This is a genomic window from Streptomyces sp. NPDC111656 (assembly GCF_055656965.1).
Window position 1 is genome coordinate 1 of sequence record NZ_JBVKCA010000007.1, and the last position, 57,671, is coordinate 57,671.

Annotated in this window: 44 protein-coding genes and 4 pseudogenes (1 of these 48 running past the window's edge); 32 read left to right on the top strand and 16 right to left on the bottom strand. The window is 70.8% G+C overall.

What is annotated here, in order from left to right; all coding sequences use genetic code 11:
- Positions 1 to 184: 184 nt before the first annotated feature.
- Positions 185 to 565: pseudogene (locus ACZ7M3_RS21615) on the top strand (ABC transporter permease); the annotation flags it as partial.
- A 184-nt stretch (positions 566 to 749) separates the two neighbouring features.
- On the opposite strand, the gene ACZ7M3_RS21620 reads toward ACZ7M3_RS21615, so the two are convergent.
- On the bottom strand, positions 750 to 1,286 hold the full coding sequence (locus tag ACZ7M3_RS21620; RefSeq protein ID WP_067370302.1) for an HNH endonuclease: 537 nt from the start codon (positions 1,284 to 1,286) through the stop codon (positions 750 to 752).
- A gap of 273 nt (positions 1,287 to 1,559) precedes the next feature.
- Here ACZ7M3_RS21620 and ACZ7M3_RS21625 point away from each other — a divergent pair, with 273 nt between their 5' ends.
- Entirely contained in the window at positions 1,560 to 2,669 is a 1,110-nt protein-coding gene (locus ACZ7M3_RS21625; protein ID WP_472065252.1) for a mechanosensitive ion channel family protein, read from the top strand.
- A gap of 128 nt (positions 2,670 to 2,797) precedes the next feature.
- On the opposite strand, the gene ACZ7M3_RS21630 is transcribed toward ACZ7M3_RS21625, so the two are convergent.
- Together ACZ7M3_RS21630 and ACZ7M3_RS21635 are read right to left on the bottom strand one after the other, a co-directional pair.
- A complete protein-coding gene (locus ACZ7M3_RS21630) occupies positions 2,798 to 3,037 on the bottom strand; it encodes a hypothetical protein (protein ID WP_472065254.1) in 240 nt (79 codons plus the stop codon).
- A complete protein-coding gene (locus tag ACZ7M3_RS21635; RefSeq protein WP_472065256.1) occupies positions 3,030 to 3,596 on the bottom strand; it encodes a hypothetical protein in 567 nt (188 codons plus the stop codon). The genes ACZ7M3_RS21630 and ACZ7M3_RS21635 overlap by 8 nt, the downstream gene beginning before the upstream one ends.
- A 357-nt stretch (positions 3,597 to 3,953) precedes the next feature.
- Here ACZ7M3_RS21635 and ACZ7M3_RS21640 point away from each other — a divergent pair, with 357 nt between their 5' ends.
- From ACZ7M3_RS21640 to ACZ7M3_RS21705, 14 genes are all read left to right on the top strand, one after another.
- A complete protein-coding gene (locus ACZ7M3_RS21640) occupies positions 3,954 to 4,790 on the top strand; it encodes a hypothetical protein (protein WP_472065258.1) in 837 nt (278 codons plus the stop codon).
- A gap of 295 nt (positions 4,791 to 5,085) precedes the next feature.
- Complete coding sequence (locus ACZ7M3_RS21645; RefSeq protein WP_095854637.1) at positions 5,086 to 6,297, top strand: ROK family transcriptional regulator; 1,212 nt, start codon at positions 5,086 to 5,088, stop codon at positions 6,295 to 6,297.
- Positions 6,298 to 6,383: 86 nt separating this feature from the next.
- On the top strand, positions 6,384 to 7,721 hold the full coding sequence (locus tag ACZ7M3_RS21650) for an ABC transporter substrate-binding protein (protein ID WP_472065260.1): 1,338 nt from the start codon (positions 6,384 to 6,386) through the stop codon (positions 7,719 to 7,721).
- 15 nt (positions 7,722 to 7,736) lie between these two features.
- Positions 7,737 to 8,678 (top strand): carbohydrate ABC transporter permease, encoded by a 942-nt coding sequence (locus ACZ7M3_RS21655; RefSeq protein ID WP_472065262.1) that lies wholly within the window; start codon positions 7,737 to 7,739, stop codon positions 8,676 to 8,678.
- 5 nt (positions 8,679 to 8,683) lie between these two features.
- Positions 8,684 to 9,577 carry a carbohydrate ABC transporter permease gene (locus ACZ7M3_RS21660; RefSeq protein WP_472065264.1) on the top strand — a complete coding sequence of 298 codons (894 nt, stop codon included), beginning with the start codon at positions 8,684 to 8,686 and terminating at the stop codon, positions 9,575 to 9,577.
- 7 nt (positions 9,578 to 9,584) lie between these two features.
- Positions 9,585 to 10,850 carry a 6-phospho-beta-glucosidase gene (locus tag ACZ7M3_RS21665; RefSeq protein WP_355619290.1) on the top strand — a complete coding sequence of 422 codons (1,266 nt, stop codon included), beginning with the start codon at positions 9,585 to 9,587 and terminating at the stop codon, positions 10,848 to 10,850.
- Positions 10,847 to 11,860, top strand: a complete 1,014-nt coding sequence (locus tag ACZ7M3_RS21670; RefSeq protein WP_472065266.1) for an N-acetylglucosamine kinase — start codon at positions 10,847 to 10,849, stop codon at positions 11,858 to 11,860. The genes ACZ7M3_RS21665 and ACZ7M3_RS21670 overlap by 4 nt, the downstream gene beginning before the upstream one ends.
- A 528-nt stretch (positions 11,861 to 12,388) precedes the next feature.
- A complete protein-coding gene (locus ACZ7M3_RS21675; RefSeq protein ID WP_472065591.1) occupies positions 12,389 to 13,840 on the top strand; it encodes a hypothetical protein in 1,452 nt (483 codons plus the stop codon).
- Positions 13,841 to 13,869: 29 nt separating this feature from the next.
- Positions 13,870 to 14,889: a glutamate ABC transporter substrate-binding protein gene (locus ACZ7M3_RS21680; RefSeq protein WP_452968987.1), complete on the top strand. Its 1,020-nt coding sequence runs from the start codon at positions 13,870 to 13,872 to the stop codon at positions 14,887 to 14,889.
- A gap of 82 nt (positions 14,890 to 14,971) precedes the next feature.
- Positions 14,972 to 16,297 (top strand): hypothetical protein, encoded by a 1,326-nt coding sequence (locus ACZ7M3_RS21685; protein ID WP_472065268.1) that lies wholly within the window; start codon positions 14,972 to 14,974, stop codon positions 16,295 to 16,297.
- Between the two features lie 154 nt (positions 16,298 to 16,451).
- Positions 16,452 to 18,893 (top strand): serine/threonine-protein kinase, encoded by a 2,442-nt coding sequence (locus ACZ7M3_RS21690; protein ID WP_472065270.1) that lies wholly within the window; start codon positions 16,452 to 16,454, stop codon positions 18,891 to 18,893.
- Positions 18,894 to 20,312 carry a PP2C family serine/threonine-protein phosphatase gene (locus tag ACZ7M3_RS21695; protein ID WP_472065272.1) on the top strand — a complete coding sequence of 473 codons (1,419 nt, stop codon included), beginning with the start codon at positions 18,894 to 18,896 and terminating at the stop codon, positions 20,310 to 20,312.
- 117 nt (positions 20,313 to 20,429) lie between these two features.
- Positions 20,430 to 21,776, top strand: coding sequence for a vWA domain-containing protein (locus tag ACZ7M3_RS21700; protein ID WP_472065274.1), 1,347 nt, complete (start codon positions 20,430 to 20,432; stop codon positions 21,774 to 21,776).
- Positions 21,777 to 21,849: 73 nt separating this feature from the next.
- Positions 21,850 to 23,247 (top strand): FHA domain-containing protein, encoded by a 1,398-nt coding sequence (locus ACZ7M3_RS21705; RefSeq protein WP_472065276.1) that lies wholly within the window; start codon positions 21,850 to 21,852, stop codon positions 23,245 to 23,247.
- Positions 23,248 to 23,280: 33 nt separating this feature from the next.
- Here the strand turns inward: ACZ7M3_RS21705 and ACZ7M3_RS21710 are convergent, their stop codons facing one another.
- Positions 23,281 to 24,294 carry a methyltransferase domain-containing protein gene (locus ACZ7M3_RS21710; protein WP_472065278.1) on the bottom strand — a complete coding sequence of 338 codons (1,014 nt, stop codon included), beginning with the start codon at positions 24,292 to 24,294 and terminating at the stop codon, positions 23,281 to 23,283.
- Positions 24,295 to 24,432: 138 nt separating this feature from the next.
- On the opposite strand from ACZ7M3_RS21710, the gene ACZ7M3_RS21715 reads away from it, so the two are divergent.
- Entirely contained in the window at positions 24,433 to 24,837 is a 405-nt protein-coding gene (locus ACZ7M3_RS21715; RefSeq protein ID WP_054231791.1) for a globin, read from the top strand.
- Between the two features lie 17 nt (positions 24,838 to 24,854).
- Here the strand turns inward: ACZ7M3_RS21715 and ACZ7M3_RS21720 are convergent, their stop codons facing one another.
- From ACZ7M3_RS21720 to ettA, 3 genes are read right to left on the bottom strand one after another with little or no spacing between them, the layout of a single operon-like run.
- Positions 24,855 to 25,544: a DUF8010 domain-containing protein gene (locus ACZ7M3_RS21720; RefSeq protein WP_452969096.1), complete on the bottom strand. Its 690-nt coding sequence runs from the start codon at positions 25,542 to 25,544 to the stop codon at positions 24,855 to 24,857.
- A gap of 2 nt (positions 25,545 to 25,546) precedes the next feature.
- Positions 25,547 to 25,957 carry an acyl-CoA thioesterase gene (locus ACZ7M3_RS21725; RefSeq protein ID WP_351298437.1) on the bottom strand — a complete coding sequence of 137 codons (411 nt, stop codon included), beginning with the start codon at positions 25,955 to 25,957 and terminating at the stop codon, positions 25,547 to 25,549.
- Positions 25,958 to 25,963: 6 nt separating this feature from the next.
- Positions 25,964 to 27,628 carry an energy-dependent translational throttle protein EttA gene (gene ettA, locus ACZ7M3_RS21730; protein WP_388117660.1) on the bottom strand — a complete coding sequence of 555 codons (1,665 nt, stop codon included), beginning with the start codon at positions 27,626 to 27,628 and terminating at the stop codon, positions 25,964 to 25,966.
- Between the two features lie 536 nt (positions 27,629 to 28,164).
- Here ettA and ACZ7M3_RS21735 point away from each other — a divergent pair.
- From ACZ7M3_RS21735 to ACZ7M3_RS21750, 4 genes are all read left to right on the top strand, one after another.
- Positions 28,165 to 28,692, top strand: coding sequence for a WxL domain-containing protein (locus tag ACZ7M3_RS21735; protein ID WP_472065281.1), 528 nt, complete (start codon positions 28,165 to 28,167; stop codon positions 28,690 to 28,692).
- A 44-nt stretch (positions 28,693 to 28,736) separates the two neighbouring features.
- Positions 28,737 to 29,768, top strand: a complete 1,032-nt coding sequence (locus ACZ7M3_RS21740; protein ID WP_472065283.1) for a hypothetical protein — start codon at positions 28,737 to 28,739, stop codon at positions 29,766 to 29,768.
- A gap of 199 nt (positions 29,769 to 29,967) precedes the next feature.
- Positions 29,968 to 30,276: a DUF1876 domain-containing protein gene (locus ACZ7M3_RS21745; RefSeq protein ID WP_355308191.1), complete on the top strand. Its 309-nt coding sequence runs from the start codon at positions 29,968 to 29,970 to the stop codon at positions 30,274 to 30,276.
- Between the two features lie 150 nt (positions 30,277 to 30,426).
- Positions 30,427 to 31,365: a nucleoside hydrolase gene (locus ACZ7M3_RS21750; protein WP_472065285.1), complete on the top strand. Its 939-nt coding sequence runs from the start codon at positions 30,427 to 30,429 to the stop codon at positions 31,363 to 31,365.
- Positions 31,366 to 31,388: 23 nt separating this feature from the next.
- Here ACZ7M3_RS21750 and ACZ7M3_RS21755 read toward each other — a convergent pair whose 3' ends face one another.
- A complete protein-coding gene (locus tag ACZ7M3_RS21755; protein WP_472065286.1) occupies positions 31,389 to 33,899 on the bottom strand; it encodes an ABC transporter permease in 2,511 nt (836 codons plus the stop codon).
- Positions 33,893 to 34,357: pseudogene (locus ACZ7M3_RS21760) on the bottom strand (ABC transporter ATP-binding protein); the annotation flags it as partial. The pseudogene ACZ7M3_RS21760 and the gene ACZ7M3_RS21755, both read right to left, overlap by 7 nt.
- Positions 34,358 to 34,508: 151 nt before the next feature.
- On the opposite strand from ACZ7M3_RS21760, the pseudogene ACZ7M3_RS21765 reads away from it, so the two are divergent.
- Positions 34,509 to 34,625, top strand: a pseudogene (locus ACZ7M3_RS21765) (DNA-binding response regulator); the annotation flags it as partial.
- A gap of 119 nt (positions 34,626 to 34,744) precedes the next feature.
- Here ACZ7M3_RS21765 and ACZ7M3_RS21770 read toward each other — a convergent pair.
- Together ACZ7M3_RS21770 and ACZ7M3_RS21775 are read right to left on the bottom strand one after the other, a co-directional pair.
- Positions 34,745 to 35,359 (bottom strand): arsenate reductase/protein-tyrosine-phosphatase family protein, encoded by a 615-nt coding sequence (locus tag ACZ7M3_RS21770; RefSeq protein ID WP_472065288.1) that lies wholly within the window; start codon positions 35,357 to 35,359, stop codon positions 34,745 to 34,747.
- Entirely contained in the window at positions 35,356 to 36,810 is a 1,455-nt protein-coding gene (locus tag ACZ7M3_RS21775; RefSeq protein ID WP_472065290.1) for a tyrosine-protein kinase domain-containing protein, read from the bottom strand. The genes ACZ7M3_RS21770 and ACZ7M3_RS21775 overlap by 4 nt, the downstream gene beginning before the upstream one ends.
- Before the next feature lie 352 nt (positions 36,811 to 37,162).
- Between ACZ7M3_RS21775 and ACZ7M3_RS21780 the strand changes: the two genes are divergently transcribed.
- The 5 genes from ACZ7M3_RS21780 (at position 37,163) to ACZ7M3_RS21800 (ending at position 43,449) form a co-directional block, all read left to right on the top strand.
- The gene (locus ACZ7M3_RS21780; protein WP_472065292.1) at positions 37,163 to 37,657 is read left to right on the top strand and encodes a hypothetical protein; all 495 of its coding nucleotides are present in this window, start codon (positions 37,163 to 37,165) and stop codon (positions 37,655 to 37,657) included.
- Complete coding sequence (locus ACZ7M3_RS21785) at positions 37,654 to 39,540, top strand: DUF4012 domain-containing protein (RefSeq protein ID WP_472065294.1); 1,887 nt, start codon at positions 37,654 to 37,656, stop codon at positions 39,538 to 39,540. Before ACZ7M3_RS21780 ends, ACZ7M3_RS21785 begins: the two co-directional genes overlap by 4 nt.
- Complete coding sequence (locus ACZ7M3_RS21790) at positions 39,533 to 40,387, top strand: glutaminyl-peptide cyclotransferase (RefSeq protein WP_472065296.1); 855 nt, start codon at positions 39,533 to 39,535, stop codon at positions 40,385 to 40,387. The genes ACZ7M3_RS21785 and ACZ7M3_RS21790 overlap by 8 nt, the downstream gene beginning before the upstream one ends.
- Positions 40,388 to 40,606: 219 nt before the next feature.
- Positions 40,607 to 42,079, top strand: a complete 1,473-nt coding sequence (locus ACZ7M3_RS21795; RefSeq protein WP_472065298.1) for a sugar transferase — start codon at positions 40,607 to 40,609, stop codon at positions 42,077 to 42,079.
- A 50-nt stretch (positions 42,080 to 42,129) separates the two neighbouring features.
- A complete protein-coding gene (locus ACZ7M3_RS21800; protein WP_472065299.1) occupies positions 42,130 to 43,449 on the top strand; it encodes a hypothetical protein in 1,320 nt (439 codons plus the stop codon).
- Here the strand turns inward: ACZ7M3_RS21800 and ACZ7M3_RS21805 are convergent.
- Together ACZ7M3_RS21805 and ACZ7M3_RS21810 are read right to left on the bottom strand one after the other, a co-directional pair.
- The gene (locus tag ACZ7M3_RS21805; RefSeq protein WP_472065301.1) at positions 43,425 to 45,341 is read right to left on the bottom strand and encodes an asparagine synthetase B family protein; all 1,917 of its coding nucleotides are present in this window, start codon (positions 45,339 to 45,341) and stop codon (positions 43,425 to 43,427) included. The two genes, ACZ7M3_RS21800 and ACZ7M3_RS21805, sit on opposite strands and share 25 nt — an antisense overlap.
- A complete protein-coding gene (locus tag ACZ7M3_RS21810) occupies positions 45,341 to 47,638 on the bottom strand; it encodes a bi-domain-containing oxidoreductase (protein WP_472065303.1) in 2,298 nt (765 codons plus the stop codon). The genes ACZ7M3_RS21805 and ACZ7M3_RS21810 overlap by 1 nt, the downstream gene beginning before the upstream one ends.
- A gap of 262 nt (positions 47,639 to 47,900) precedes the next feature.
- Between ACZ7M3_RS21810 and wecB the strand changes: the two genes are divergently transcribed.
- Positions 47,901 to 49,229 carry a non-hydrolyzing UDP-N-acetylglucosamine 2-epimerase gene (wecB, locus tag ACZ7M3_RS21815; RefSeq protein WP_472065304.1) on the top strand — a complete coding sequence of 443 codons (1,329 nt, stop codon included), beginning with the start codon at positions 47,901 to 47,903 and terminating at the stop codon, positions 49,227 to 49,229.
- On the opposite strand, the pseudogene wecC reads toward wecB, so the two are convergent.
- Positions 49,131 to 50,309 (bottom strand): annotated as a pseudogene (gene wecC / locus ACZ7M3_RS21820) (UDP-N-acetyl-D-mannosamine dehydrogenase); the annotation flags it as partial. The gene wecB and the pseudogene wecC overlap by 99 nt on opposite strands.
- 387 nt (positions 50,310 to 50,696) lie before the next feature.
- Between wecC and ACZ7M3_RS21825 the strand changes: the two are divergent.
- The gene (locus ACZ7M3_RS21825; protein WP_472065306.1) at positions 50,697 to 51,500 is read left to right on the top strand and encodes an FkbM family methyltransferase; all 804 of its coding nucleotides are present in this window, start codon (positions 50,697 to 50,699) and stop codon (positions 51,498 to 51,500) included.
- 47 nt (positions 51,501 to 51,547) lie between these two features.
- On the opposite strand, the gene ACZ7M3_RS21830 is transcribed toward ACZ7M3_RS21825, so the two are convergent.
- Entirely contained in the window at positions 51,548 to 52,879 is a 1,332-nt protein-coding gene (locus tag ACZ7M3_RS21830; RefSeq protein WP_472065307.1) for a lipopolysaccharide biosynthesis protein, read from the bottom strand.
- A 305-nt stretch (positions 52,880 to 53,184) separates the two neighbouring features.
- Positions 53,185 to 54,645, bottom strand: a complete 1,461-nt coding sequence (locus ACZ7M3_RS21835) for an O-antigen ligase family protein (RefSeq protein WP_472065309.1) — start codon at positions 54,643 to 54,645, stop codon at positions 53,185 to 53,187.
- 376 nt (positions 54,646 to 55,021) lie between these two features.
- Between ACZ7M3_RS21835 and ACZ7M3_RS21840 the strand changes: the two genes are divergently transcribed.
- From ACZ7M3_RS21840 to ACZ7M3_RS21850, 3 genes are all read left to right on the top strand, one after another.
- Positions 55,022 to 56,026 (top strand): glycosyltransferase family 4 protein, encoded by a 1,005-nt coding sequence (locus tag ACZ7M3_RS21840; protein WP_472065311.1) that lies wholly within the window; start codon positions 55,022 to 55,024, stop codon positions 56,024 to 56,026.
- A 31-nt stretch (positions 56,027 to 56,057) separates the two neighbouring features.
- The gene (locus ACZ7M3_RS21845; protein ID WP_472065313.1) at positions 56,058 to 56,864 is read left to right on the top strand and encodes a WecB/TagA/CpsF family glycosyltransferase; all 807 of its coding nucleotides are present in this window, start codon (positions 56,058 to 56,060) and stop codon (positions 56,862 to 56,864) included.
- Between the two features lie 156 nt (positions 56,865 to 57,020).
- On the top strand, positions 57,021 to 57,671 hold the 5' portion of the coding sequence (locus tag ACZ7M3_RS21850; protein WP_472065315.1) for a class I SAM-dependent methyltransferase. Its footprint extends 162 nt past the window's final position; the window shows 651 of its 813 coding nt (coding positions 1–651); the start codon lies at positions 57,021 to 57,023; its stop codon lies off the right edge, out of view.

A 57,671-nucleotide genomic window follows, 5' to 3' on the forward strand; every position in this document is an offset into this window, starting at 1 on the left:
GAGCCATCGAAGGCAGCCAGCATGAAAGCCATCCCTGCCCCACCCGCGCAGTCCCAGAGTCGCGAACTCACAGGACGCACTCAAGAAGGTAGGGCAGCATGAGCGGCGGTACGAGCAGCAGTACGAGCAGTGACCAGGACACTCCCCTGCTGACGGCCCGAAGCCTCGTCAAGACGCACGGCTCCTCAACCTGACGGGCGCAGCCGTCCTGATCGCCCTCGCAATCACCCTCTCCGGCCTCGCCGTGGGCACCGCCGAGTCCCTGGCCACCCGCCGCCGCGGCCTGGCCGCGCAGGCCGCGGCCGGGGTGCCGGCGGCCGTACTGGGCCGGGCGCTGCTCCTGGAGACGGCCCTGCCGCTGGCCCCGGCGGTCGCGCTGGCGGGCCTCGGCGGCCTGGGCATCGGCGCCGGGTACGCGTCGGCCGCCGCGGGCGTGGGATCCGTACCGCTGCTCATGCCGCTGCTGGTACCCGTAGCCGTCTACGCGGCGTGTCTGCTCGCCGCGGCCACGTCACTGCCGCTGCTGCGCCGCTCCGTGCACCCGGCGGAGCTGCGCTACACCTGAGCCACGCTCCACCAGGGCTGCGCCACACCTGAGGCGCCCCGCACCTGAAATGCGTGACCCGCATACCGTCCGCCCTGCGGGCACGGCCGGCTCCCCGGGAGGCACGGGGGTCCTCCTGGGGAGCCGGAGCGGCACGACAGGGACACGACGGGAGAGCCCGCAGGGAACACAAAGGCCCGGATCGTCAGGCGGAAATGCCGTCGATCCGGGCCATCGCATCCTCCGCGCCGTACGGCTGCAGGTAGGGCAGCCAGCGCGGGTCCCTATGCCCCGTTCCGATGATGCGCCAGGCGAGCCCCGTCGGCGGGGCCGGTTTGTGGCGCAGGCGCCAGCCGATCTCGACCAGGTGGCGGTCGGCCTTGGTGTGGTTGCAGCGGCGGCATGACGCCACCACGTTGTCCCAGGCGTGCTGACCTCCGCGGGAGCGCGGGATGACGTGGTCGACGCTGGTTGCGACGCCACCGCAGTACATGCACCGGCCGCCGTCGCGGGCGAACAGTGCCCGACGGGTCAGCGGAACGGGCCCCCGGTAAGGGACCCGTACGAACCTCTTCAGCCGGACCACGCTGGGTGCGGGGACAGTAACGGTTGCGCTGTGCATAAAGGCGCCGGATTCCTCGAGGCAGATGGCCTTGTTCTCAAGGACGAGGACGAGCGCGCGGCGGAGCGGTACGACGCCGAGTGGCTCGTACGACGCGTTGAGGACCAGGACGTGCGGCACGGATGCCTCCTTGTACGCCGGCGGCGCGTGGCTCGCGCCGGGACGATCTGCAGTCAGTCTCTCCTCTTGCCTGGTGGAAGCGCCACCATGTCCCGGTAACGGGCTGGGAGTGTTTTCGACCACACCCTCTTTCATCCCCAGGTGAGTAGGGTCTCTCCCTCGAACATTGCAACGATCCACACACGATGCCCCGTTAGTGTGGTGGTTCTGCCCGCCGCTGTCCTCACATGTCCCCGAGCCGCGGGCGGACCGCTACGCCTGGAGGTACCTTCCGTGTTCTTGACCGCCCTGTTGGCTTCGGGGTCCACCCCGTCGCCGTCCCTCTCGGCGACGACGGACCCGACGACCGCCACACTTCAGGACGCCCAGGAGAGCGCGACCAACGCCGCCAGCTGGGTCGAGCAGAACTGGTCCACGTGGCTGGCGATCGGTCTGCGCGTCCTGTTGATCCTGGTGATCGCGGGGATACTCAGAGTGGTGGTGCGGCGGGCGATCACCAAGCTCATCGATCGCATGACCCGCACGGTCCAGGCGGTCGACGGCACGGCCCTGGGCGGCCTGCTGGTGAACGTCGAGCGCCGCCGGCAGCGCTCGCAGGCGATCGGCTCGGTCCTCCGCTCGGTCGCGTCCTTCCTGATCATGGGCACCGCCGCGCTGATGATCCTGGGCACGTTCCAGATCAACCTGGCCCCGCTGCTGGCCTCCGCCGGTGTCGCGGGTGTGGCGATCGGTTTCGGCGCCCGCAACCTGGTCACGGACTTCCTCTCCGGCGTCTTCATGATCCTCGAGGACCAGTACGGAGTCGGCGACACGATCGACGCGGGGGTCGCCTCCGGCGAGGTCATAGAGGTGGGCCTGCGCGTGACGAAGCTGCGCGGCGACAACGGCGAGATCTGGTACGTCCGCAACGGCGAGGTCAAGCGCATCGGCAACCTCTCCCAGGGCTGGGCCACGGCCGGCGTCGACGTCACGGTCCGCTCGAACGAGGACCTGGACAAGGTGAAGCGCACCCTCGACGAGGTCGCCGAGGCGATGACCAAGGAAGAGCCCTGGAACGAGCGCCTGTGGGGCCCGATCGAGGTCCTCGGCCTGGACAGCGTCCTGCTCGACTCGATGGTCGTCCGCCTCTCGGCGAAGACCATGCCCGGCAAGTCCCTGTCCGTCGAACGCGAACTGCGCTGGCGTGTCAAGCGCGCCTTCGACGCCGCGGACATCCGCATCGTCGGCGGCCCCACGGTGCCCCCGGAGGAGGTGCCCGTCGACCCGACCGCCGCGATGGCGGCCCCGTCGGTCCTCGGCAACCCGGCCTCCCCCCAGTCGGAGGCGACCGCCCCCATCCCGGCCCCCGCCTCGGCCCCCGCCGCGTCGAGCGCACCTAAGTAGGCCCAGGCCGTACGTGTGAGGGGGCGGCGTCCGGGTGTTCCGGACGCCGCCCCCTCACACGTAGGAGCAGCCCATACCTCCGGCTTGCGCATGAGCAAGCCCATGGCTCCGGCATCAGCCGAACCAGCTCACAGCCGCTCGACCCCGGCGCGCGCCGCATCCGGGAGCCCGTCCATCCGGAACGCCTCGGCGAAGCCCGTGTACTCGGCCTCCCCCAGTGCCGCGCAGTACTCACCCGCCTCGGCCTCCGCACGGCCGATGGCCTCGTCCGGGGAGCCTGCGGTCCACAGCGTCACCCGCTCCTCGTAGACGCCCAGTTCACGATGGCGGAAGACACACCGGACGCCGTACCACGACTGCTCAGCCACGGGCGGTCCCGGACTCCAGCCCGGTGGCCCCGGCTATCTGACACACCGCGGCGAACGAGGACCCCTTGCCCAGTCCGGCCACCCCCAGGAGTCCCTCACCGTCCCGGACGTCGAGGACGACGTCTCCCGAGGGCGCGTCGAAGGACATCGATCCCCAGACGGACTGCTTCCCCCGCCCGGGACGCCACCGGAAGTGGACCTCCTCGTGGCCCTTCTCGGCGACGAGGAACGCCCGTTCCGATGCCGCCAGCTTTTCGCGGACCCGCTCCTGCCACCCGTCCGAGACGGGCACCGGGCGCAGTACATGCGTCTGTCGGTCGTCCAGCGCCTCGACGGAGAGCGGGATGCCGGCCGCACCGGCCCGTCGCCGCAGCGACCGGACCCCGACGGCCGCCGTCGCGAGCGTGAGGATCCCCCATGTCAGAGGGCTGAAGACCAGTTCCCCGCTCACGAAATCCCAGGTGAGACCGTCGTTCACAAGGTCGATGAACATCATGGTGAGCGCCAACGGCACGCACTTGGCCGCGGCCGCGCGCCAGCAGGCCATCAGCAGCTTCACGAGCGAGGCCCCCGCCCCGCCCCACCCCGCACCAAACGGTTCACTCTCATGTGGCCGGATCCTATGAACAAGAACCTGTGAAGGTGACCGGATATCACCCCCGCCACCGTCCCCTTTTGGCGTCGCATCACCGTCCCCGACGCCGCAGATCACCTCAAAGCTCCGCACCCCATCCCACCTGCGCATCTGCTGATCGTGACGAAGCCGTGATGCGTCCGGAGCGCGCCCCCGGAATCAATCCCCTTCACATACCCCCCGCATTTCGGCCACATCCGGAGGCCGCCTACTGTCGCCCCAACAGCGGGCCCTTGTTCTGGAGCTCCACGCCCAGGGGCCCGCTTCGAATGTGGGGAATCCATGCGCAAGTTCGCCATAGGCGCCGTCGTTTCCGGTGCCCTGGCTCTGTCCGCCCTGGTCGTGCCGTCCGCGTCGGCCGCCACGCCGGACCTCACCTTCTCCAACGTGGTGGTCAACAACGGCAAGGCGATCGTTGTCGGCACCACCAGCACGGTTAAGGTTCCGATCACGTACACCCTGACCCACCCGGTCGACCTCGTCATCGACAACAAGACGGGCATCGCGGGCATCGCGCTCTACCGCGGATCGTCGCTCTCGAAGATGCAGAACGAGATGGAGTCGGACGACATCCCCAACTGCACCACGACTTCCACGACCGCCACCACGGTCACGAACTCCTGCACCGAGGTCATCGCCATCGAGCCGCAGGACTACTTCTTCGGCGCGTCGGACGCCGGCACCTGGAAGGTGGCCGGCTTCTACGGCCTCAGCACCTCGACCACCGACGACTCCGGCGACCACATCAGCGTCAACTACGGCTACGACATGTGGGGCGGCCTCGGCACCACGCAGATCAAGCGCGCCGCCAAGCTCACCACCGACGCCACCCCCGAGCCGGTGAAGAAGGGCAAGACCCTCACCGTCAAGGGCTCGCTCACCCGCGCCGACTGGGAGACCACCAAGTACTCCGGCTACACGGGCCAGCCGGTCGCCCTCCAGTTCAAGGCCAAGGGCGCCAACGCGTACAAGACGGTCAAGACGGTGACCTCCGGCTCCAAGGGCGCCCTGACCACCACAGTCAAGGCCTCCGCCGACGGCTCGTACCGCTACACGTTCGCGGGCACGTCCACCACGGGCACGGCCACGGCCATGGGTGACTACATCGACGTGAAGTAAACGAGGCCGGGTCCTCACCCGGCTCACCCCAAGTCGCCCCCGCGGCAGACGGATTCGTCTGCCGCGGGGGCGACTTCGTGCGTCCGGGGGAAGTCCGGGGCGAGGATGCGGACCTCCGGCCCAGGTAACGACTCGGTTGCCTCGGGGGCGCTTTCTCTTGACGCCTCCGCGGCCCGCGGCCTACCTTCCTCCCACCAATAGGAAACTTTCCTAACAATGATCTTGCAGTGGACTTCCCCACGGCCACCCTGGGAAGCTGAGCGACTGGGCTGTTGAAAGGCAGGTGTCGACAAACATGGCAGGATCCGCCGGTACGCCGGGCACCCCGCGCGTCCTGCGCGCCATGAACGACCGCGCCGCCCTCGATCTGCTGCTCGCGCACGGACCGCTCTCGCGGACCAGGATCGGAAAGCTGACCGGGCTGTCCAAGCCCACCGCCTCCCAGCTCCTCGCCCGACTGGAGGCCGCCGGACTCGTGCTGGCCACCGGCACGAGCGAGGGGCGGCCGGGCCCCAACGCCCAGCTGTACGCCGTCAATCCGAGGGCCGCCCACGCGGCGGGCCTGGACGTCACGCCCGAGCGCATCCTCGCCGCCGTCGCCGATGTCACCGGCCGCACCGTGGGCGAGTACGAGCTGCCCACCCCGGGCCGGCACCCCGCGCAGCCCGTCGTACGCCAGGTCACCGACGCCCTCGACGGCGCGGTGAAGGCGGCGGGGCTCGCCAGGGGCGACGTCCAGCGGCTCGTCATCGGGACGCCCGGTGCCTTCGACCCCAACACCGGACGGCTGCGGTACGCCTCCCACCTGCCCGGCTGGCACTCCCCCAGCCTCCTCGACGAGCTCGCGGCCGCGCTGCCGATGCCCGTCGAGTACGAGAACGACGTCAACCTGGTGGCCATCGCCGAGCAGCGGCTCGGGGCGGCGCGCGGGCACGAGGACTTCGTACTGCTGTGGAACGAGGGCGGCCTCGGCGCCGCCCTCGTCCTCGGCGGCCGACTGCACCGCGGCTGGACCGGCGGCGCGGGCGAGGTCGGCTTCCTGCCCGTGCCCGGCGCACCCCTCGTACGCCAGGTGACGAAGGCCAACAGCGGTGGCTACCAGGAACTGGCCGGCTCCCAGGCCATTCCCAAGCTCGCCCGCGAGCTGGGCATCCAGCCGGTGCCGACCGGGCCCTACGCCGAGGTCGCCGCCGCCCTCGTCGAACAGGCCGCCCGCATCAACGAGGGGCCGCACCTGCGGCTCCTGGAGACGTACGCGACCGGTCTCGCCACCGGTCTCGCCTCACTCGTCTCCGTGCTCGACCCCGAACTCGTCGTGCTCAGCGGCGCCTCGCTCACCGCGGGCGGCGAACCGCTGCGTGTCCTGGTGCAGGCCGAGTTGGAGGAGCTGGCCGCCTCCCGACCGCGCCTCGTGGTCGGCGACGTACACGAACACCCCGTGCTGCGCGGCGCGTTGGAGAGCGCGCTGGCGGCCACCCGCGACGAGGTCTTCGACACCTCCCGCTGAGTCCCACCCCTCGACCGACTCCCCGTCCCGCGAACCGTCCCGCGAACACCACCACCACCGCCGCCCTGCCGTAGGGAGACCCCGTCATGCCCGGAATATCCAGGAAAGTCGCCACTGCTCTCGCCGCTTCCGCCTCGCTCGCCCTCCTCACCACCGCCTGCACCGGCCAGTCGTCCTCGGGCCCGAGCGACGACGCCTCCAAGGACACGACGATCAACTTCTGGCACGCCTGGAGCGCGCCCGGCGAGATCGCGGGCGTGAAGGACCTGGTCGCGGGCTTCGAGAAGGCGCACCCCAACATCCACGTCAACATCGTCGCCAACATGACCGACGACAAGATCAACCAGGCCTTGCGCTCCGGCGGCGACAAGGCTCCCGACGTGATCTCCTCGTTCACCACCAACAACGTGGGCAAGTTCTGCTCCTCCGGCGCCCTGGTCGATCTCAACCCCTTCTTCAAGAAGGCGGGAATCGACCCGGCGACGACCTTCCCGAAGGCGATGAACGAGTACACCCAGTTCGACGGCAACCGCTGTACGGTTCCGCTGCTCGGTGACGCGTACGGCCTCTACTACAACAAGGACGCATTCAAGAAGGCCGGGATCTCCAGCCCCCCGAAGACCTGGTCCGAATTCGAGGCGGACGCGAAGAAGCTCACCGTCTCCAAGGGCGACTCCTACTCCCAGCTGGGCTTCATGCCGAACTACCACGGCTGGGAGTCCACCACCGAGCACTACTTCGGCCAGTTCTCCCCGACGTACTTCGACAGCAGCGGCAAGTCGAACCTCGCCAAGGACCCCGCTTTCACCGCCGGATTCACCCTCCAGAAGAAGCTCGTCGACGAACTCGGCGGCTATCAGAAGCTGGAGAAGTACCGCTCCAAGCTCGGTGACGAATGGGGCCCCAAGCACCCCTTCCACACCGGCCAGGTCGCCATGCAGCTGGACGGCGAATGGCGGCTCGGCATGGCCGAGGAGGCCAAGCCGGACTTCGAGATCGGCGTCGCCCCGCTGCCCGTTCCCGACGACCGGGCCGACCAGTACGGCAAGGGCTACATCACCGGCACCATCGCGGGCATCGCGGCCACCAGCAAGAAGCAGAACGCGGCCTGGGAACTGGTCAAATACATGACCACGGACACGGACGCGGTGGTCGGCTTCGCCAACGCCATCCACAATGTCCCCTCCACACTGACCGCGCTCAAGTCGCCGAAGCTGAAGTACGACCCGCGCTTCAAGACGTTCCTGGACATCGCCTCGAATCCGAACTCGACGACGACTCCCGCGTCCATCAACGGCGGCACCTACCTCGTGACGATCCAGCAGTTCGGATACGACTACGAGAGCGGCAAGGCGAAGGACCTGAAGGCGGGTCTGCAGAAGACCGCCGCGCAGATCGACACGGACATCGCGCAGGCGAAGTAGGAGACGGGCACGGACATGAGCACCGTCACACTGGCTTCGAAGCGGCGCCGATCGGCGCTGCGCACCCTCGCCTTCATGTCGCCGTGGCTGATCGGCTTCGCGGTCTTCTTCGCCTATCCGCTGCTCTCGACCGTCTATTTCTCGTTCATGCACTACGACGGCTTCAAACCGCCGACGTGGAGCGGGACGAAGAACTGGACCTACGTCTTCGAGCACTACCCGCTGTTCTGGCCCGCGCTGCGCAACACCCTGTGGCTGGTGCTGGTCATGGTCAGCCTGCGGGTCGTCTTCGGACTCGGCGTGGGCCTGCTGATCACGAAGATCAAGACGGGCACGGGCGTCTTCCGCACCCTCTTCTACCTCCCCTACCTCGCCCCGCCCGTCGCCGCGACGATGGCCTTCACCTTCCTCCTCAACCCCGGTACGGGACCGGTCAACTCGATCCTGGAGAAGGTCGGCATCCCGGCCCCCGGCTGGTTCAACGACCCCAGCTGGTCCAAGCCGGCCCTCACCCTGCTGGCCCTGTGGGGCATCGGCGACCTGATGGTCATCTTCATGGCCGCGCTGCTCGACGTACCGACGGAGCAGTACGAGGCGGCGGAGCTGGACGGCGCCTCGGCCTGGCAGCGGTTCCGGTACGTCACGCTGCCGAACATCTCGCCGATCGTGATGTTCGCCGTGGTCACCGGCGTGATCCAGACCATGCAGTACTACACCCAGCCACTGATCGCCGGGAAGGTCGCGTCGGGCGTCATCCAGGGCGCCGGTACGCAGTTCGAGCCCGGCTACCCCGACAAGTCGACGCTCACCCTGCCGCAGCTCGTCTACAACCTCGGCTTCCAGCGCTTCGACTACGGCTCCGCCTGTGTGGTCGCGCTCGTGCTCTTCGCCCTGTCCATGGTGTTCACCGCGTTCCTGATGCGGCGCCGGGGCGGTCTCATCCAGGCAGGTGACTGACAGCCATGACACAAGTACTCGACAAGCCCGTGGAGTTGCGGGCCCCGGTCTCGCCCGCCGAGCGCACCGCCCGCCGCAAGGCGCTCCTGGAGTGGGTCGCGATCCACGCCCTGGGCGTCGCCACCGCCCTCTTCTTCGTCCTCCCCTTCGTCTTCGTCTTCCTGACCTCCCTGATGAGCGACTCGCAGGCGCTCAGCCGCGATCTCATCCCCCACACCTGGGAGTGGGGCAACTACCGCAAGGTCTTCGACACCCCCGGCTTCCTCACCTGGTGGAAGAACACACTGCTGTACGCCGGTGCCGGCACCGTCCTGACGGTCGTGTCGTCGATCCCGGTGGCCTACGCCCTCGCCAAGTTCCGCTTCCGGGGCCGGAATCTGTCACTGATGCTGGTCATCTCGATGATGATGCTGCCGCCGCAGGTCGTCATCATCCCGATGTACCTCTTTTGGGCGAAACAGCTGGACCTGTCCGGCACGCTGTGGCCGCTGATCATCCCGATGGCCTTCGGTGACGCGTTCTCCATCTTCCTGCTCCGCCAGTTCCTGATGACCATCCCGAACGAGTACCTCGACGCGGCGAAGGTCGACGGCTGCGGGGACCTGAAGACCCTGCTGAAGGTCGTCCTGCCGATGGCGAAGCCGGGGATCGCCGCCGTGGGCCTCTTCCAGTTCTTCTACGCCTGGAACGACTACTTCGGCCCGCAGATCTACGCCTCCGAGAACCCCGGCGCCTGGACCCTCTCCTACGGCCTGGAGTCGTTCAAGGGCGCGCACCACACCGACTGGAACCTCACCATGGCCGCGACCGTGCTGGTCATGGCCCCCGTGATCCTCGTGTTCTTCTTCGCACAGAAGGCGTTCGTCGAAGGCGTCACGCTCACCGGAGTGAAGGGTTGACACACACATGAAACTCACCGTGGTCGGCGGAGGGTCGACCTACACGCCCGAACTCATCGACGGCTTCGCCCGGTTGCGGGACACCCTGCCCGTCGAGGAACTGGTCCTCGTCGACCCGGCCGCCGACCGCCTGGAGCTGGTGGGCGGCCTGGCGCGACGCATCTTCGCCAAGCAGGAGCACCCCGGCCGGATCGTCACGACCTCGGACCTGGACGCGGGTGTCGAGGGCGCCGACGCGGTCCTGCTCCAGCTGCGCGTCGGCGGCCAGGCGGCCCGCGAGCAGGACGAGACCTGGCCGCTGGAGTGCGGCTGCATCGGCCAGGAGACGACGGGCGCGGGCGGTCTGGCGAAGGCGCTGCGCACGGTGCCGGTGGTGCTGGACATCGCCGAGCGCGTCCGCCGTACCAACCCCGACGCCTGGATCATCGACTTCACCAACCCGGTCGGGATCGTGACGCGCGCGCTGCTCCAGGCGGGCCACAGGACGGTCGGGCTGTGCAACGTGGCGATCGGTTTCCAGCGGAAGTTCGCCGGGATGCTCGGGGTCGCCCCCGTGGACGTCCATCTGGACCACGTGGGTCTCAACCACCTCAGCTGGGAGACGGGGGTGCGCCTCGGCGGCCCCGAGGGCGAGAACGTCCTGCCGAAGCTGCTGGCCGAACACGGCGACACGATCGCCGACGACCTGCGCCTGCCGCGCACCCTCGTGGACCGCCTGGGCGTGGTCCCCTCCTACTACCTGCGCTACTTCTACGCGCACGACGAGGTCGTACGAGAGCTGCGGACGAAGCCGTCACGGGCGGCGGAGGTCGCCGCGATGGAGCGGGAGTTGCTGAAGATGTACGGCGATCCGGCGCTCGACGAGAAGCCGGAGCTGCTCGCCAAGCGGGGCGGCGCGTACTACTCCGAGGCGGCCGTCGACCTCGCCGCCGCGCTGCTCGGCGGGGGCGGCAGCCCCTACCAGGTGGTCAACACCTACAACAAGGGCACCTTGCCCTTCCTCCCGGACGACGCGGTGATCGAGGTGCAGGCGGCCGTCGGTCCGCACGGCCCGACGCCACTGCCGGTCCCGCCGGTCGACCCCCTGTACGCGGGGCTGATGGCGGCCGTGACGTCCTACGAGGACCTGGCCCTGGAAGCCGCCCTGCGCGGCGGCCGCGACCGGGTCTTCCGGACCCTCCTCGCCCACCCCCTCATCGGCCAGTACGAGTACGCCGACGCCCTCACCGACCAACTGATCGCGCACAACCGGGAGCACCTCGCGTGGGCATGACGTCATCCGGACCCGGCGCCGGGACGGCCGCCGGATCCGACCCCGCGGGCATGGTCCTGGCCATCGACGCGGGGAACAGCAAGACCGACGTCGCGGTCGTGTCCGTGGACGGGCGGGTGATCGGGGCCGCGCGCGGCGGGGGATTCCGGCCGCCGGTGGTCGGGGTCGCCGTGGCCGTGGACGCCGTGGGCGAGGCCGTCGCCCGGGCCTTCGCCGAGGCGGGCGTCGACTCCGTGGCCCATGTCTCGGCCTGCCTCGCCAACGCCGATCTCCCCGTGGAGGAGGAGCAGTTGGCGGCCGCGCTGCACGCGCGCGCGTGGGGCACGAGCGTGGAGGTGCGCAACGACACGTTCGCGATCCTGCGCGCGGGGATAGCGGAGCCGCGCGGGGTCGCCGTGGTGTGCGGCGCGGGGATCAACTGCGTCGGCATGCGTCCCGACGGCCGCACCGCCCGTTTCCCGGCGCTCGGCCGGATCTCCGGGGACTGGGGCGGTGGTTGGGGCCTGGCGGAGGAGGCCCTGTGGCACGCGGCCCGCGCGGAGGACGGCCGGGGCGGGCCCACGGCCCTGTCCCGCACCCTCCCGGCCCACTTCGGTCTGTCCTCGATGTACGCCCTGATCGAGGCGCTGCACCTGGAGCACATCGAGCACGATCGTCGGCATGAACTGACTCCGGCGCTGTTCGCGACGGCGGCGGAGGGTGACGAGGTCGCTCGCGCTCTCGTGGACCGGCTCGCGGACGAGGTCGTCGCGATGGCCACGGTCGCTCTGACCCGGCTCGACCTCCTCGCCGAGGAGACCCCCGTCCTCCTGGGGGGCGGTGTCCTTGCCGCCCGCCATCCCCAACTCGACGACCGGATCCGCGAACTCCTGTCGGCCCAGGCCCCCAAGGCGGTCCCCCAGGTGATCTCGTCCCGCCCCGTGCTGGGCGCCGCCCTCCTGGGCCTGGACCACGTCCACGCCCCCACCGAGGCCCACACCCGCGTACGGGCTTTTTACGAAGGGGGTTGAGGGGCTCCGCCCCGGACCCCCGAACGAGATCGTCGACTGCGGGCCGGTGGGGGCCGTTCGCGCAGTTCCCCGCGCCCCTGGGGGGCCGGGGCTGCGCCCCAGGCCCCCCAGGGGCCTCAAACGCCGGACGACCCCAGGCTTTTAGGGGCGCGGGGAACTGCGCGACCAGCCCCCACGCACCCTCACCCGAAAGGAACACCCCTCGCACATACCCCGCGTACCGGCGCATTCGAAAGGGAACCGAACACACACCGGTCGCGTATTCATGGTCAGGGAGGGCAGCGCGGAGCGCCGCGGTCGTGCTGCCGTCCGAACGGGCCACCGCTGTACGAAGGGTGGGCTGGAATCCGAACAAGATCGAGTCAAGGCCTGTGCGGATGTCAGTCCCGGCGGCGATACTTGCGGCCGTGCACCTCTCTTCGTGCTCCCGCGTACGCGGGGAGGTGACCGACGGATGACCATGGGGGAGGTCAAGTGACACAGCCGCCGAAGGGCACGGCGCCACCGGGGCAGTCGGCCACGCCCACGATGCCTGCCGTCCCGCCGCAGTCCGGCGCGACAGCGGCCCGGTACGGCGCGCCGGCGACAGCGACGGCGCCGCGGTCCGGGCCCCCCTCACCACCGGGCGGACCCGCCACGCCCGACACCGCCCCCGCACGCCGCACCGCCTGGGCGGAGGGCGTGGACCGCCTGCGCACCGCGGCGACGACGGAACCGGGCCGGCTGCGCCTCATCGGCGCCGTCCTCGCCCTCCTGGTCGTCGCGTTCGGCACGGTCACGGCCTGGCAGATGACGGAGCGTTCGAGCGCGGCGGACGACGTGCTGCACAGCAGCCAGCCGCTGAGCGCCGGCGCCGCGGACATCTACCGTTCGCTCGCGGACGCCAACACCGCGGCCTCCAGCGGCTTCCTCGCGGGCGGCCAGGAGAGCGCGGACACCCGCGACCGGTACGAGAAGGACATCCGGACGGCCGCGCAGGGGCTCATCACCGCCGCCGCCAACTCCGATCCGGGGTCCCCGTCCACGGACACGATCGCCAAGCTCAACAAGCTGCTGCCGGAGTACAAGGGCCTCATCGAGCGGGCCCGCGCCAACAACCGGCAGGGCTACCCGCTCGGCGGCGCGTATCTGCGGTACGCGAACGAGAAGATGCAGCAGCAGATGCTCCCCGCGGCCGAGGAGCTCTACAAGCGGGAGAACGCCCGGCTGAGCGCCGACTACGCCGACGCGAAGCCCTACCCGTGGGCCGCGATCGGTCTCGGCGTCCTCGCGCTCGGCGGGCTCTTCTGGGCCCAGCGACGCCATTACCGCCGTACGAACCGGGTGTTGAACCAGGGACTGGTCGCCGCCACGACCGCCTCCGCGGTGGTGCTGCTCTGGCTGGTGGTCGGGCACAGCGTGGCCCGGGCCGGGCTGAACTCCTCGTACGACCACGGGGTCCGCTCACTGAACGTGCTGCACGACGCCCGGATCGCCTCCCTGAAGGCGCGGGGCAACGAGAACCTGACGCTGGTCAGCCGGGGCGCGGAGACCAAGCAGGTGTCCACGACGCAGGTCATGGACCTCTACGACTACGACTTCCAGCAGGACATGAAGACCCTCACCAAGGGCCTGGCACTGGCCGAGGGCATCGCCGACGACACGGCGGGCAAGAAGCCCGTCGAGGCCGCGACGGGCAACATGAAGGTCTGGAAGTCCCGTCACCAGGAGGCCCGCACGGCCGACGACTCGGGCGACTACCAGGGCGCTTTGAACAAGGTGATCGGTTCGGCGGCCGACAAGCCGACCGGTGAGTGCTTCGACGGCGTGGACACCAACCTCGCGGCGGCGCTGACGCACGAGGAGAGTGAGTTCAAGCAGGCGGCAGGCAACGGCCGGGACGCGATGAGCGGGCTCCCCGCGGGCGCGGCCGTCCTCGCGGTGCTGGCCGCGGCGGGCGCCCTGCTGGGCATCGGGCGCAGGCTTTCGGAGTACCGGTGAGAGGGGGAGCGGTGAAAGGGGGCATGGCGATGACCGCACGACGTCTGAGGGCGAGCCTGAGGGGCTGGGGCGGCGTGGGTGCGATGGCCCTCGCCCTGGTCGTCACCGGGGTCTTCGCCCTGTTGCTGCCGCTGAGCAGCGCACGCGGGGACGGCAGCACGGGCACCGGCGGCCAGGGCGTGGGCCAGGGCATCCAGGCCAGGGCCGACGCGTGCACCGACCCGCAGGACCAGAGCCCCTCCCCGTCCTCCGACGACAGCGGCAAGACGATCACGGCCATCAAGCAGCGCGGCTATCTGTCGGTCGGCGTCGACCAGAACAGCTACCGCTGGGGCTACCGCGATCCGAACAACACGGCGAAGAGCAGCGACCTGGAGGGCTTCGACATCGATCTCGCGCACGAGATCGCGAGGGAGATCCTCGGCGACCCGAACGCCGTCCGTTTCCACGCCATCCCCACCAACCAGCGCATCCCCGCGATCAAGTCCGGTCAGGTCGACATGGTGGTGCGCACCATGACGATCACCTGCACCCGCCTCAAGGACGTGGCCTTCTCGGCCCCCTACTTCCTGACCGGGCAGCAGGTCCTGGCCCCCAAGACCTCGGGCATCAAGGGGTACGACAACACGCTGGCGGGCAAGCGGATCTGCTCGGCGGCGGGCTCGACGGCGTACGACAAGCTGTCGGCCGACAAGAAGGCGGGCGCGCTCATCTCCTCCGCCGACATCACCACCACCGTGCCCAACCAACTCGACTGCCTGGTGCGGCTGCAGCTGGGTCAGGTCGACGCCGTGGTGACCGACGGCGCGCTCGCCGCCAGCCAGGCGGCGCAGGACCCGACGGTCGAACTGAAGGGCAAGACCTTCACCGACGACTACTACGGCGTGGCGATGAAGTTGGGCGCCGACGATCTGGTACGCCGGGTCAACCAGGTGCTCGTGGACTACCGCAAGAGCGGCGGCTGGCAGGCCTCGTACACCAAGTGGCTGTCCGCGACCCTGAAGGCGGACTCCCCGTCGGCGACTCCGCCGACGGCGCACTACAAGTAACGGAAACCGTGTGACGCCGGCGCGGACGACGCGGCCGGCGGGAACGCAAGCGACGGGCACGACCGAGAGCGAGAGGTGATCGATGGGCGTCACGGGACCCCCCGAGCCGGTGATGGACCGGGACGAGGTGGACCGTGCGCTGGCGCGGCTCGGCGCGGAGCACGAGGCCATCGAGACCTCGCTCCTCGCCCTGCAGGACCACGCGGGCCGCAGACTCCTCGAAGGCGCCGAGCTCACGGGCACGACCAAGGAGCGCTGGTCGACCGCGGACGCGTCGATCACGCTGCTGTGGGCGTACTTCGACGCGTACACGGACGCGCTGCGCTCCGCGCGCGACATCCGTTCCCGGCGCCGCTGGTCGAGCCGTGAGGACCTGGTCGAGCTGACCGAGCTGCTGCGCGGCGCGGGCATCACGGTCGCCGGCTCGACCACCGCCGCGGCGAACGCTCCGACGCTCACCGGCACCAGCAGGCTCAGCGAGCGGTTCTCGCTGGTCGCTCTGGTGGAGCGGATGAACGAGCTGTACGCGTCCTCGCTCGACATGGTCGTCGCGGCGGACGCCGTCTGGTCCGCGCTGCCCGCCCGGATCGATTTACTGGCCGCGGAGCTCCAGCGCACCCGCCAGCTCGCGCACTCCGTGGGCGTACGCCCCGGCGAGCACCCGGCGGGCGACGACCTGGAGCGGATCACCCGGACGCTGAGCACCCTGCGTCAGCAGGTCGTCTCCGACCCGCTGGCCTTCTGGGCGCCCGCGAAGGGCAGTTCGGCGCCCGGCGGCGGACGTCCCGACACGACGACGTACGACCGCGAAGCGCGCGCGCTGGAGGACGTGCGCCGGGAGATCGACGCGGTTCTCACCGTCCGCCAGGACGCGGAGACCCGCCTCGTGCGGCTGCGGGACGTGCTCAGTCGCGCCGACCGCACGCTCGCGGAGGCGAGGAGCGCCCGCGGTGAGGTACTGGCGAAGATCGCCGCGTCCGAGGTGCCGGCCGTCAGCGGGCCGCCGACGGTGCTGCAGGAGCAGTTGGCGACGGCCGCGGAGTACCGCAGACACGCCCAGTGGCACCGTCTGTCGCCCCTCCTGGAGGCGCTGGAGGAGAAGGCCGAGGACGAGCTGCTGCGCGCCCGCGAGTCGTTGACCGCGGTCACCCAGCCGCTCGCGGTCCGCGCGGAGCTGCGCGGCCGCCTCGACGCGTACAAGGCGAAGGTGGCCCGGCACGGCCTCGCGGAGGACCCGTTCCTCATCGAGCGCTACGACGCGGCGCGACGCATGCTGTGGAGCGCGCCCTGCGATCTGCGGGTGGCGGAGGAGGCGGTGCTGCGCTATCAGCGGGCCGCCGTCGATCTGCTCAGCCCGCGGGTGCCCGAACAGGGCGGGCCCACCGACCGTAGGGGGCCGCACGCATGAACACTGAAGGTGATGCAGTGTGAGTGAGCAGCAGAAGTGCCAGCGGCCCGGTTGCCCGGGGTCGTACGAGGACGTGGGCGGCGGCGAGCTGTACTGCGACACGTGCGGTCTGGCACCCGTTGTCTCGGCTGGGGGTCCCCCCTCTGGGGGAGGCATGGTGGGCTCACCCCCGACCGGACTCACCGCGGGTGGCAAGGGCTCGCGCGGCTCCGGCAGCAGTTCGCGGGCGAGTTCGCGCAGTTCCAGTTCCCGTACGTCCTCGCGCTCCTCCCAGTCGCGGCGCTCGGTCTCCGGACGCCTGTCGCGCTCGCTGTCCGGCAACGCGAGCGCCCGCTCGGTGTCGGTGCGCAGCTCGGGCTCGACCGCCGCCTCCAGTGGCCGCGGACGGCTCGGCGCCGGACTGGTGCAGGTGCCGGACGTGCCGCGGCCCGACCCGCGCGCGATGGTGCTGGAGAACCCGGAGGTGCCCGAGCGGAAGCGGTTCTGCTCGCGCTCCGACTGCGGGGCGCCGGTGGGCCGTTCGCGCGGTGAGCGGGTGGGGCGCACCGAGGGGTTCTGCACCAAGTGCGGTCACCCGTACTCGTTCGTGCCGAAGCTGAACACGGGCGACATCGTGCACGGCCAGTACGAGGTGGTGGGCTGTCTCGCGCACGGCGGGCTCGGCTGGGTCTATCTCGCCGTCGACCGCGCGGTCTCCGACCGCTGGGTGGTCCTCAAGGGCCTGCTCGACACCGGCGACCAGGACGCGATGGCGGCGGCGATCTCCGAGCGGCGCTTCCTCGCGGAGATCGAGCACGCCAACATCGTGCGGATCTACAACTTCGTGGAGCACCTGGACCAGCGGACGGGTTCGCTGGACGGGTACATCGTCATGGAGTACGTCGGCGGCAAGTCGCTGAAGGAGATCGCCAACGACCGTCGTGCGACCGACGGCAAGCGCGATCCGCTGCCGGTGGAGCAGGCCTGCGCGTACGGCATCGAGGCCCTGGAGGCGCTCGGCCATCTGCACAGCCGCAATCTGCTCTACTGCGACTTCAAGGTCGACAACGCGATCCAGACCGAGGACCAGCTCAAGCTGATCGACATGGGCGCGGTGCGCAGGATGGACGACGACGAGTCGGCCATCTACGGCACGGTGGGCTACCAGGCGCCGGAGGTGGCCGAGGTCGGCCCCTCGGTGGCGAGCGACCTCTACACGGTCGCCCGCACCCTGGCCGTGCTGACCTTCGACTTCCAGGGGTACACGAACGCCTTCGTGGACTCCCTGCCGGACCCGGACAACATCGAGGTCTTCCGGACGTACGAGTCCTTCTACCGGCTCCTGGTGCGCGCCACCGACCCCGATCCGGCGCGCCGGTTCGCGTCCGCGCAGGAGATGGCGGAGCAGCTGACGGGTGTGCTCAGGGAGGTCGTGTCCCTCCAGACGGGGCGGGCGCGCCCGGCCCTGTCCACCCTGTTCGGGCCGGAACTGAAGGTCACGGACACGGAGTTGTTCGGACAGCTGGACGGGGACGTGTCACGGCTGGGGGCGCGCGTGGTGCCCCCGCGGGGGAGAAAGCGCGCGCCCGCGCCGCCCCTCGGCAGCAACGGAGCGGGGGTGAACGGGACCCCGCCGCTCCCCCTGGCTCCCGCTCCGGTCCCGGCCGCTCTGGTCAAGCCGCTGAACGCCGCGGCGACCGCGCTCGCGCTGCCGGTCCCCCTGGTAGACCCGGGCGACCCCAACGCCGGTTTCCTCGCGGGCCTGATGGCCTCGGCTCCCGCGGAGCTGATCACCGCGCTGCACGCGGCGCCCACCGGCTCTCTGGAGCTGCGCCTGCGCGAGCTGCGGGCCCGGCTGGAAATGGGCGAACTGGCCGGTGCGAGCAGGGCACTGGAGGCGCTGGAGGCGGACCACCCCGACGACTGGCGGGTGGTCTGGTACCGGGGCGTCGCGGCCCTGGCGACCGGGGAGCACGAGACCGCGGCGCTGTCCTTCGACGCGATCTACGACGCCTTCCCGGGCGAGCCCGCGCCGAAGCTGGCCCTCGGCCTGTGTGCGGAGGTGCTCGGGCAGCTGGACAACGCGGGCGAGTACTACCGCCTGGTCTGGACGACCGACCCCAGCTATGTCAGCTCGGCGTTCGGCCTGGCCCGCGTGCAGCTCGCGGCGGGCGACCGCCGCGGCTCCGTACGCACACTGGAGTCCGTACCGGAGTCGTCGATCCACTACACGGCGGCGCGGGTCGCTGCGGTGCGGGCGCGGCTGCGGCAGCGGCTGGCCGAGGAGGCGGCGGCAGCGGCGTTCCTGGACGATCTGACAGCGGCGGCCGGACAGGTCGAGGCCCTTGACGGATACGGTCTGGACGCGGTGCGACGCGAGCAGTTGTCGACGGAGGTACTGGGCTGCGCCCTGGACTGGGTACTCTCCGGTAGCCGGAGTTCCGCCCCGGACTCCGGCGGCGGACCGGTGCTGCTCGGCAGTGAGGTGGACGAGCGCGGTCTGCGTTTCGCGCTGGAGCGTTCGTACCGCACGCTGGCCCGCCTCGCGCGGGGCGGCGAGGAGAGGATCGACCTGGTGGAACGTGCCAACCGTTACCGCCCCCGGACGTGGGTGTGATTGATGTCCCAGATGCCCCAGCCGACGGCCCTTTCGCGGTGCCCCAGTTGCGAGGAGCCCCTGGAGGCGGGTGACCGTTTCTGCGGTGCGTGCGGGTACGACCTGTCGGCGGTGCCCGCACCGCCCCAGGACCACCCCACGATCGCCATGAACGGCTCGTCGACACACTCCTCCGAGGCCGCCGCGTCCCTGGACTGGCCCCTCGCGCCGGAGTCGGCGAGCTCCGACACGCCCGCGCCGGTGCACCGGGCGACCGACATCCGGGGCACGGACTCGGGCGGCTCCGAGCTCCCCCACCCGGACACGGAGTCCGCGGCGGCCCAGCAGCCGGGCGACCACCCCTCGGGCGTACAGCGTTCGGGTGGGCAGCCTTCGGGCGTACGGTTCGACCGGCCCCCGGAGCCCGACGAGTACCCGCTCGCGCCGCCGGCCGGAGCCCCCGCCGGGCCCGTCGTCGATCCACGGACCGCCGACCTCGGCGCACCCGTCACGCCCCCCGCGGGCACCAAACTGTGCGTCGCCTGCCGCTCGGGCCATGTGGACAGCGACGGCTACTGCGAGAACTGCGGGCACGCCCAGCCGCGCGAACGGGACCACATGGAGCAGGAGTTGGGTGCGGTGGCCGCGGTCAGCGACCGGGGCCTGCGCCACCACCGCAACGAGGACGCGTTCGCGATCTCCTCGACCGCGCTGCCGGACGGCTCCCCCGCGGTCGTCGCGATCGTCTGCGACGGGGTCTCCTCGGCGACCCGCCCCGACGAGGCCTCGCTCGCCGCGTCCCGGGCGGCGGGCGAGGCGTTGCTGGCGGCGCTGCCGCTCGGCACCCACCCGCAGCAGGCCATGCACGAGGCGATCCTCGCGGCCGCCGAGGCCGTCAACTCGCTGGCCGAGGCGCCCCCCGTGCACGAGGAGCACGCCCCGCACCAGAACGCGCCCGCCTGCACCCTCGTCGGCGCCGTCGTCACCCCCGCCCTGCTGATCGTCGGCTGGGTCGGCGACAGCCGCGCCTACTGGGTCCCCGTCGACCGGAGTTCACCCCCCGCCCGGCTCACCGAGGACGACTCCTGGGCCGCGCAGATGGTCGCCGCGGGCCTGATGAGCGAGGCACAGGCGTACGCCGACGAGCGCGCCCACGCCATCACGGGCTGGCTCGGCGCGGACGCGTACGAACTGGAGCCGCACACCGCTTCCTTCAAGCCGGACCGGCCGGGTGTGGTGGTGGTGTGCACCGACGGGCTGTGGAACTACGCGGAGGCGGCCGAGGAGATGGCCGAGGTCGTGCCGCTGGACGCCGCCGAAAGGCCCCTGCACAGCGCCCAGGTCCTGGTGGGTCACGCCCTGGACGGCGGGGGCCACGACAACGTAACAGTGGCCGTCGTGCCGTTCCCGGCCCCGCCGCAGGGGGCAGGATCGGCCTGAGGCCGCGAAAAGGCGCAATCCGTGCCTACGGGGACGGCCTCGGACCGGAGGGGACCGGTCCGCATACAGTCATCGCCTCCGCCAACTACCGGAGGTCTTGAGGGGGACGAAGAAGGCATGGCCAATTTCTCGAAGTCGAACGTGCCGCAGTTCTCGGTCGACGTGTACCAGAACGAGTACCTGCCCGAGGGCGGCCGCGAGGTCAACGCGATCGTCACGGTGAGCGCCACCGGCGGCGGCACCGTCGGGAGCGCGGTCGGCGCGCCGCACCTGTACGCGGCGGGCCAGGGCCCGGACGCCGCCGTGGCGATCATGGTCGACTGTTCCGGCTCGATGGACTACCCGCCGACCAAGATGCGGGGCGCCCGTGAGGCCACGGCCGCCGCGATCGACACCCTGCGCGACGGCGTGCACTTCGCGGTGATCGGCGGCACGCACGTCGCCAAGGAGGTCTACCCCGCGGGCGGTCGCCTCGCGGTGGCCGACGCGGCGACCCGCGGCCAGGCCAAGGAGGCGCTGCGCAGGCTGAGCGCGAGCGGCGGTACGGCGATCGGCACCTGGCTGCGTCTCGCCGACCGACTGCTGTCCTCGGCCGACGTGTCGATCCGGCACGGCATCCTGCTCACCGACGGCCGCAACGAACACGAGTCGCCGCAGGATCTCAAGGCCGCCCTCGACTCCTGTGCCGGACGCTTCACCTGTGACGCGCGTGGAGTGGGTACGGACTGGGAGGTCAAGGAGGTCACCGGGATCGCCTCGGCCCTGCTCGGCACCGCCGACATCGTCGCGGACCCGGCCGCCCTGTCCGCCGACTTCACACAGATGATGGAGACGGCCATGGGCAAGGAGGTCGCGGACGTCGCGCTGCGCCTGTGGACGCCGGTCGGCACCGAGATCAAGTTCGTCAAGCAAGTGGCCCCCACGGTCGAGGAGCTGACCGACCGCCGCACCGAGGCGGGCCCGCGCGCCGGCGACTACCCCACCGGGTCCTGGGGCGACGAGTCCCGCGACTACCACGTGTGCGTCGAAGTTCCCTCGGCCGGAGTGGGCCAGGAGATGCTGGCCGCCCGGGTCTCGCTCGTCGTGCCGCAGGGCGACGGGGGCGTGCACAACCTCGGCGCCCAGGGGCTCGTCAAGGCGGTGTGGACCGACGACATGGCGGCCTCGACGAGGATCAACTCCCAGGTCGCGCACTACACAGGCCAGGCGGAACTGGCGCAAGTCATCCAACAGGGTCTGGATCTTCGCAAATCAGGAGATGTCGACGGGGCAACGGCCAAGCTGGGCCGGGCCGTTCAGCTCGCCAGTGCGTCGGGCAACGCCGATACTGCGAAACTGCTTGCGAAGGTGGTGGACGTGGTCGACGCCGCGGCAGGTACTGTGCGATTGAAGGCAAGGGTCGAAGAGGCCGACGAAATGACCCTTGAGACACGGTCCACAAAGACTGTTCGTGTAAAGAAGTAGCGAGCCCGGCTCCCGCTGGGAGCTGGAGAAACCCGGTCATAACGGCCGGAAAAGGAGAGGGGGAAGCGCCGACATGCCGACCTGCCCGAACGGACACCAGTCGGGTTCCGACGACTGGTGCGAGGTCTGCGGTCACCGCATGGCCGGTGCCGTGCCTCCGCCCCCTCCACCGCCGCCGCCCGCCGCCGGTTACGGCTATCCGCCGCCCGGCTCGCCCCCGCCGTCCGGTCCCGGGGGCCCGGGTGGACCCGGCGCCCCCGGTGGGCGCCCGCACCTGTCCGCCGTGCCGAATCCCGAGCCGGAGCTCTGCCCGCAGTGCCGTACGCCCCGTGAGGGCGGTGCGCCGTTCTGCGAGGAGTGCCGGTGGAACTTCCTGACGAACACGGCGACCTCGTACACCCCGGCGGCGCCGCGTCCGCAGGCCCCCGCGCCCGGAATGCCCAATCCGGCGCTGCGCTTCCAGCAGCCCCCGCAGGGGCAGCCGGGCGGTCCCGGCCCCGCGACCGGTCCCGGTCACGACCCGTTCGACTACCAGGGCTCGCGGCCCTCGCAGATGAACCGTCCCGCGGAGCCGATTCCGCCCTACGGGCAGGACCCGTCGGGCTTCCGCGGCGACCCGTCCCGTCCGGGCGGTCCCGGCGGTCCTGGTACTGGTCCCGGTGGTCCCGGTGGCTTCGGTGGTCCTGGTCCCGGTCCCGGCGGCTTCGGTGCGGACCCGTCCCGTCCGGTTCCGCCGCCGCCCGGGCCCACGCCCGGCGGTCCCGGTGGCCCCGGCGCCCCGCAGGCCTTCACCCAGCAGCCGGCCGCTCCCACGTTCCCGCAGCAGGGCCCGCCCGGGCCCGGCGGTCCGCAGTCCGTGGGCCCGTCCTTCGGCGGCGGTGACGACGACTGGGTGATCTCCCCGCCGTCGGGCAATTCGCCCGGCGGACCGGGTGGTCCCGGCGGGCGTCCCGGTGGTCCCGGTGGTCCCGGTATGGGTCAGGGCGGTGGCTACGGCTATCCGCAGCCCGGCGCGACCCAGGCCCCGCCCGGCCCCGGTCTCGACTACCAGCAGCAGCGCCAGCCGCTGTCCTGGAGCGCGACGATCGGTCCCGACCGCGAGTACTTCATGGCGATGATGCAGCGCTCCGGCCCCGAGGCCGCGGGCCTGAACCTGCCCGCGTACTCACCGGAGCAGCAGCGCCCGCTCACCGGCAACCAGATGACGATCGGCCGCCGTCGGCACTCCACCGGCGACACCCCCGACATCGACCTCTCGGTGCCGCCGGAGGACCCGGGCGTCTCGCACCAGCACGCGGTCCTGGTCCAGCAGCCGGACGGCAGCTGGGCGGTCGTCGACCAGAACTCGACCAACGGCACCACGGTCAACGGCGGCGAGGAGCCCATTCAGCCCTTCGTGCCGGTCCCGCTCCAGGACGGCGACCGGGTGCACGTCGGCGCCTGGACGACGATCACCATCAGGCGAGGCTGACGGCGGAGGCCGCGAAAGGAATCGCGGCGGGAGTCACGGCAGCGGCCAGGCGTACGGCCCCTCGGGGTCGTCCAGCCACGCCCAGGCGTCCGCGCCGTCGACCGTGACCCCGTACCGCTCGCGCACGGGCCGGCACTCGCGCTCCCACAGCTCGTACGCCTCGTGCGGGTCGAGGCCGCTCCCTGCCAGGGTCAGCAGGAACCGGAACAGCTCGTCGCCGCGGGCCCGGCTCGGCAGTTCGCGCAGGTCCTGCGGCTCCGGCTCCTCGGGTCGGCTCTCGCCGCGCAGGGGCACGAAGTAGGCCGGCGTGTGCAGGAAGTGCCCCTCGGCATGCCCGGCGTCCCGGACGCTCAGCGCGATCAGACCGGTGGCCAGCGGCGCCAGGATGCGGGCGCCGGGACGGCACTGGGCGAGCCACGGCCGCGGGATCGAGGTCAGCGTGCAAGTGGCGATGATCCGGTCGAAGGGGGCGCGCTCGGGGACCCCGCGGGCGCCGTCCGCGGTGACGACGGTCGGGTGGTACCCGGCGGTGGCCAGATGCCGGCGCGCGGACTCGGTGATCTCCGGATCGAGGTCGACCGTGGTCACCAGGCGGTCGCCGAGACGGTGGGCGAGCAGCGCCGCGTTGTAGCCGGTGCCGGCACCGATCTCGAGGACGGCGTCCCCCTCCCGTACCTCCAGCGCGGTCAGCATCATCGCCATCAGCGACGGCTGGCTGCTGGAGGAGACCAGCTCGCCGTTGCGCACCCGGGTGGCCAGCGGTGCGTCCGCGTAGGCGCCGCGCACCCAGTGCTCCCGGCTGCGCGGGTCGGGGTCCTCGCCCCACACCCGCTCGAAGCCGCCCACGGCACCGACGTAGTAGTACGGCACGAAGAGGTGGCGCGGGACCTCCTCGAACGCCGCCCGCCACACCGGGTCGGCGGCCCAGGCCCCGCTCCGGTCGATCTCGCGCACCAGGGCGGCCCGCGCCAGGGTGGCGAGGTTGTCGAGGTCGTGATCTTTGTCGTGGTCGTGGTCGTGGTCGTGGTCGAGAGCGTGCGCGCCCATACCTCCACTGTGCGGCGGGACGGGCCGCGAGGCGAGCGCCGCACCCCGCCGGGCCGCCGGGGACACGGGGCGCCGGGCCGCTGGGCCGCTGGTCCTAAGCCTTGCGTCCTCGGGCACCCGGTCTGAGACGATGGTGAGGTGAAAGAGATTCGGCGCGGCACGCTTCAGGAGCAGACCTTCTACGAGCAGGTCGGCGGCGAGGAGACCTTCCGGCGCCTCGTGCATCGTTTCTACGAGGGAGTGGCCGAAGACCCGCTGCTGCGAGCCATGTACCCCGAGGAGGACCTGGGCCCGGCCGAGGAACGCTTCACGCTGTTCCTGATCCAGTACTGGGGCGGCCCGACGACGTACAGCGACAACCGCGGTCACCCCCGGCTGCGGATGCGGCACGCCCCGTTCGCCGTCGACCAGGCGGCACACGATGCCTGGCTGGCGCACATGCGGGTGGCCGTCGACGAACTCGGCCTCTCCGAGGAGCACGAGCACACGCTCTGGAACTACCTGACGTACGCGGCGGCTTCGATGATCAACACGGCCGGCTGACAGCGCCCCCGGGGGGATCAGCGGACGCTGACGTCCAGTGGCCCGAGTCCCGCCCTGCGGACGGCGATCGAGCCGTAGGGCGTCCGCAGCCGCAGCCACGCCCCGGACGAGTACAGCCCCAACGGGCTCTCGCCCGGGTCGGTTTGACGCACCGGCAGCAGGAACCCGAGCGACTGCGCCGCGTGCACGGCACGTACCTGAAGGCCGGTGTCACCGATCGGCCGGGACCAGATCTCCCGCCCTATGCGGTCGAGTTCGGCGCGCGTGCGAGCCTCGGTCGCCAACTCCTGCGTACGGGACCGGAATTCGGCGACCGCGGTGGCGATCATCGCGCGTACGGCGTCCGGCCCGGGCAGTCCCGGCTCCGGCTGCCAGCCTCCGCGGGGCGGGAGGACCCCGGCCCACGGCGGCCCGGTGACGGCCCCGGGAACGCTGACGGTGGCCGCCGACTCGTCGATGGACTCAAGGAGTTCACCGGCGGAGACGGTCACGTCGAGGGTGACGTCGAGACCGTTCTCGTACGGCTTGGCGAGCCGCGCCGTACGGATCGCGAGGACCTCGAACGACGGCGGCCGGCCGAAGACCGCGAGCGCGGTGCCGGACGCCTGGAGGCGTACGGCGGCGGCGCGGTCGTAGTGGATCAGCCGGGCGAGGAAGGCGGCGAGGTCCGCCGCCTCCCCGTCGTCGGAGAGGTGCAGCGCGGTCACGGTCATGCCGCGACGACCTCGTCCACGTCGTCCCGGTACGACTCCAGGAACTCCCGTTCCTCGGCGGTGATCCGGCGCGGGCGCTGCGTCGCGAAGTCGAACGGCACGATCACCGTCGAGGCCGTGACATAGACCTGGTCCGGATCCTTGACCTCGTAGGCGATCGTGAACGACGCGGCTCGTATCTGCGTCACCCACAACTCGATGTCCACCGGCGTGTGCCGGTGGACCAGCTGCCGCTTGTAGTCGATCTCGTGGCGCGCTACCACGGACCCCTGCTTGAAGTCCTTCTCCGGGCGGAACAGGAAGTCGATACGGGCTTCCTCCAGGTAGCGGAGGAAAACCACGTTGTTGACGTGGCCGTACGCGTCCATGTCCGCCCAGCGCAGCGGGCAGCGGTAGATGTGCCGCAAGATCGATCAGCCCCGGGTCAGCTTCTTGTAGGTGGCACGGTGCGGGCGGGCGGCGTCCGCACCGAGGCGCTCGATCTTGTTCTTCTCGTACGACTCGAAGTTGCCCTCGAACCAGAACCACTTCGAGTCACCCTCGTAGGCGAGGATGTGCGTCGCGACCCGGTCGAGGAACCAGCGGTCGTGGGAGACGACCACGGCCGCACCCGGGAACTCCAGCAGCGCGTTCTCGAGCGAGGACAGCGTCTCGACGTCGAGGTCGTTGGTCGGCTCGTCGAGGAGCAGCAGGTTGCCGCCCTGCTTGAGGGTGAGGGCGAGGTTGAGCCGGTTGCGCTCACCGCCGGAGAGGACACCGGCCGGCTTCTGCTGGTCGGGGCCCTTGAAGCCGAAGGCGGAGACGTACGCGCGCGACGGCATCTCGACCTGGCCCACATTGATGTAGTCCAGCTCGTCCGAGACGACGGCCCACAGCGACTTCTTCGGGTCGATGCTCTCGCGGCTCTGGTCGACGTAACTGATCTTGACGGTCTCGCCGACCTTGATCGTGCCGGAGTCCGGGGTCTCCAGACCCTGGATCATCTTGAAGAGGGTGGTCTTGCCGGCGCCGTTCGGGCCGATGACACCGACGATCCCGTTACGCGGCAGCGTGAAGGAGAGGTCGTCGATGAGGACCTTCTCCCCGAAGGCCTTGGAGAGGTTGTTGACCTCGACGACGATGGAGCCCAGACGCGGGCCCGGCGGGATCTGGATCTCCTCGAAGTCCAGCTTCCGCATCTTGTCGGCCTCGGCGGCCATCTCCTCGTAGCGCGCCAGACGCGCCTTGGACTTGGCCTGACGCCCCTTGGCGTTGGACCGCACCCACTCGAGCTCTTCCTTGAGCCGCTTGGCGCGCTTGGCGTCCTTCTGGCCCTCGACCTTGAGGCGGGAGGCCTTGCTCTCGAGGTACGTCGAGTAGTTGCCCTCGTAGCCGATGGCGCGGCCGCGGTCGAGCTCAAGGATCCAGCCGGCGACGTTGTCGAGGAAGTACCGGTCGTGGGTGACGGCGACGACGGTGCCGGGGTACTTCGCGAGGTGCTGCTCCAGCCACTGCACGGACTCGGCGTCCAGGTGGTTGGTGGGCTCGTCGAGGAGCAGCAGGTCGGGCGCCTCGATCAGCAGCTTGCACAGCGCGACGCGGCGCTTCTCACCACCGGAGAGGTTGGTGACCGGCCAGTCGCCGGGCGGGCAGCCCAGGGCGTCCATGGCCTGCTCCAGCTGAGCGTCCAGGTCCCACGCGTTGGCGTGGTCCAGGTCCTCCTGGAGCTTGCCCATCTCGTCCAGGAGCGCGTCCGAGTAGTCGGTCGCCATCAGCTCGGCGACCTCGTTGAAGCGCTTGAGCTTGCCCATGATCTCGGCGGCGCCGTCCTGGACGTTCTCCAGGACGGTCTTGGACTCGTCGAGCGGGGGCTCCTGGAGCAGCATCCCGACGCTGTAGCCGGGCGACAGGAACGCGTCACCGTTGGAGGGCTGCTCGAGCCCCGCCATGATCTTGAGAACGGTGGACTTACCAGCACCGTTCGGACCGACCACACCGATCTTCGCACCCGGCAGGAAGCTCAAGGTGACGTCGTCGAGAATCACCTTGTCGCCGTGCGCCTTGCGCGTCTTGCGCATGGTGTAAATGAACTCAGCCAAGAGAAACCGTCCGGACGCTTGAAATCGGCAGTGGGCAGATACACCCCATCTTGCCTGACCGCCACCCCTGGGGGGAAACCCGTTCGGCCGGGGGGCCGTGACCTGGCCTTTCACCGACCGCCTCGGTAGCTGTCCTGTCACTGGTTGTCGTCACCGGTCACTGTCGAGCGACCTCGCACGGCCCAGGGACCTTGTGAGCCTGGTGGCGCGGGGTGGCGAAAGCGCGCAGGTCGTTCCGGGTCTGGAGAGTCCCCGGCTCGGCGGCGCATCTCGACTGCGGCGAACCGGTGTTGACCCCGGTGGACCGTCCGATGTGGCGGGCGTCGATGGCGGCGACAGGTGTCGGGACTGCCCTTGGTGGTGAGCGCAGTCACCACCGCGTCAGCTGCCCCGCAAACTCCGCCGTCCGAGTGGATCGAGCCTCCACGCGATGGAGTCCGTGCGTTTCTTGATCATGTTCCCCTTAGCGTGCGATTGCGCATCGGCCCCTGCCGTGCCACCCCAACCTCCCCCGGTCGCCAAGCGAGGTCACACCCATGAGAATTCGTAGCGCCATCAGCCCCTTGATCGCCGGAGCGGCGGTGGCAGTACTGGCAGCCCCGATGCCGGCTTCGGCGGCGGATACGCCGGTCACCGTCCAGGTCTCGTCAGGGACGCTCGACATCAGTGTCCCGGCAGGGCCCGTGAATCTCGGCACCGTCGCCGTCAGCGGCAGTTCGCAACAGGTCTCCAGCCAGCTGGGCAACGTCACGGTGACAGACGGTCGAGGCGGTACCGCGGGCTGGACCGCCACGGCAAGCGCGGTCGACTTCACCGGCCCCCAGAACATCTCCGTATCCGCTCCAGGCTCCAGCAGTTACATCACACCGGCGGCCTCGGTCAGCGGCACCGCCAATGTCACCTCGAGCGACTTGACCCCGCTCTATCCCCCAGGCCCCGTCCAGGTGGCCACCGGCGTGAGTGGCATCAACTCGGCCACCTGGAACCCGACGATCCATCTCACCGTCCCCGCGAACGCGCTGGCGGGAACGTACAGCTCGACCATCACCCACTCCGTCGCCTGAGACCTCGTACGTCCTTACCGCAAAAAAGGAAACCGTAAAGCCCTGTGCCCAGGTTCTTTTCCCTTGCGGTGCTCTTGGCCACGGCGCTCGCCGTGGCCACCGGCACCGCTTCGGCCACATCCCTCGTATCGGATCCGGTACAGCGACCGAACCCCCCGGACGCCGTGGGTATCCGGCTCGTCGATGTCCCCGCCGACCTCGTCAAAGACCCACGGGCAAGGCAGTACATCGTCGACAGCCTGAAACCCGGTGTCACCGTGAAGCGGCGCATCGAGGTGTCGAACAAGTCGGCCGACGCCTTGCATGTCGCGGTCTACCCCGGCGCCGCCGATATCCGCCGGGGTTCCTTCGTCGGCGCCGCCGGAAGCACCGGTAACGAGCTCACCACCTGGATCAAGCCCAGTCAACTGAGCCTGGACATCCCCGCTCACTCCAGAGCCCGTGACACCGTGACCATCGCCATTCCGAAGGATGCCGCCCCCGGCGAGCGATACGGCGTCGTATGGGCGCAGGTCAGCGGTCGCGACCTGGGCAGCGGCATCACCTTGGTCAGCCGCACCGGGATCCGGCTCTACCTCTCAGTGGGTGGCAACAATCCGCCGCGTGCCCGATTCACGGTGGACGACATGACGGCCGAACGTGATGCCAGTGGGCGCGCCGTCGTACACGCCAAGGTCCACAACACCGGTGGCCGCGCTCTGGACCTCAGCGGCGCCCTGAAGATGTCCCAGGTATCCGGAAACATCAACGCCGGGCCCTACCCGGTCGACTCCGGAAAGAGCTTGGCGCCCGGCCAGTCCGCGTCGGTGGACGTCATCGTGACCGATCAGGTCACGGACGGCCCGTGGGACGTCTCCCTCACGTTGAAAAGCGGGTTGCTGGAGGTGACGCACGGAGCTCGAATCACCTTCCCGAAGGGGCCGGGCATGGCCGCGGCAGTCCTTTCACATCCTGATCAAGGAATCCCGCTGCACTGGAGAATCATCGCGGCATCGGCGGCAATGGTCCTCCTGATTTTCGCGACGCTCGCGATCATCCGCCCTTACCGGCGAAGCGCCAGAGGCGATGACTCCTGATTGTTCTACCGCGCCGATGGCCGGCCCGTGACTGGTTCAACGGGCTTGGCGCGGGCGGTTCGCAGTCGTTCGGTCACTCCTTGTCGCCATCGGTCGCCATCGGGCTTCATCCCGTGCGGAGTCGGGGGAAGAAGCACACTCTGGTAGTAGGGGCCGAGGCCCGTACCAGGGACTGGGGCCCGCCTCGGAGGTGATCGCAATGACACAGATGACACAGTCGCAACCGGCCGCCGCGCAGGCACGGACCGCTGTCGGCTGGCACGTCGAGATCGAGTTCGAGGAGGACGACCACCGCACCCGCGCCGCCGCTCTCCTCCGGCTCGCCGACGGGAACGAGGTACGCGCCCACGGGTACGCCAGCCGCCACCCCTCCGACTCCAACCAGCCGAGAGTCGGCGAGGAGGTCGCGGGCGCGCGGGCGCTCAACGAACTGGCGATGAAGCTGTTGACCAAGGCGCACGACGAGATCGACGAGGCGTCCGGGAGGACCTCGCATCCGCTGAGGTGAGCCATCTCGCATCGGCTGAGGTGAGCCTTCGCGACAGGGGCGGGGTGCGGCCGACAGGGATGGCATGCGGCCGGCCAGGGCAGGGTGGGCCTGGCGCATGCTGTTCTCAGTGATCCGGTCCGCATCCCCGTCCCACGCCGAAGGACGCCCATGCCCAAGAAGATCATCATCGACTGCGACCCCGGGCTCGACGACGCCATCGCCATCCTGCTCGCCGCCGGGAACCCCGACGTCGAGATCGTCGCCCTCACGACCGTCGCGGGCAACCAGACCATCGAGAAGGTCACCCTGAACGCCCGGCAGGTCTGCACCCTGGCGGGCCTGCGCGGCGTACCGGTCGCGGCCGGTGCCGGCGGCCCCCTCGTCCGGGACCAGACCCTCGCCGCCGAGATCCACGGGGACACCGGAATGGACGGCCCCGCCTTCATCCCTCCGGCCATGGAGACCGACCCCCGACACGCCGTCGATCTGATCATCGAGACGGTCCTCTCCCACCCCGGTGAGATCACCCTCGTCCCCACCGCACCCCTGACCAACATCGCGCTGGCGCTGCGCCGGGAGCCCCGTATCGCCGAACTGGTCAAGGAGGTCGTCCTGATGGGCGGGTCGTACACCCGCGGCAACATCACACCGGCGGCCGAGTTCAACATCCACGCCGACCCCGAGGCGGCCGCGATCGTCTTCTCGGCGGGCTGGCCCCTGACCATGGTCGGCCTCGATCTGACGGCACAGGCCGCCGCCACACCTGAACTGCTGTCCCGTATCGGGGCGTTGGGCACCCCCGTGTCCCGGTTCGTCGTCGACCTCCTCGACCACTACAACGCCAACGTCGGCAAGGTGCACGGCGCGATGGCCACCATCCACGACGCGTGCGCGGTCGGCCGGGCCATCGACCCGAGCCTGATGGAGGTCACGCCGGCCCATGTCGAGGTCGAGCTGCGGGGCACGGCGACCTACGGCATGACGGTCACCGACTTCCGCGGCCGCTCCGGCCCGGCGAACACCTCCGTGGCGACGAAGCTGCACACCGAGCGCCTGTGGGACCTGCTCATCAGCTCGCTGGAGACCATCGCCGCGACCACCGCGTAGCGTCACGGGGAGGGCACCGGGCATCACTCCCGGACACCCGCCAGTTCCACCGCCCGGCGCCGCAGCGCGAGTGCGGCGGGGATGACGGACCAGACGACGGCCGTCACCGCGCAGGCGCCGAGGACCGCACCGACGGCCGTCCAGGGGATCTCGATCGTGGTCGGGGCCGACAGCAGGGCCAGGGCGCTCCACATGCCCAGCAGGTTGAGCCCCGTGACGAGGAGTCCCAGTACTCCTCCGACCGTGACGACCGTCAGCGCCTCGGCGCCCACCAGCCGGAGCACCTGCCACCGGGTGGCTCCGGCCAGGCGCAGCACGGCCAGGTCGCGTACCCGGTCGGAGGTCGCCATGACCATGGTGTTGGCCAGGGAGATGCCGGTGTAGAGGAGGGCGATGCCCAGGACCAGCAGGAGGCCGAGCCGGGTCGTCCGGTTCGTCCCGGGACGACTCGCGCGTACCCACTGGTCCTTGGTGAGGACCTGCCCGCCCGAGCTGTGCACCGCCGCACGCAGTGCGACGGCCACGGCGTGCGCGTCCGCACCGGCGGCGAGGGCGACGTCGACCCGGTCGACGGTCGCGCCCGGGGCATTGCGCGGAGTGACGTACACACCGTTGTCGCCGGTGCCGGTGGTCATCACCGCGGCGATCCGCAGCGACTTCCTCGTGCCGTCGCCGAGCCACACCCGCACCCGCTGCCCCACGGTATGCCGCCGCCACTCCCGGTTGACGATGATGGAGTCGTCGTCGAGGTCGCTCGTCCTGCCTGCCTCGACCGGCAGCCGGGTGGTGGCGGCAAGCGGTCCGGGATCCGCCGCTCGCGCCTCGGACTTGGCCAGTGACACGCCGTCCTCCAGCACATGGACGGCGCTCGACGCGGTCGCGGACACCTCCGCGCCGGACACCTCGCGCAGCCCGCGCAGGGTGGCCGCGTCGAAGCCCGCGCCGCTCGCCGGGGTGACGACGAAGTCGGCGGCCGTCTGCCGGCGCGTCTCGTCGGCCTTCGCCTCGTTCAGGGTCGCGGTCGCGCCCAGCAGGGAGCCGGCCAGGGCGACGGTGACCAGGACCGGCGCCGCGACCGCGGCGGTGCGGCGCACCCCGGCGGCGGCGTTCTCCCGGACCAGCATGCCGCCGGCGCCGGGGAGTTGGGCCGGGAGCCAGGCGATCAGCCGGGTCAGCGGGCGCACCACGACCGGCGCGAGCAGGGCGAAGGCGGTGATCAGCAGCATCGGCCGGCTCACGTAGGCCTTCCGGTGCAGCAGTTCGCCCGCGTCGCCGACCAGGGCCAGGAGCAGGGTCACGGCGGCGGTCGCCAGCAGTGCCAGGCCGGACAGCCGTCGGCCCCGGGTCATCGTCCCGGTGTCCACCGAGGCCTCGCCCAGCGCCTCGACGGGGGCCGTGCTGCCCGCCCGCCAGGAGGCGGCCACCACACCGCACAGCGCGACGCACAGGCCCGTCCAGAAGGCCAGGTGGTACGGCCAGGTGGCGTCGCCGATGGTGAACCAGCGCGGCGCGAGCCCGCCGTCGACCATCCGTGCGGCCAGCCGTTGGGCACCGTACGCGCCCAGCACGCATCCCGTAACCGAGGCGAGCACGGCCACCACCAGGGCCTCGGCGAGGACCATCCGGCGGATCTGTCCCGGGGTCGCCCCGGCCGTGCGCAACAGCCCGAACTCCCGGCGCCGCTGAACGACCGCGAAGGCGAAGGTCGAGGCCACCACGAAGACCGACACGAACCCGGTGACACCGCCGGCGGTACCGAACAGGGCGTTCATCGCGGTGAGCGCCTCGCCGTCCCGGTCCGGGTCCGCGTCGGCGTAGCGGCGCGCGTCGCCGGTGAGAACCTGGACGCCCGTACTGCCGCGCACCGCCTCACGCACGGCCACCGCGTCGGCGTCCACGACGAGCTGAACACTGCGGGGCGACAGTGCGGCGGCGCGCTCGTCGACGTAGAAGACGGCGTTCTCGAAGCCGTGTCGGGCCGCTGCGCCGCCGACTCGTCCGGTGGCGCCGGTCCGTCCGGTGCCGGCCACTCGTACGGTGCCGACCACCCGTACCGTGCCGCGATCGGTCCGTACGCGCTCCCCCGGCTTCGCCCAGTCGCCGCCGACGACCACCTCGTCGGCCGCCCGGGGCGCGCGCCCCGCGTCGATCTCGTACGGGGCGAACGCGGCGGTGGACCAGGGGTGGCCCACCAGGTCGCCGGGGCCGCCCCGGGCCCGTACGGCGAACGACCGGTCCTCGACGACGGTACCGAGCTTCTTCAGCTTCGCGACGGCCCCGGCGGGCACCGCACGCGGCTGGGCGAGCCGGCGCACCCGGACGCCGATCGAGGTGGGCACGCGCAGGGTGTCGGCCCCTTTGACCACGACCGGCGCGGCGGCGAACCGCTCGGGTTTCCCGTCGGGCGCGTTCAGTGACGAGGCGAGGGACAGGCCCATCACCGCGATGAGCGCGACGCCCAGCGCGAGCGCGACGAAGCTACCGACGAAGACGACCCAGCGGGCGCGCAGGGTGCGCAGGGCGACGCTCAGCACGGCGCGGCCTCCAGTTTCGTCATGCGCGCGGCGATGTCGCCGGCACCGGCCACCTCGCCGTCGACCCGTCCGTCGACGAGGAAGACCACGCGGTCGGCGTACGCGGCGGCCACCGGGTCGTGGGTGACCATGACGATCGTCCGGCGTTCGTCGTCGACCATGGCGCGCAGCAGGCTCAGTACCTCTCGGCCGGTCCGTGAGTCGAGGGCGCCGGTCTCGTCGCCGAAGAGCACCTCGGGGCGGGTGATCAGGGCGCGGGCCAGGGCGACGCGTTGCTGCTGACCGCCGGACAGCTCCGCCGGCCGGTGCCGCGCCCGGTCGCCCAGGCCGACCTGTTCGAGCACCTCGCGCACCCGGGCCCTGGCGGGGCGGCGGCCCGCGAGCCGCAGGGGAAACGCGACGTTCTGCTCGGCGGTCAGGGACGGCAGCAGGTTGAACGCCTGGAAGACGAACCCGATGGGGTAGGGCCAGGCATACCCCCGGGGCGGCCCTTCTACGGTGACGCCCATGCACCCCCGGCCCATGAACCGTCAGTCCATGCACCGTCAGCCCACGCACCCCCGCCCGGCGCACCCTCCGCCGCCGCGCCCCCGGAACGTCTGGCAGGCCATTCCCCGGTCGGCCGTGGGCAAGCACATCGGCGGCATCCTCGCCAAGTTGGACCTCCCTCCGGCCGACGCGACCCATCGCAGGGTGCTGGCGGTCCTGGCCTATCTACGCGCGTGACGGCCCGGACGGGATCCGCGGCACGGTGTTCCGTTCGCACCGGACGGCACGGGTGCGGACGCCTCGATCGCGAGGGTGCGTCCGGCCGGGTCGATGGCCTCACCCGTGTCCGCGTCGGCTCAGAGGCTCGCTCCGCCGGTCAGCAACCGGGCGAGTGTGCTCACCGTCCCGTCGATCTCGCGGGCGCACTCGTACAGCGCGGAGTGGGGCCTCCCCCACGGGTCCGAGATGTCGTCCTCGGCCGGCGGGACCGGGGCGACGGCACCCCGACGGCCGGCGGCGGCCGCGACCACGACGTCGAAACGGTCCACGACCGCCGGGACCTGCCCATCCGGTACGTCGCCACGCTTGGTCGCCGTACCTTCCCCGCCCCGCCCCGTGTCGGCTCCCCCCACAGCGAGACGTACGAACTCCTTCAGGGTGAAGCAGCGCCGCAGCACCGTCGGCACGAGCCGTACGGCGGCCTCCCGGTGTTCGTGCGCGAGCCCGAGGACCAGCGCTGCTTCCGCGACGAGCTGTGCGCTGAGCGGGCGCGCCGCGAAGCCGGAGCCGTCACCGCCCAGTTCCTCCAGCACCGCCCTGGTGGAGGCCTCCATGCCGGACCAGGGCCGGGCCTGCGTTCCGGCGCTCTGCGACCGGACGGCCGAACCGGGCGGAAGCCTCGCGGCCAGCAGCCGTTCGGCGAGCACCGAGCGGTGCACGTTGCCCGTGCAGACGAACAGGACCTGGGTCATTTCTCGCCCGCGAGACGTGCCGCCGCGGCGGCCTCCTTCCGGGGGTCCGCCACACGAGGAGCGGGCAGCTCGCCGTACGACCCGTAGGTGCCGTAGCGACTGCCCCGGGGCGCCAGAGCCATGTTGAAGACGGTACCGAGGATGCGGACACTCACGCGGTCCAGCGATTCCGCGGCGGTGCGGACCTGTTCCCGGCTGGTCTTCGCGGCGCGCACGACGAGCAGTGCGCCCTGGGCGAAGGAGGCGAGTCCGAGGGTGTCGGCGACCGGCAGCAGCGGCGCGGTGTCGACGATCACGACCTCGTAGGTGTCCGCCAGTTCGCGCAGTACCTCTCCCATGCGCGCCGAGGCGAGCAGCTCCGTGGGATTCGGCGGTACGGCGCCGCTGGCGAGAACCGAGAGCCGGCCGCCGGCCTGCTGCATCACGTCCTCGATACGGGCCTGTCCGATGAGCACGGTGGTCAGACCGGCGTCCTGGACGAGACCGAAGGTCGAGGCCACGCACGGTCGGCGCAGGTCGCCGTCCACGAGGCAGGTGGAGAGACCTGCCTCGGCGAGCGAGAGGGCGAGGTTCACCGCGGTGTTGGTCTTGCCCTCACCAGGCACCGAACTGGTCACCGCGATGATCCGGGGCGGCTCGTCGACCCGCGAGAACTGCAGGTTGGTACGCAGCTTGCGGAAGGCCTCGGCACGCTGGGAGTGCCCGTCGGCGCTGACGAGCGGTTGCTTGGGGACGTTCCTGTCGTACGGGATGGTGCCGAGGCCCGGCAGCGCGGTGAACTCGCCCAGCGCCTCGCAGGTCTTGAGCGTGGTGTCGAGGGTCTCGCGCAGGGCGACGAGACCGGCACCGAGCAGCAGGCCGCCGAGCACTCCCGCGGCCAGGTTCAGCAGCGGGCGGGGCGAGACCGGGCCGACGGGGGCGACGGCTTCCTGGGTGACGCCCAGGGAGACGGGCGAGGTGCCGTCGCCCGTACGGAGGTTCTTTCCCGACCGCTCCGAGCCGGGCGCGCGCTTGGGCGCCTCCAGTCGTTCGACGACCGCGCTGAACCGCTGCGCCACGGCGTTGGCGATGCGCGCCGCACGCTGGGGCTCGGTGTCCCGGACGGTGATGTCGATGAGCACGGTGTTGAGCGGGGCGACGGCGGTGATCCGCGACGCCAGTTCCTCCGGCGTGGTGCGCAGTCGCAGCTCCTGCACCACGGGCCGGGTCACCTGACGGGTGGTCACGATCGCGGCGTACGACTGAACACGCGCCTGCGAGAAGCTCTGCCCCTGGTTCATCTGGGCGGTGTCGTCGCCGGTGCGGGTGGCGACGAAGAGCTGGGTCCTCGCCTCGTAGACGGGTGTGCTCAAGCTCGTCGCGGCGAGCGCCGCCCCGGTCGCGAGAAGGAGACAGACCACGACGGTCGGCCAGCGACTGGCAAGAGCCTTCAGGAATCCGTGGAGATCCAAGCTGCACCCCTCATAGGACCGAGGGAACCGCCCGAAATAGAATGCTCTGTTCCCTATGTAGGCATCCGACGATAGGGACTCGCGCGCGCCAACAGGGGGAGCCACCCCTGTGTCGGCCCGCCGAACGTGGGTCGATCGGGAAGCGGGCACTCCACCATCCGGTGGCTTCTGCCCTGCATCACGCCAGTCGGCGACTGTATATCCCATTTATTCCATGTATCTAGATGTTGGTACCCAGATCTTGCTCACGGCCGACGCTGCGGCTTGGCCCGGACTGAAGTCGAGGAGAGTGAAGAAGATGACGGCATCGCCCAGATGGCGGGTTGCCCTGGCATCGGCAGGATCCGCTGCCGTGCTCGTCGCGGCACCGCTGGTGGGGGCGCAGACCGCCCATGCGCAGTACCCGCCACCGCCCCCGAACCTCACCCTCAGCCGCACCACGCTGCCCGCCGGAGGTGCACTGACCTTCGTCGGCACCGGCTTCGCCGCCAGGCAGCTGGTCACCGCGTCGCTGTTCTCGAAGGAAGTCGTCCTGGGCAGCTACAGGGCGACCAGGACAGGAGTCGTCACAGGCAAGGTGACCATCCCCAAGCGCACCGTGCTGGGCGGCCACACGTTCAAACTGACCGCCCGCCACCCCAACCTGACGCTTTCCGTCGGCATCAACGTGCCGGGCAGGCTGGGTCAGCCAGGCAGCCAACCCGGCGGCTCGGGCAACCCCCATCACCGTTCGAACCTCGCGGAAACAGGCGGCGAAAAGGCCCTGGCACTGGGCGGCACCGCCGCAGGGCTGATCGCGGCGGGCGGGGGCACGATGCTGGCCGTGCGCCGTCGCCGCAGTTCATGACGGAGCAGGACATCGGCACCGCGGAACCAAGGCGTCCCGGCTCCGGCCGCGACGCCTTCCGCATGCGCGGGCCCGACCGCTCCCGCGAGGGGGCGTCGGGCCACCGGCGCGTACTGAGGAACACCCTGCTGGCCGCCGCGGCGCTTCCCCTGGCCGGCGCCGTCTGGATCGGTGTCACCGGACTGCTCGCCCGTTCGGAGTTGATCGCGGCCGAGCGGGACCTCGACGCGCTGCGGCAGTCGGTGGCACCCGCGCCCGGCGCCACCTCCGGTGCCGTGCCCACGTCCGCCCAGGAGCGGGAACGCGAGCTGCGTTCCGCAGCCGCCCACGCCGCTCGGGCGCATCGCCTCACCACCGGCCCGGCCTGGTACCCCGCAGCCGCGCTCCCCGTCCTCGGCGGCCCGGTCAGAACCGTGCGCGGGGCCGCCCACGCGGCCGACCGGCTGACCGGCGATGTGCTGTCCCCGCTGGTGCGAGCCCTGCCACCGGCCACGCCGGACAGCCGCGGTGACGGGATGTCCGAGGCTCTGATGACCTTGCAGAAGCACGCGCCGGAAGTCGTCCGGGCCGCCCGCGCCGCGGCCGAGGTGCAGACCGACGTGCACGAGCTGCCCCGGTCCACCTGGTTGCCGGCGGCCGACCGGGCCCGGGCCGGGCTCGCGCAGCAGGTCGACCGCCTCGGCCCGGTGATGACCGACGCCTCCCTGGCGGCCCGCGTCCTGCCGCCCCTGCTCGGCACTCAAGGGGAACGGCGTTATTTCCTCGCGTTCCAGAACATCGCCGAAGCGCGTGGTACCGGGGGCGTTCCGGGGGCTTTCGCCGTACTGTCGGCCGACCGGGGTCATCTGTCCTTCGAGCGCTTCGGCAACAACACCGAGATGGCCACGGCGAAGACGGACCTCGACCTGGGAGCCGACTTCACGGCCCGCTACCAGGGCAGCGAGCCCACCCGCGTGTGGGCCAACTCCAACATGAGCCCGCACTTCCCCTACGCGGCCCGCATCTGGGCCTCGGCGTGGCACGAACACACCGGCGAGCGCGTGGACGGCGTGTTCGCCGTCGACCCCGCCACGCTGAGCCGTCTGCTGCGCGTCACCGGCCCGGCCCGCATGGCGGGCGGCACCGAGCTCACCGCCGACAACGTCGTGGACCTCACCGAACGGGCCAGCTACGCGATGTACGACGACGTCGCTCGGCGCAAGGCGTTCTTCGTCGAGGCGGCCCGCGCCGCCGCCGGGCCCCTGATCTCCGCGACCGGCGACATGCGCCGACTGCCCGCCCTGCTCGTCGCCCTGAACGACGCCCAGCGGGACGGACGGCTGAAGGTGTGGAGCGCGCATGCGGCGGAGCAACGTCTCATCGAGCCGCGCTCCTACTCGGGCGCTCTCCCGGAGACTCCCGGCCCCTTCGCGGGGCTGGTGGTGAACAACGCGGCCGGCTCCAAACTGGACTACTACCTCGACCGGAGCCTGGTCTGGGAAGCGAACGGCTGCTCCCACGGCGAGCGCCCGGTCACCGCGACCGTGACCCTGACCAACCGGGCCCCCGTCTCCGGGCTGCCCGGTTACGTCACCCTGCGGGAGGACTCCCCGCCCTACCGCACCCGGCCGGGTGACAACCGGCTCCTGGTGTCGTACTACGCGGGCGTCGGCGCCACCCTGACCGGCGCCACCCTGGACGGCCGCCCGGCACAGCTCGCGCCCGGCGTCGAACGCGGCCACTCCGTGTACACGCTGGACCTGGAGCTGCCCGCCCACTCCAGCCGCACGCTGGTGCTGCACCTGCTGGAGCCGCACGCGGACCGCGCCCCGGTCCTTCTGCGACAGTCCCTGGTGACGCCCCTGCGAGCCACCCTGAAACCGGGCGGTGCCTGCCGTGTCTGAGCGCCTGCGCCGCACCGGGGCGGTGTTCCTGGGCGTGCTGCTGCTCGCGTCGTGCGCGACGGGAGAGCGCGCCCCGGACGATCCGGCGGGCGGGGCCGCGGGTGGGGCTGCGGGCGGAGCCGCGGGTGGGCGGCGGGTCACCGCGCACCGGGTCGAGCACCTGCGGGTCAAGGTGCTCGAGACCTTTCCGCACGACCCGCAGGCGTTCACCCAGGGACTCGAGATGGCCGGCCACACGCTCTACGAAGGCACCGGCATCTCCGGCCGGTCCTCGGTACGGGCAGGGCCGTTGGGCAAGGAGCCCGCGGTCCGCACGGCACTCCCCGCACCCTTGTTCGGTGAGGGCATCACCGTGCTCGGGCGAACCCTGTGGCAGCTCACCTGGCGGAACCGGACCGCCATCGAGCGCGACGCCAGGACACTCAGGGAACTGCGTCGCGTCCCGTACCGGGACGACGGCTGGGGCGTGTGCCTCGATCGGGCCCGGCACCGGCTGGTGACCAGCGACGGCTCGTCACGGCTGACGTTCCGTGACCCCAGGTCGCTCGCGAAGACGGGCGAGGTCGCCGTGACCGAAGCAGGCCGACCACTGACGGAGCTGAACGAGTTGGAGTGCGTCGGTGCCGCCGTGTATGCGAACGTGCTCTTCACCGACCGGATCGTGCGCATCGATCCCGTCACCGGAGCGGTGACGGCGAGCATCGACGCCTCGGGCCTGCTGCGCGACGACGAACTCGTCCCGGGGGCCGCGCTGAACGGTATCGCGGCGGTCCCCGGCACCCGGCAGTTCCTGATCACCGGGAAGTTCTGGCCCAGAATGTTCCGTGTCGCGCTGGCCCCGCCCTGACGGACGGGCCGCCCCGCACACCTTGTCAGTACCCTCCCGGGGACCTCTCGCCTCCCGGCCCGAGCCGTCTGCATATGCACGGGGCATGCGGCTCTGCTCATCGGGTGAGAGTTGCCCGCGGCCCAGCGTCGCGCCCCGCCGTTCACCGGGCAGCCGTTCACACTCGGATAGTCCTTTTTTGATGCACTTGGAGGGCGAATGTGGCTGTTCGGGGAGACGATGCCCCACGTACCAGTGGCAAGACCTGCGCAGACACGGGTCATCCGGGAGCAGCCGCCGTCCGGCCGCCGCGTCGGCAAGCCCGTCTGGTACGCGCCGGCCGCCGTCATCGGCGACGTGACCTGCGCCGCCGTGCCGGTGTATCTGGCCTTCGCGCTGACCGGCGGCACGCAGGCCGCGGCCTACGCGATGGTGGCGGCCGCGGCATGGCTGCTCGTGCGGGGCGCGCGGGACCGCTACGGCGAGCGCCGTCTCGGTGAGCGCGACAACATCGGCCCCGCGGTGCAGGACTGGCTGATGCTGATCGGACTGCTCGCGGTGGTACGGGCCGCGACGGGCGAGGAGTCCCCGTTCCTCCTTGCGCTGGCCGCCCTGGTGCCCTGCGCCCCGACGAGCGCCGCCGTACGGAATCTGATCCACCGTCATCTGGTCGCCCGGCGCCGCGACGGCCGAGCCGTCCGCAGGGCCCTGGTGATCGGGGAGGCCAACGCTCTCGACGGTCTGGTGAGCCACCTCGCGAAGCGGACCGACCACGAGTTCGTCGTCGTCGGGGTGTGCCCGATCGGCGACGAGGACCCGCACACACTGGCCCCGGTCGCCACCCGTATCGGCCGGCAGGCACCGCCACGCCCGTCGGCCGACTCCGCCCCGGTACTGGATGCGGCCCGGCGGCTCCACGCGGACGTGGTCCTCGTCGTGCCGGGACCGTACATGAACGGAACGCGCCTGCGGAGGCTGTCGTGGGCCCTGCACGGCGAGGAGTGCCCGCTCGTGGTCGTACCGGGTCTGACCGAGGTCGCAGGGCGCCGGGTGGGCGTCCTCTCCGTGGCCGGGCTCACCATGCTGGCCGTGGCCCCGCCCCTGAGGCGGGGGGTTGCGACGCTTCTCAAGTCGGTGACGGACCGGCTGGGCGCGGCGCTGCTGATCGTGCTGCTCGCCCCGGTGTTCGCGACGGTGGCCCTCGCCGTACGAATGGACTCCGCGGGCCCCGCCGTGCACCGGCAGACGCGCATCGGACGCGGCGGAAAGCCGTTCACCATGGCCAAGTTCCGCACCATGGTCGTCGACGCGGAGCGGCTGAGGCATCAGCTGACCGGGACCAACGAACAGGACGGCCGCATGTTCAAGATCCGCCGTGATCCGCGGATCACCCGCGTCGGCCGGGTGCTGCGCCGCTCCTCCCTGGACGAACTGCCCCAGCTGTTCAACGTGGTGCGGGGACACATGTCCCTGGTCGGTCCGCGACCGCCGCTGCCCGACGAGGCCGCCGGTTACGACGAGGTGGAGCGACGCCGACTGGCCGTCAAGCCGGGACTCACCGGCCTGTGGCAGGTCAGCGGCCGCTCGGACCTCTCCTGGGACGAGACGGTCGCCCTGGACCTCAGGTACGTGGACAACTGGTCCCCGTCGGGGGACCTCGAGGTGCTGTGCCGGACCGTGGGCGCTGTCGTGGCGGGCAGGGGCGCCTACTGAGCAACTGCCCGACCCGCCACCACGCCCGACAGCACCGACGACATCCACTGATGTCCACCGCATCCACCAGCACCGGCACCAGCACCGGCGATCCCCCTGGAGGGCTCATGCCGCCCGGAACCCCCACCGACCACTCACCCCGGGACCGCTTCGGACCTGACCACCACGCCCCGGGGGACCACCCAGGCTCGCCGCTGGAGGCCATGGACGTACTCGCCCTGGCGGACCGGCTCTTCCGGTGGGCCGACGCCCGCGACTGGGCGGGCCCGGACCCGTACGACGGGCTGACCGGCCCGCTGGGACGGCTGGCCGTGCACCCTGTGCTGCGGCAGGTGCTCCTGCAGACCGTCAAACGCAGCCGGATCGACCTGCGTCCGGTCCTGGGCATTCACCCGCTGCGCACCGCGACGGCCGCCGGAACCGCGGCCGGCGCCTGCGCCAGGCTCTCGGCCTCCCCCGTGTGGCGCAGGCGCGCCCTGCGACTGGGCCGGTCGGCGGCCGCCGAGCAGCTGTCCGGGCGCTACGCCGGGCTGTGGCGTTACGAGTTCGACGTGCAGACCCGCTGGGCGTACTACCCCGCCTCCCTCCCGAACCTCGTGGCCACCACCTTCTGCGCGGACGGCTGTCTGGACACCGGGACGCTCGACGACGAGTCGGTGCGCACCCTCGCTCACGGGCTCCTGGAGCATCTGCACAACGGCGCGTTCTTCACCTACACACCCGCCAGTGACGTCCTCGTCCACAACGCCAACCTCATGGGTGCCGCGCTCGCCGGCCGCCTGGCATGCATCGGGACGCTGCCCGGCGAACTGGCGGACCGCCTCGTCGATGCCGCCCGCGGTGCCGTCGAGGTGAGCCTGAACGGCCAACGCCCCGACGGCTCATGGCCCTACGGGCAGGGCCCGCGGCTGGGCTGGGTGGACGGCTTCCACACGGGGTACGTGCTGCTGCGCCTCGAACAGGCGGGAACGCTGCTCGACGTCGACGTCCGGCGCCCCCTCGAACGGGGAGTGGACCACTACCTGCGGCACCTGTTCGACGGCCCCCTGCCCCGCTACTTCGCGGACGGCCGGAGCAGACGGGACCCGAACAACGACGCGACGGCGGTACGGATGGCGGCGTGGGCGGCCCATCACGGTTTTGTCCGGACCGACTTCCCCCGGGCCGTGCTGGCCGCCGTCGTGGACCGCTACCCCGGTCTCGGCGCGGACACACGGGCCGGCGGCTCCCCGCGGAACAGGTCCCTGTGGGAGTCCCCCCGGTGGAGCGCCGCTCCCCTGCTGGACGCCCTGACCGCCCTCCACGCCGTCCTGCCGGGCGGCCGGCACCCCGCCACCCCGGCCGCTCAGCCGACGACGGCCGCCTCGTAGCCCGACAGGACGTCCGCGGTCCGCCCCGCGCCGCCCGCCCCTCCCGTCGCGTTTCGCTCCCACCACACGGCCGCGCAGAACAGCCCGAACACGGCGAGCCCCCGGTCCCGCCGGCCCCGGACGTGTTCGGCGACGAGGCGGTCTGCGGTCCGCCGGTCGAAGACGTCGTCGAACAGCGGGGAGCGCCGTACCTCGGCCCACAGACGCTCACCGTGCGCGCGCAGCAGCGACCGCACCGGCGCCCCGAACCCCGTCTTGGAGCGCCTGGCGACGAACTCCGGCACACCGGACGCCACCGCCGCCGCGCGGAAGCGCGCCTTGCCGTCGCCGAGCCGCAGCTGCTCCTCCGCGACGGCGCCGAGGGCGGCGGCCACCACCGGCTCCCCCAGGAACGGCACCCGCAGCTCGACGCTCGCCCGCATCGACGCGCGGTCGCCGTACAGCAGGTTCAGCCCCGGCAGGAACAGGCGCCGGTCGCACTCCGCCAGCGCCGCGAGGGGCGTCCCGCCCGCGTCCAACACGCCGCCCGCCACCTCGCGATGCCGCTCGGTGACCGCCTCCAGGCCGACGAACGGCGACAGCGCCGCCCACTCCCGCCCCGAGTAGTACGCCTGAGTCGCCCACGACCAGTCGCGGGGGCCGAGCTGGAGCAGCCGCCCGAACTTGTCGGCACGGCCCCGGTAGCGCCGGGGTCCGGGAACCACGGTGGTGGCGCCGAGGGCGGGGCGCGCCCACGCGGGAAGCCGTTGCAGCAGCAGCACGGCCTGGTAGCGCTCGTAGCCGAGGAAGAGTTCCTCGACGCCGAGCCCCGACAGCAGCACGGTCGCCTCACCGCAGGCGGCGCGGGAGAGCTGCATGAGGGTGATGGCGGCAGGGTCCCCGAAAGGGAGCTCCATGGCGCTGACCAGCTCCGGGATCCGGCGCAGTACTTCGACGTCCAGGTCGACCCACGTCAGCGGCAGGCCCAGCCATCGGGCGACCCGGGCGGCGTAGGGGGCGTCGTCCTCGAACGGCTCCGCGGTGGGCGCCGTGGTGCGCACTCTGGCGGCGAAGGCGGGCCCGGCAAAGCCCTGCCTGCTCATCTCCACGCCCAGCCAGGTGCTGTCGAGCCCTCCGCTCAGCAACAGCCCCACCGTCACGTCCGCGCGCACCTGCCGGGCGACCGCCGCGCGGACCGCGGCACCGATGTCCTCGGCGGGCATCGCGGCGCCGGCCCGCCACCAGGGTGACGCCGCGTCATAGCCGGGAGCGCGCCGGGACAGTACCGTCCCGGCCGGTACGGCACGAACGCGCTGCCAGCCGGTCCGCGGCGGCGGCGTCCACAGGAACATGGCGCCCTGCGCCACCGCGACGGGGTCGACGTCGCCGGTCAGCCCGGCTGCCCGCAGCGGTTCGATCTCGCTGGCGAGCGCGACCGTGCGGCCCGCCGCGTCCACGGCCGCGTACAGCGGTTTGATGCCCAGCCGGTCACGCCCGTAGCGAAGCTCGCCGTCGGGCAGGAGGAGGGCGAAGGCGAACATGCCGTCCACCTGGTCGAGCAGCCGCGGTGCGTCCGGCTGCAGCAGCAGTTCGTAGAGGACCTCGGTGTCGCCCTCGGTCGTGAACGTCACCTGCCGCTTGCGCAGCACCTCGCGCAGGTACAAGGCGTTGTAGATCTCGCCGTTGTAGACCATCACGCCCCGCTTCGGAGAGCCGAAGGGCTGGTCGCTCCTCGGATCGAGGTCCACGACGGCCAGGCGGCGGAAGTGCAGCGCCGCATGCCAATTGCCACCGCCGAGGTTCAGGTGTCCGCCGGCGTCGGGGCCGCGGTGCGCGAGCGCCGCGCACGGGTCCCCGTGCGACGGCGGCAGATGGCGCGCGGCGTGGTTCAGCAGGACGACGAAACCGCACATCAGCGCGCCGCCGTGGTCGACGAAGAACCACCGGCCGGGTGCGCGGCCTGCCCACCCGGTTTCGGCACGGCGCCCGCAGCGCCGGGACCGGGCGGCGGACACCCCAGTGCCCTGGCCAGAGCCGGTGTGCGGGGGGCGGTCCCCACGACGCCGTCCTCCGTGAGCGAGCGGACCGCACGGCAGGCGACGAGGGAACTCCACAGCGCCGAGGCGAAGTCGGCGGCGGCAGCGGTCTCCGCTCCGAGGCGCTCGCCCCGGACGAGGCGGACGAGGGAGTGCATCTCGGCGGCGTGTCCCTTCGGGCCGCCCCGGTACTTCGTCGTGATCGCCCTGCCCCCCTTCCACACGGTGAGCGAACGGAAGTCGTCGATTCTGGCCGCCATCCGGTCGGTGGCCACTTCCAGGAGTTCCTTGGGCGCGCCGGGCGGCGTCAGCCCCCCGTACACGATGGAGGCAGCCGACCCGTCGTCGTAGGTGATCTGCAGGGTGAGGCTCTGCGCGGCGGCGGGGTCCCGCGTATCCACGCCGACCGCCCGCACACCGACCGGCCTGCCGGGGACCAGGAAGCCCGCGGTGTCGATGAAGTGGCACACCTCGCCGAGCAGCCGGCCACCCTGCCCGGGGTCGAAGTACCAGTGGTCGGCCGGGAGCCGGCCCGCGAACACCCGGTGGACGACCTGGAGGGGCACCCCCGCGGGGAGCGCGGCGCGAAGGTCCCGCACCGAGGGGGCGAACCGCCGGTTGAACCCCGCCATCGCCGGGGCGCCGGAGATCAGCCAGGCGTCCGCGACATCCTCCAACTCCGTCTCCGTCAGGCCCAGCGGCTTCTCGCAGTACAGGGCGGCACCCCCGCGCAGCACCCGCGCCGCATACCGGCCGTGGCTGTCATGGCGGCTGAGCACCATCACGCAGTCCGCGTCGCCCGAGGCGAGGCCGGTGTCGACGCTCTCGGCCACGGTACGAAAACCCCACCGCCGGCCCTGGTGCGCGGCGGACAGCCCTCGCCCGCCGGCGACCCACGAGAACGCGACGCCGGGTTCCCGTTCCAGCTCGGGAAAGAGCATCCGCGTGGCGAAGTTGCCCGCGCCGATCGCCGCGAGCCGCAAGGTGCCGCGGGGGGCGGTCCAGGTGCGGGAGCCCGCCTCCGGAGCCGGCCGGGACGGGAGTTGCGCGGTCGCGGAGTAGCGCAGCAGCAGGGCGACGCTGCGTCCGGCGGTCGACGGCTTCAGCGCCTCGTACGCGCCGGCCGCGTCCTCGACGGGGAAGACCCGCGGCTTGAGCCGGGCGAAGTCCACCGCGCCCGTCGCCAGGAGCCGCAGCACCTCGGCGAGGTTGCGCCGTTCTGTCCACGGGACATAGCCCTCCGGGTACGGATGGCCGTCCTCTTCGAAGCGGGCGTCGTACCGGCCGGGGCCGTAGGACCGTGCATAACGGATCGTCAATTCCTTGTGGTAGTAGGACGACCGTGGCGGTGCGACGTTGACGTCACCGACGACCACCACAGTGGCGCGGTCACGGGCGAGGAGGCCGGCGAACTCGACGGGGTCGGAGCTGGACGTGGCGGCGGTGATGAGCACCGCGTCCGCGTCGGCGCCTGCCCAGTGCCGGGAGACGGCGCCGGGCAGGCCAACCGCCTCCCGCGGGAAGGCCACAAGGCCCGCCGACTCGGCGAGCGCCACCATGGCGGGGTCGGGATCGATGCCCACCCCGTCGTATCCGTAGGCGCGCAGCAGTTGGAGCGTGATCTGGCCGACCAGGCCGAGGCCGATGACGGCGATCCGTGAGCCCGGCACCACCTCGGCCTGGTGGATGCCCTGAAGTGCGATCGCGCCGACCGTGGCGAAGGCGGCCCATTGGGCGTCCACGCCGTCCGGCACAGGGACGACAAGGTTGCGGGGCACGGCGACGATCTCCGCGTGCGAGGCGTAGCGGGCTCCGGCGGCAGCCACCCGCATCCCGGGGCGGATGTCGTCGACCCCCTCGCCCGTCCGCAGGACCGTGCCCGCGCAGGAGTACCCGAGCTGCACCGGACGGTCCAGGCGGTCCTGAACCGTCCGGTAGGTCTCGACGAGGCCCGTTCGCTTCACGCTGTCGAGCACCTGCGCCACCTGGTCGGGCCGGTGCCGCGCCTTGCCGAGCAGGCTCTGCGCGCCGGTCGAGACAGTGGCCCGTTCCGTACCCGCGCTGATGAGCGACCAGTCGTTGCGGATCACCACCACACCGGCGGCTGCTTCGGGGGCGGGAATTTCTCCGACCGTGATGGCGCCGGTGCGCGGGGACAGGAGGACTGTTTTCATTTCCTGCCTTTACGGGAGGGATCGCGGCCCAGCGCACTGTAGGGAGGGCAAATCACCGGCACATGCGCTTCTCCCGCTGAACGGACCAGACGGACGAACATCTCCATACGGCCGGGTGAACATGCCACCGGCATGATGGGCGTTGTCGCGGAATACCGATTCCCTGGTGCCCGGCGAGCCCTTCTTTCGCTCCGGGGAACTACGGCCACCGGTGGGTGCCACCCCGGCAGCGGTCCGGTGCCCGCCCAGAAGGAGAATTCGGGTGAAGCGACTGATGGTCGTCTACGGAACGAGACCGGAGGCCATCAAAATGGCCCCGGTCATCGAGGCACTCGACCGGTCCCCGATATTCCGGCCGACGGTGACGGTGACCGCCCAGCACCGCGGACTGCTCGACCAGGTCCACTCGCTGTTCGGCATCCGAGCCGACCACGATCTCGACATCCTCAGCGAGCGCCAGTCCCTCGCCGACATCACCGTGCGTGTCCTCGACGGGCTGTGTCCGCTGCTGCGGCGCGAGCGCCCGGAGGCGGTGCTGGTCCAGGGGGACACCACGACCGCGTTCGCCGGGGCCCTCGCCGCCTTCTACAGCCAGGTCCCGGTGGTCCACCTGGAGGCGGGACTGCGTACCGGCGACCGGTACTCGCCGTTCCCCGAGGAGATCAACCGCCGGCTCGCGACCCAGCTGGCATCCCTGCATCTGGCGCCCACCCCTCACGCGCGGGACAACCTGCTGCGGGACGGCGTCCCCCCGTCGTCCGTCGTGGTCACCGGGAACACGGTCATCGACGCCCTGCTCTGGGCGGTCGGGCGCCAGGCTCACTACGGGGACCCGGCCCTGGCCGACCTCGACGACACCGCCCGCCGGGTCCTGCTGGTGACGGCCCATCGCCGGGAGTCGTGGGGAGGCGGAATGGAGTCCATCGGCAGCGCCCTCGCCGATCTGGCGCGTGCCGAGCCCGACCTCCTCATCGTGCTCCCGCTGCACCCCAATCCGGTCGTACGGGCGGCGATCCTGCCCCAGGTAGCCCACATCGGCAGCATCCGCCTGACGGAACCGCTGGCCTACGGAGCGTTCGCCCGGCTGATGAACCGTGCGCACATCATCCTGACCGACAGCGGAGGCATCCAGGAGGAGGGGCCGGGCCTCGGCAAGCCCGTGCTGGTCATACGGGACACCACGGAGCGCCCGGAGGCCCTCCGGGCCGGGACGAGCCGCCTGGTGGGAACCGACCGCGAGCACATCGTGAAGCAGGTACGCCTGCTGCTGCACGACCGTGGGACGTACGCGGCCATGGCGAAGGCGGTGAACCCGTACGGCGACGGGCACGCCGCGGACCGGACCGTACGGGCGATCGGGCACTGGATGGGCCTGTGCGGGCGCCCGGCGGAGTTCGGCGAGGCGCCGGACTCCGCGGGTGACTTCGCGTCAGCTCCAGATGCCGCGGGTGTCGAAGACGGCCTTGCCGCGCAGTGCGGTCCGCTTGACGCCGCGAAAGGCGTCGTGGTCCACGAGCAGTACGACGACATCGGCGTCCCGCACCGCGGTGGTGACGTCGACGAGTTCGGCCACGCCCGTGTGCGCCAGTGAGTCCGGCAGTTCCCTGATGTGCGGCTCCGCGACCAGCAGCCGGCCGAGCTGACGCTCGGCCAGTTGGGTGACGATGTGCAGGGCGGGGCTCTCCCGGAGGTCGTCGATGTTCGCCTTGAAGGCCAGACCGAGGCAGGCGATCACCGGATCCTTGAACCGGCCGGCCGTCCGGACGACCTCGCCGAGCACATAGTCGGGCCGCTCGTCGTTGACCTCGCGGGCGAGCCGGATGAGACGCGACTGCCGGGGCGCGGTGCCGACGATGAACCAGGGGTCAATGGCGATGCAGTGCCCGCCGACACCCGGCCCCGGGCGCAGGATGTCGACCCGCGGGTGACGGTTGGCCAGGGCGATGACGTCGCCCGCGTCGATGCCGACGTGGTCGCAGACCATGGACAGTTCGTTGGCGAAAGCGATGTTGACGTCCCGGAAGGCGTTCTCGCTGAGCTTGGCCATCTCCGCCGTCGTGGCGTCGGTGAGCAGGCACTCCCCCTTGGCGAACACCTCGTAGAGCGTGCGCGCCCACTCGGCGCAGCCCTCGCCCACGCCTCCGACGACCCGGTCGTTGGTCACGATCTCGATCATCGTCCGGCCCGGCAGGACACGTTCCGGGCAGTGGGCGACCCGTACGTCGGGCGTGTCGCCCGCTTCGTGGGGGAAGGTCAGGTCGGGGCGGTGCTTGCCCAGCCACCGGGACAGCTCCACGGTGGTGCCGGGCGGTGAGGTCGACTCGAGGATGACGAGGTCACCCGCCTTGAGCACCGTCGCCACCGACGCCACCGCGTCGCGCACGTACGACAGGTCCGCCGTACGGTCCTCCTGGAGCGGCGTGGGGACGGCGATGATGAAGGCATCGGCGGCCTCGGGCGCGCCGGTCGCCCGCAGTCGGCCCATGGCCACAGCCCCGCTGACGGCCACCGCGAGATCCGGTTCGACGAAGGGGGCACGGCCGGCGTTGATGAGTTCGACGGTGGCGGGGTTGACGTCGACACCGACGACGTCGATGCCATGGGTGGCAAGGGCGGCAGCGGTGGGAAGGCCGATGTAGCCGAGGCCGACGACGCAGACGGTGGAGAACACCTGAAGGAATTCCTTTCGGCGGGCGATTCAGCTCGTCATCGTGTCAGAACGGTTTCTCTCCGGGGTATGTGAAAAACCGGCATGTCACCGATCGGCCGCTGTTCCACACGTTCCCATTCCACCGAATGCGTGAATCGGTTGTATCCGCCCGCCGACTTCGGTAGCCGTGATCCTGCCCATGGATACGTTGCGCCTATGAGTCGCCCCGAGGTGGGAAACCGCGAAAGCCACGCAATCAACGTGACGGAATACCGTGCGCACCGCAAGAGGTCCCGCAGGGTCACAGTGCGCGGGGGCGTCGGGCCCCATCTCCAGGCAATCGCCGTGGAACTGCTCGCTCGAGCCGCCAGACCAGTCCGACATCGGGGCGTCCAGCGCCTGACCTGGATGCTGTCGAAGTACTTCGACACGAACAACCGCGTCACCATCCGGATCGGCGAGGATTCACGGCTGCACGTGCACCTCGACGACGGCTACTGGACGAAGCTGCTGGATCCCGGTTTCGTCTATGAGCCGGAGATCGAGGACATGATCGACAGGGTGCTCACATCCGAGGCGATCTTCTTGGACTGTGGCGCCAACATCGGCTTCTGGTCGGTGCTGACGCGCCATCGGGCCCGGCGCGTCGTGGCGGTGGAAGCGAGCCCGGAGACCTTCCACCGGCTGACGGACAACATCGCCCTGAACGGCGGGGGCGTCGCGCTCGTCCACGCGGCCCTGTGGGGTCGCGACGACGTCTCGCTCTCGATCGTCGGCCACCATCTGTGTCATGCGGCGGCGTCCGTGTGTGAAAGGGGCGGCGACGTCGGCCGCAACGGCTGGCGGTCCTTCGACGTCGCATCACTGACCGTCGACACGCTCGTAGAACGACACTGTGCGGGACTGACGGGACCCGTGGTGGTCAAGCTGGACGTGGAGGGCGCCGAGATCCCCGCCGTCGAGGGCGCGAGGAAGACCCTCGCGGAACGAGACGTCGTCTTCCTGTTCGAGGACCACGGCCAGGACCCCACCTGCAAGGTCAGCCGTCATCTCATGGACATGGGCATGGTGGTCATGTCACCCGGCAGGCGCCGCCCGCTGGAGATCCGCGAGATCGCCGCGCTCAAGATCGATCCCACCCGGGGGTACAACTTCGCCGCCTGTCGGCCCGACGCTCCCTTCGTCGAGTCCCTGGCCCGCCCCCGCCCCTGAGAGTCCGGTCGCCGGCGTCGGCAGTGGGGGCACTGCGCTCGGTCCCGTCAACCGTCGACGGTGTCCCGGGCCGACGCACCGCCCTGCACCGGCACGGCGTCCATGCCGGGCCGTGCTCCCAGAGACCGCCTCGTCGTGCGGGACAACATGATCCACACGGTGAAGGCGGTGTAACCCACCGCGCAGGCGAGGGCGGCGGCCACCGGCCCCGTCCCGCCGCACAGGAACACGACGGTGAACTCGAACGCGGCGGCTACCACGGCAATCACCGCCAAGGTTCTGCGCCGTCCGGTGTCACGGAGCTCGACCCCTTGGAAGAGCCGTCCCACCGCCAGCACACCGGTGGCCGGCACCAGGAAGAGGACCGCGGGCTGAGCCGCCCGATAGGCCTCACCGTAGACAAGGGGCAGCGCGAAGTAGGCCAACGGTGTGCAGGCCCCGACACAAAGGGCGAGCAGCAGCAAAATCCTCCGCAAGTCGACCGGGTGGCCCGGCTGCCCTCGCGAGACGAGAGGGAAGAGGGCCGCGGGGAGGTAGCTGACGACCTCCGAAACATTGGTGGCGATGGCATAGATCCCGAGGGTCCTGTCCGCCCCCACCACGGAGAGCCCCATCTGGTCGGAACGCTGCAGGACGTATGTGGACCCGTTGAGGACATGGAGATCCACGTTGCCCCGGCACCAGACGAGAGCCATGTTCCGGCGCCACGCCGCCCTGCCCCGTCCATGCCGGGCGAGGTGAAGCAGCGATCCCCTGGCCTGCTCGAGACAGAACAGGAGAACGGAGTTCAACGCCGCCTGTGCCACGAACGACACAGTGGCCACCTCCAGGGCCGAGGTGAACCCGAGGGGCACGCAGAGGAGGCAGCCGAGGACCGGTCCGCAGTTCCCGAGGGTCCGTGTCACGATCAACCGACGGAGCCGACTGCCGCTCACCAGCATCCCGGTCGTCAGCCTGAACACCAGTCCCCCGTAGACGGCGGCGGTGGCACAGAGCGGCAGAAGCCACGACGGCTGCAACCAAGGGGGCGTCCAATCGCCCACCGCGAGCGCGGCGGCGCCCACCGATGCGGAGGCCAGGAGCGTCCAGGCGAGATAACCGGCGGAGAACGACGTCCCTTCCTTCCGTACCTCCCCAAGGCCTCTGAGGACCCCCACCTCGCCGCCCATCTCGAGACACGTCAGAGCAAGGGTCATGAACACCACGATGGACGCGTAGTGGCCCCGCTCGGTCGGCGCGAGCAGCCGCGCCACCAGAAGTGAGCCCAGAAGCGCGGTGACCGCTCCGCCCACCACGCCGAGAAAGGCCAGCGAGGCCTCTCCGCGGAGCGACGCCGGGACTCGCGACGCAGGGATGCCCTTCGTCCCCTTCCGCGTCATGGGCCGTCCGGACTCTGGGACCTGACGCGCCGCCGAGCGCATGCGCACCCGCGACCGCGGTCCCGGGCGACCGGCGTGGACCTCACGCTGCGCCCGCCGGATGTCGCATACGTGGCGCAGTGCTCCGCAGCCGACGACGAGGGCCAACGACCGGACGGGAGGGGCACATCCGGCACCCTCGCCCGCTGCGGGTCCCCAGAGAGAAGCCTTCGCGGGCGAGCCGAGTCCCGGTGCGCTCGACGGCGCCCCGGGCGGACTGGCGGACCGGCGGACCCTGGCTTTGCGTTACGTGCATCGGATACTCCTCAACGGCCGAGCGGACAGACCTCCGGGCGCGGCGGAGGCGGGTCGGCCGCCGGGGCGAGCACCGGTCGCCGGCGCCAGGACCGATGGGCGGTGGCGACCGACGGCCCGGTACCGGAGAGCGCCGGAGCAAGGGCGATGTACGGGCTGCTCTGCCGGGTGAGGGGCGCCGAGCCGGTGCCCCCGGCCGGCACCGCGGTACGCGGAACACCGACGAGGGCGAAGGCACACGCCACGACCAGCCACGACGGCAGACCGATGTACGTGGTCTCGAAGGCGACATTCGTGAAGGCGATGCAGCAGACGCCGACCGTCGCCCCGAACCAGGCAGACGCGACAGGATGGGAGCGCGCCCGCCATGTACGCCACAACGTCGCCACGATCAGCAGCGCGAATGCGCTGCCCGCCAGCCAGCCCAGGTAATAGACGTACCCGACGAAGGAGTTGTGGGGACCCGACGCGGCCTTGTCGAGCTCCGCACCCTGGAACACGACCTCGATCGGGCGGCCCGCTCCGGCGCCGAGGAGGGGCTCGGACCGTGCGACATCAAGGGCCGTGCGCCACATGACGTAGCGCAGTTCCACATTGTTGGCCGCCTCGCTGTCGGCATCGTTCTCACTTGCCTGCATCCGGCCCACCAGCCCACCGACGACCGGCAGGTCCGAAGGCTGCTGGTACGCCACCGACACGCTGATCACAGCCACCAGCCCCACGATGAGGAAGCTCCAGGTCAGCGCGGGCCATTGGACCGTTCTCCGGCGACACGCCCGGCTGGCCAGCGTGGTCGCGGCAAGCGCCGCACCCACCGCAAGCAGCGGTCCGCGCTTGTCGGCTGCCGCCGTGAGGCAGGCGGACCCGATCAGCGTCCACAGAAGCAGCCGACTGTCCCCTCTCTTGCGCAGGACCATGCCGAAGGCTCCGGCGATCGCCAGGTACAGCCCCACGGCGGCGGGCATGATCGACTGGCCCAGCACCATCATCAGGAGCGCGCCCGTGGTCGGCAGGTACAGAAGCCATCTCCTCCGGAGGAACTCCTCGACGGGCTGCGTGAGGAACCACACCGCGGCGGCCCAGGCGAAAAGGGGATACAGCCCCAGGATGCAACCCTTCATTGCGCCCGGATAGCCCTGTGACACACCACGGACTACTGCCTGGGCCGCGGCGAGGGCCAGCAGAATGGCACACATGCGGTATCCCCGCAGGCGAGACTCCGAAAGGGCTCGTGAAGCCCAGACCGGAGAACCGGCAAGGAGTGCGAGTACGACCAGGACATCCAGAAGGTAGACCGGATCGAGACCTACCGTCGCATAGTCCCTGCCGAACAGGAACAAAGGCGCCAGAGCTGCTCCCCACAGCAACCAGACCGCCACCCTCCGAAATATGGAAACGAGGAGCAGGGTGCCGACACAGGCGGCAGAAAACAAAAGCCCGAGCAGTGCGGAGTCCACACCCAACGCGCCCATGACGTCTCCTTCCGTCGTCCCGCTCCGTCCTACCACGCGAACAGTCCCAACTCGGCGGATCACGGTCACGATTCCCCAGCGGATTCAGGCGGCAATTCTTATGAATAAATGGACAGTACGGCAGCTCCGTGTCGCCCTGGACTCCTCATTGGACCGGTGATCTCATGGAGAGGTCTTTACCAAAGAACCGCCCTCCGGCGAAGATGACCATGAAGTTCAGAGGGTGAGCGTCATCATTCCGAAACTCCGCTTTTCACCGCAGGCGCCATTGTTGATGCACAGGAGAAGGACAGGGTTCCCGATCCGCAAGAGAAGTCCTTCCGCGACTTCATGGCCGAGGGTCCTGGTTTTGAGGCACAGTGCGAGCCTGGGTGGAATGGGGCGAGCCGCGGAATTCTTCACGCCGGTCGTGGAGTCGTGCTGCCGGGTCGCGGCGGTCGTCTCGCTTTCCGCGGACCGCACCGGATCCATGAAGTTCAAGGCGACCTGGTCGGCCGGGGCGGCCGCGACGGTGGCCGCCGTTGCGCGTTGTGCCCGTGTGCTGACGGTGATGTCACCGAGCGCGATCTATCTCCCGATCTCCCAGTGGGGTATGCCGCTCCTGCGCGACGCCATCATCACCCTGCTCGCCAGGGCATTCCGCTGCGCCCCCGTGATGCATCTGCACGGTTCTCAGCTTCCCGCGCGACTGCGCTCGAACGCGTTTCTGAGAATGGCGCTCGGGGGCAGTCATTGGCTGGTGCTCAGTGAGAACGTGGCGGAAGATATCAGAGCGTCCGGTTGCCGAGTCGCATCCGTGCACGTGATGAGAAATCCAGCGCCCGCGGGCGCCGTCTCGCCTCGCCCATCGGATTCCGGTGGCCCCTTGCGCGTCGGCTGGTTGGGGACGATGCACAGGAGTAAAGGCTTCGACATCCTCTGCGATGCGGTGGCCGGAATGAAACGAACAGGCGTCCCAGTGGAGTTCTCTGTCGCGGGAATACGCAGTGACGTGCCACCTCATCACATGTCGTGCGTGGACGAGGACCTCGGAGTACTGGCACCGGACAAGGTTCATTCGTTCTGGTCCGGGGTCGATGTCTTCGTCCTGCCCGCCCGATGGGCGGAGGGACTTCCCTTCGTGCTGCTCGAAGGCCTTCAGGTGGGCTGCGTCGTGGCCGCGACTTGGTCGCCCGGCAGCGCGGAACTGTTCAGCCGGGGTTGTGTGGAGCAGATCGACAGCACTGTCGAATCGGTCACCGATTTCCTGACACTGTGCATGACCGACATCGACGGTGTCCGGCATCGGCAACAGAAGGCCTGGGAAGAACTCCGCCCGCTCTACGATCCGGACACGGTCAGGGAAGCGTTCTCACGGATCTGGCGGGAAACGAATTTCTGAGTGGTGGCATGGGGGCGAATGGAGAGACAGCGTGTCCACACCCGAACTGCTGGAACACGACGGGTCGACAAGCCCGACGGGCCCCTGGCCGCCCGTGACGGTGTGTGGACTCCCCGTCCATCCGCTCACCCTGGAGGAGTCGGTGGCGGCCGCCGAGGCGCTGATCGCGGACGGCGGCCCCCACCAGCACGTCGTACTGAACGCCGCCAAGATCGTCCAGGCGCACGACGACCCGGAACTGGCGCGCATCATCCGCTCTTGCTCGCTCGTAAACGCGGACGGACAGTCGGTCGTGTGGGCCGGCCGCCTCCTCGGAAGCCCCCTGCCCGAGCGCGTGGCGGGCATCGACTTCATGCTGGCGCTGTGGCGCAGCGCCGCGCGCAACGCGTACCGCGTGTACCTCCTGGGCGCTGAGGCGAAGGTGGTCGAGGAGACCGCGCGCATCGCCGCCGGGCAGGGCGTCGAGGTCGTCGGACACCGGGACGGCTACTGGGACGACAGCGAGGAGGAGCGGGTGGTGGCGGCCGTCCGCGCGACCCGCCCGGACATCCTGTTCCTCGCCGTGCCGAGTCCGCGCAAGGAGCACTTCCTCGCCCACCGGCAGAAGGACCTGGGCTGCGCCCTGGTGGTCGGTGTCGGCGGGTCCTTCGACGTGGTGGCGGGACTGCGCAGCAGGGCACCGCGATGGATGCGGCGCGCCGGCCTTGAATGGTTCCACCGGCTTGTCCAGGAGCCGCGCCGCATGTTCCTGCGCTACGCGGTGGGCAACACCCGATTCGTCGTCATCACCGCCACGTACTGGGCGCGGCTGTTGACCGGCCGCGGGGGCGAGGCGTAGAGCCGACGGCCGCACCGGCGATCGCGAAGATCCCCGAAAGACTGCGGGAGATTTCTCAAAGGGTTGGTGCGGAAGGCTACGGCCGGATGTGTGAATCACGCCTCCCGATCTCCGTGGATCCGGCCGTGAAGACAGCCTCCGGAATAGTGTCCTCGCATGGCAAAAACCTTGACTTGGCCCACAATTGGACATCTTCAAGAACGCGCCCACGGCGATGGTCATGATTATGTGAAAGGTTCTCCGCATATCCGGCATCACCACATCCGCGAGCGGGTGATCTCGGGGGTTCACGACCTGGTGGGTAAGGTCATCGAACGGAACGGCCAGTGCCGGGTCCTCGAGGTCGGCGCCGGACATGGAACCTTCACCGACCATCTGGTGGCGGCCGGGGCGAAGGTCGAGGTGACGGAGATGAGCGCCCCCAGCGCGGCGGTTCTTCGGCATCGTTTCCGGAACAATCCGAACGTCACCGTCATTCATGACATTGAAGGAAAGGAAATCTTCCGCCCGGAGCCGCTCGACGCCGTGGTGTGCATCTCTGTACTTCACCACATCCCTGACTACCTGGGCGCCGTCGAACATCTCATTCAGCGCATTGGTCCGGGCGGTGTTTTCTTCAGCGTTCAGGACCCCTTGTGGTACCCGCGCAGGTCGGGACTTTCCATGAATTTGGATCACGGTGCTTATCTCCTTTGGAGGCTCGGTCAGGGCGAGCTGCGCCGTGGCCTGGCCACCAGGGTGCGCCGCCTGCGCGGCATCTACGACGAGATGAACGAGGCGGACATGTCGGAGTACCACGTCGTCCGC

Bases quoted from the DNA above. Each gene is read 5' to 3' on its own strand.
- ACZ7M3_RS21660 (WP_472065264.1), top strand. From the start codon at position 8,684: ATGACACAAGTACTCGACAAGCCCGTGGAGTTGCGGGCCCCGGTCTCG.
- ACZ7M3_RS21835 (WP_472065309.1), bottom strand. From the start codon at position 54,645: ATGGGCGCGTTGGGTGTGGACTCCGCACTGCTCGGGCTTTTGTTTTCT.
- ACZ7M3_RS21690 (WP_472065270.1), top strand. From the start codon at position 16,452: ATGGTGGGCTCACCCCCGACCGGACTCACCGCGGGTGGCAAGGGCTCG.
- ACZ7M3_RS21665 (WP_355619290.1), top strand. From the start codon at position 9,585: ATGAAACTCACCGTGGTCGGCGGAGGGTCGACCTACACGCCCGAACTC.
- ACZ7M3_RS21825 (WP_472065306.1), top strand. From the start codon at position 50,697: ATGCTGTCGAAGTACTTCGACACGAACAACCGCGTCACCATCCGGATC.
- ACZ7M3_RS21735 (WP_472065281.1), top strand. From the start codon at position 28,165: ATGAGAATTCGTAGCGCCATCAGCCCCTTGATCGCCGGAGCGGCGGTG.
- ACZ7M3_RS21640 (WP_472065258.1), top strand. From the start codon at position 3,954: ATGCGCAAGTTCGCCATAGGCGCCGTCGTTTCCGGTGCCCTGGCTCTG.
- ACZ7M3_RS21810 (WP_472065303.1), bottom strand. From the start codon at position 47,638: ATGAAAACAGTCCTCCTGTCCCCGCGCACCGGCGCCATCACGGTCGGA.
- ACZ7M3_RS21795 (WP_472065298.1), top strand. From the start codon at position 40,607: ATGCCCCACGTACCAGTGGCAAGACCTGCGCAGACACGGGTCATCCGG.
- ACZ7M3_RS21840 (WP_472065311.1), top strand. From the start codon at position 55,022: ATGGGGCGAGCCGCGGAATTCTTCACGCCGGTCGTGGAGTCGTGCTGC.
- ACZ7M3_RS21710 (WP_472065278.1), bottom strand. From the start codon at position 24,294: ATGGGCGCGCACGCTCTCGACCACGACCACGACCACGACCACGACAAA.
- ACZ7M3_RS21800 (WP_472065299.1), top strand. From the start codon at position 42,130: ATGTCCACCGCATCCACCAGCACCGGCACCAGCACCGGCGATCCCCCT.
- ACZ7M3_RS21700 (WP_472065274.1), top strand. From the start codon at position 20,430: ATGGCCAATTTCTCGAAGTCGAACGTGCCGCAGTTCTCGGTCGACGTG.
- ACZ7M3_RS21650 (WP_472065260.1), top strand. From the start codon at position 6,384: ATGCCCGGAATATCCAGGAAAGTCGCCACTGCTCTCGCCGCTTCCGCC.
- ACZ7M3_RS21785 (WP_472065294.1), top strand. From the start codon at position 37,654: ATGACGGAGCAGGACATCGGCACCGCGGAACCAAGGCGTCCCGGCTCC.
- ACZ7M3_RS21675 (WP_472065591.1), top strand. From the start codon at position 12,389: ATGCCTGCCGTCCCGCCGCAGTCCGGCGCGACAGCGGCCCGGTACGGC.
- ACZ7M3_RS21655 (WP_472065262.1), top strand. From the start codon at position 7,737: ATGAGCACCGTCACACTGGCTTCGAAGCGGCGCCGATCGGCGCTGCGC.
- ACZ7M3_RS21830 (WP_472065307.1), bottom strand. From the start codon at position 52,879: ATGACGCGGAAGGGGACGAAGGGCATCCCTGCGTCGCGAGTCCCGGCG.
- ACZ7M3_RS21750 (WP_472065285.1), top strand. From the start codon at position 30,427: ATGCCCAAGAAGATCATCATCGACTGCGACCCCGGGCTCGACGACGCC.
- ACZ7M3_RS21805 (WP_472065301.1), bottom strand. From the start codon at position 45,341: ATGTGCGGTTTCGTCGTCCTGCTGAACCACGCCGCGCGCCATCTGCCG.
- ACZ7M3_RS21670 (WP_472065266.1), top strand. From the start codon at position 10,847: ATGACGTCATCCGGACCCGGCGCCGGGACGGCCGCCGGATCCGACCCC.
- ACZ7M3_RS21680 (WP_452968987.1), top strand. From the start codon at position 13,870: ATGACCGCACGACGTCTGAGGGCGAGCCTGAGGGGCTGGGGCGGCGTG.
- ACZ7M3_RS21770 (WP_472065288.1), bottom strand. From the start codon at position 35,359: ATGACCCAGGTCCTGTTCGTCTGCACGGGCAACGTGCACCGCTCGGTG.
- ACZ7M3_RS21645 (WP_095854637.1), top strand. From the start codon at position 5,086: ATGGCAGGATCCGCCGGTACGCCGGGCACCCCGCGCGTCCTGCGCGCC.
- ACZ7M3_RS21685 (WP_472065268.1), top strand. From the start codon at position 14,972: ATGGGCGTCACGGGACCCCCCGAGCCGGTGATGGACCGGGACGAGGTG.
- ACZ7M3_RS21745 (WP_355308191.1), top strand. From the start codon at position 29,968: ATGACACAGATGACACAGTCGCAACCGGCCGCCGCGCAGGCACGGACC.
- ACZ7M3_RS21705 (WP_472065276.1), top strand. From the start codon at position 21,850: ATGCCGACCTGCCCGAACGGACACCAGTCGGGTTCCGACGACTGGTGC.